Origin of the sequence: Acinetobacter sp. YH12219 (assembly GCF_013417875.1) — a bacterium.
GTDB classification, from domain to species: Bacteria; Pseudomonadota; Gammaproteobacteria; order Pseudomonadales; family Moraxellaceae; genus Acinetobacter; species Acinetobacter amyesii.
The window spans coordinates 57,672-113,023 of the sequence record NZ_VPDC01000015.1 but is presented as its reverse complement, the minus strand read 5'-3'; the positions used below and the strand labels follow the sequence as shown (position 1 = coordinate 113,023).

Below are 55,352 nucleotides of genomic sequence, written 5' to 3'. Positions count from 1 at the left end.
CCCTTCATGGGTGTGCTCCTCTTCTTCAACTTCAAATGTAATGCCATCAAATGCATTTTCATCCTTTGAAGAAATTTCCCGCTCAGGTTTATTTGTATTTGTCATTGTTCGATCCTAACTGTGACCTTTCTTTTTCAAGTTTAAAATTATTCGCCAACCAACCAACGTACGGCTGCATGACCACCATTTTCATTCATACGAAGATGTGGGAACAACCATTGTAATGCTTCATCCGCATCTTCAGAGAATTTCCAAGGTGGGTTAATCACCAATAAACCACAACCATTTAGACCCACTGGAGTGTCATCTGGCCATACACAAATTTCGCAAACCAACTGACGACGAATACCGGTTTTGTACATTTTCTTTTCAAAACGTTCAATCATCGCGCGGTCTTTAATTGGATACCATACCGCAAAAACGCCTGTCGGCCATTTTTTATAAGCAGCGACCAACAATTCTACAAGCTGTGGAAAATCTTTACGTTCTAATTCGTAAGGCGGGTCAATCATGACCAAACCACGTTTTTCTTTTGGTGGAATTACACCCAGTAAACCTTCGTAAGCATCACGCTCATGCAAGCCTGCACGTTTATCAAAAATATTGTGGCGCAATTGCTGAAATACATCACGCTGCATTTCAAAAATCGTGGCTTTATCAGTTTCACGCATGCCTTCAAGTGCAAACCATGGAGAACCTGGATAAGCGCCTTTACCAAAGTTTTCACGCATTTTTTCAACAACTTTTAAATATTGTTGAACACCTTCAGGCGCATTGCGTTTAATCGAATCATCGAGCTTAACTAAACGATGAATACCATTTAAAAACTCACCTGATTTCTGTGCTTCAGAGGTCGAAAGATCATATTTACCTGCACCACCATGTGTATCTACATAGCGATAAGGTTTATCTTTTGCATTCAGTCGACTTAATAACTGAAGCAGCAAAACGTGCTTCATCACGTCGGCAAAGTTGCCTGCATGGAAATGGTGACGGTAATTCATGTTTCTTTAATTCCTGATATCAACGGACATTTTAGCATGAAAAATAGTTTCATTCCGATGCTATTCTTGCTCTAGAATACGTCACCTTTTTTTCCACAACTTTATGGATCGTATATGGAAACAGCCTTTCTCCCAAAGTCTTGGCCCGTTGATCAAATCCTCGATGATTTAGATCAACACGGGTTTAGCATTATTGATGACGCTTATCCTGCTGAATATATACATGCACTTGTTGAAGAATGTATGTCAAATTTAAATAAATTTAGGGATGCAGCCGTACAAAATGGGGTCATCAGTAAAATTAGAAGTGATCATATTTTATGGATTAACGACACATTAGATGTCGCACAAGAACACGTTCAAGCCTTAGAACATTTATCAGAACAATTTAATCGCGCATTTTTTTCTAACATTCACGAAGTCGAAGCACATTTTGCTTGTTATAACGCAGGTGAGTTTTATGCACTACACAAAGATAATCCTCAAGGCAAAAATGGACGTGTCATTTCAGCGGTTTATTATTTGCATGAATATTGGCAAGCCGACTGGGGCGGTGAATTGCGCTTACAAGATAAGAATGATGTTTGGCATATTTTAGAACCCAAACCAAATCGCATTGCGTTATTCCAAAGTGACCTATTACACGAGGTACTCGAAGCTAAACATCAACGTTTATCGATTACGGCTTGGCTACGTAATGACAACTCGATGTGGTAATTCGAGATTCCTCCTTTAAATCCCTTAAACTATCCTCATATATGAGTCATTCATAGATGAGGATGTACCCGATGCGTCAAAACAGTCATAAAATTATTCAGCGTATTGGCGAAACCGATCAATTATTTCTACAAGGCAACAGCCCTGAACTTGCTCTTGAGCGTGCAGACTTACGCCTGCAATTGGTTAATTTAAGTAAGAACCATCAAGAACAAGTGTATTTTCTGCAAGAAGCCATTGTTCTACTTGAGCAAAGCCGGATTGAATTTGAAGAAATGCCGATTGAGCTATACATCAATTTGTCTGTACATTTAGCCAAAGCTTATATGATATTTTTTGAAATTACCCAAGAGCAGCGCTATGCCCTGATTACCCAGCAGATTATGAAACCGATGTCCAAAGCTGAACATGGCGACATTTACTTCTACCTGGCCTATGCCTCTGCAGTAAAACAGGAACCTGCGTTAACGCGCCACTGGCTAAATAAGTACTGCAAATCTCAAGAATTCAAACTTACCACATTACTTGAGCATCCTGCATTTAATCCATATCGCCAAGAAGATTGGTTTGCAGAGTTACGCCAAAGCAAACTGCACTAAATAAAAAAACACCTCCGAGGAGGTGTTTTTTTATTTGTGGAGAAATGAAATCTATGCTGGCTGCAGCTTATATGCATCCATATGCAACTGTTGATTCAGCTCATCAATCCAAATAGCCCAATCATCATCTTGTACTAAATGACTGATTAGAAAATCACGCTGCGCTTTATTCCAAAACGGCGCATCATGTAAATTTTCACTTGCAGCAAGCTGATGCGTACGGACGTATAACTCGATCGCAGCTGGACTGCTGGCTAACCCCAATTGAGAAAACAATAAAGCTAAGGATGGTTTATTTTGATTGAGCATCTCGCCCTCCTTATCAACTAATCTATCATTTATTATTTAATTAACTTATATGATGAAGCTAAAAAAACCTAGTGTTAAAACTAGGTTTGTTGTTTCAAATTGTATTTAGATTTTGCATGATCCTGAAAGCTTATGTTCTGTATGCAATTGCTCATTTAAAATATCGACGACCATGGCCCAATCATCATCTTTTTTCCAATGACTGATAATGAAGTCGCGCTGTGACTTCGTCCAAAATGGTGCTTCATGCAATGGAACATCCATGGTGATTTGATGCGTTTCGATAAATTGATCGATGCCTTCCGGACTTGCATCCAACCCCAATTGTTCAAAAAATAGTTCCAACGTTGGTTGTTGATCAAACATTGCCGTTCTCCTCAAACTAATAACATTTCTCCCATCTTTATAGTTATCTGTTTATTTGACTTTGTCAGTTGCAACAGCATCTCAACGTGTTATTTTTTGTTCAAAATTTAAGCGTGGTATTTTTCGCAGGCTATAAAAAAAGCACCCCAAATGGAGTGCTTTTTTTTATAATTTAATTTAAAAAATTAAATTATTTAACCATGTCAGCAACTGCTGCACGTTCTTCTTCAAGCTCGTTTAGAGTGAAGTTGATACGTTCACGGCTGAATTCGTCGATTTCAAGACCTTGAACGATTTTGTATTCGCCGTTTTCAGTTGTTACAGGGAAACCGAACATTACGCCTTCAGGAATACCATAAGAACCGTCAGAAGGAATACCCATAGTTACCCATTTGCCGTTTGTGCCAAGAGCCCAATCGCGCATATGGTCGATTGCAGCGTTTGCAGCAGAAGCAGCAGAAGAAAGACCACGCGCTTCGATGATCGCAGCACCACGTTTACCGACAGTTGGAAGGAATACGTCTTTGTTCCAAGCAGCATCGTTGATTTTGTCTTTTAAGCTTTCGCCGTTTACATTTGCAAAACGGTAGTCAGCATACATTGTCGGAGAGTGGTTACCCCAAACTGTCATGTTTTCGATGTCAGAAACTGCAACACCCGCTTTTTGAGCAAGTTGAGTTAACGCACGGTTGTGGTCAAGACGTAACATTGCTGTGAAGTTTTTCGCTGGAAGATCTGGAGCAGATTTCATTGCAATGTAAGCGTTAGTATTTGCAGGGTTACCTACAACAAGAACTTTAACGTCACGGCTAGCAACTTCGTTAAGTGCTTGGCCTTGACCGATGAAGATTTCACCGTTTACTTTAAGAAGGTCAGCACGTTCCATACCAGGACCACGTGGACGTGAACCTACAAGAAGAGCGTAGTCAGCATCTTTGAATGCAACTTTAGGATCATCAGTACCGATCATACCTTCTAAAAGAGGGAATGCGCAGTCATCAAGTTCCATCATTACGCCTTTAAGCGCTTGTTGAGCTTTCTCAACTGGAATTTCTAATAATTGAAGGATAACTGGTTGGTCTTTACCCAACATTTCACCGCTTGCGATACGGAATAATAAGCTATAACCGATTTGACCAGCTGCGCCAGTAACGGCAACACGAACTGCTTGCTTCATGTAATTATCTCCAATTGAGGAAGGTCATAATGATTAAATAGCTGTTCTATCTAATCTTAATAATCATAAACGGCAAAGATTGTACTCCAATCTTTTGACGCTTGCATGTAAAAGAGAATGCTTTTCAACAAAAGTATGATAGGAAATATAAATAAAATGCCGAAAAAAGCTTAGAAAGAACCTTTAATTATGAAAGTTGCAGGACAATTTCCGACGATAGTCGTAGGGCAACTTTTGTACTGACCATTGTTTTTATAGCAAATTTTAATCTCAGTCAGTAGGCTACCACCACGGGTTTGCATACAGTTAAATTCAATACTTTGTGATACCAATCCGCTGTTCATACGCAACATTTTATTACGCAAGACATTGGCTTGAATAGATTGGGTTTCTTGGCTAGTCAATTCATCTGGAATTTTTAGCTTATCTGCATGATTAATAATGGTTCTGAAATACTGGCTGGCATTCATTGGGACACAGCCGCCGGTATTGTGCCAAAGCGCCACGCGAGCATTTTCATCAGGCATAATCCGTGCAACCACTTTGGCTTGCAGCGGAGAAAGTTTAGCGGAACTATTGGTGGTGCAATCACGGGTAGAAGTTTCTGGATATAGACCCGTGATATTGAGTGAATACCCTTCCAGACATTTACGTTTTTTACTTTTTAATGGGTCATAAGCGCAAACAGCAGGCACCATTTGCACATCCATCACGTACCCTTTTACAACTGGTGCTGCCGAAAGCATAGACATACCAAAGCCTACACCACTGCCGATGAGCAGTGATGTCAGTATTCGATAAGCAAGTCTAATGTCCATTTTCGGCATTCATCATTTACCCATATTGCGCCTAAAAGCAGGCGCATCTTGCTTTAAGGTTTATTGCGCATTCCGCAATGGAATCATTTGCATTCGTTTTTCAATCGATTGCGGCCCATGACCTAATAAAAGGCCGTAATGGGTTGCATTGGTCATCACATGTTTTACATAGTCTCGAGTTTCCGTTAATGGAATCGATTCCGTATATTGATCCGCTGCAATTGCTTGATATTCAGGCTGCCAGCGTCGAGCACGATTTGGACCCGCATTGTAACCTGCGGTCGCTAAGACTGGACTATTACTCAATTGACGTTGAATCATCGATAAATAGAAAGTGCCATAACGAATATTGGTATTCATATCCGTTAATGCAGCGGGGTTATAACTCTCCCCCATCTGACGAGCCACCAATTTTGCGGTGTCTGGCATAATTTGCATTAAACCACCGGCACCGACATGTGAACGTGCGCTAGTGACAAACCGACTTTCTTGACGCATCAAACCATAAGCCCATGCAGGGTCAATGCCGGCATTACGACTATGACTCACCACATAATTTTGATGCGGCATAGCATAACGTAAAGCATAATTGTGCTGTTTAGTGGTTCGATCTGCCGCATAAATCGCCCGATCATACCACCCCATATCGGTTGCACGTTTAGCTGCGGCAAGAATCATGCCATCATCATGCTTTAAATAGGCTTGACGCACTGCCCAGTTCCATTCACGGTTAATATAGCTGTCAGATGCATTAATATTGCGCAATGCAAAGGCACGACGGAAGTGAATATCCTGACTGAGACGCTGCGCATCTTGTGACGAAGGCTGCACATTTGACGGAATATTGTTATAAGACTGACCAATTTTGTCACGTGCTAACAAATTATGGTAATCATCGCCAACGGCAAGCTTGCGATAAATTTCTTTTGCCGCACGTTTAGATGAGGCATCTCCACGTTGTTCAGATGCTCGTGCTAACCAATATTGCCAACGGTCTTCCTGCTTTTGCGAAACGCTCATCGCATCAATTGCACGAATGACACTTTCCCATGCGCCAAAACGAATGGCTTGTCGCGCATAAATCTCGGCTTCTTCTGCACTAAAAGGCAGCCCATAACTCAAATCAAGATAATTTAGAACTTCACGGTTGAAATTGTTTTTCATTACCGTTGTACCACCGATATACCCAACACTCCGGTATAGGGCTTTTTGCACATCGGCTGGTGTGCCTTCTGCTGCACGTTTCACCGAAGAAATCGCGCCATTTAAGTCGCTATCGGCCAAGCGACCCATCGCATAAATCAGGTATGCATGATCTTCAGCTGTGGCTTTGGGTGCAGACCATAAATAATTCAGTGGATTGGCTTGAATGGTGTTGAGTTGTGACAAATTAATATTTACGCCAATGGTTTGCGCAGTCGCAATCGCTTGTCCTGACTGACCCGCTCTTAACTGTCCCCACATCCGTTGATGGCGGTCATCTTGAGTCATTAAAGGACTCGACAGCATCATACGGCCCAAGCCCGTACAGGAGTCAGGTTGTGAGTTTGTGGTCAACCATACATCTTTAAATTCTGCGTAGACCAGAGGGTCGCCCGACTTTGCGCGGACTTGAGCCATGGCACATGTTTCAGCACGGTCAGCATTAGTCACATATTGCAAGACAGGCTGTGCTGTAGCGAAATCAGCTTGTTTGACTTTTTCTTCAACATAATCTGCGGCTAATTTTTCTGCCATTGCCGAATTTGGATAGCGCTGTGCAAAATTAATAATGGCACTTGCAGGTTGTGAAGCCAAATTGTTATTCAGTAACCAATATTCTGGATAATAGCCCAAAACATCATTTTGCATAGATGATTGGTATTGTTGTAATAAACTAATATTGCCTGCATTCGCAGCACGTAAAGCATCGTTAAACTGCTCATCTGCGGCTTGGGCAAACGCAGAAATTCCGGAGAGCCCGACACTCAAAGCAAGTAATTTAGCGTAATTTTTCTGTTTAAAATTATGTTTTAACATCCACTTGCCTTCTTTCATGTCATTCTGCTCAGTTACAGCACATCGAACTTTGTTTAGGAATTAGTTTAATAATTCTAAACTCTGCATTGTGTTCTGTTATGTAACCTTATGATTAGCCAATATTAATTTTCAAACATTTTTGCTTCATAAATCAATATGGCAGAGTTGTCATTTTAGGCTGTAAGTTTCTAGTAAATTACTGCTAAAATATTGCCCATTCTTAAAATCCCCTTTTTGACCTCCGCAGCTGCACAATTCAATTGATTGAATTGTCTGTCAGCCACGTATGGTTATTGATTTTCATAAAATTCCTTTAGGAGCCTACATGACGGTTCAAACCTTCATCCCCAATAGTGCCCAAGCTGCCCCAGATAACACTGTTACCCAGCCACAGCACACCCAAGCTCAAGATGGAGCAGTGAAAAAACTGTACATCGAAACGCAAGGGTGTCAGATGAATGAGTATGACAGTCAACGTATGGGCGACCTTTTAGGTGACTCTCACGGTTATGTGCTAACGAACGACCCTAAAGAAGCCGATATTCTCCTGATGAATACCTGCTCTATCCGTGAAAAAGCACAAGAAAAAGTATTTTCTGAGTTAGGCCGCTGGCGCAAGCTGAAAGAAAAAAATCCAGACTTGGTGATTGGTGTCGGTGGTTGTGTTGCTTCTCAGGAAGGTGACAACATTCAAAAACGCGCACCCTATGTTGACATGGTGTTTGGTCCACAAACCTTGCACCGTTTACCGCAAATGTTGGATCAACATACTGAGCAAGTGGTCAAACCGAAAAAAGAAAAAATTCAATTGGTGGATATTTCATTCCCTGACATTGAAAAATTCGACTTTTTACCTGAACCGCGTGTAGAAGGTTTTAAAGCCTTTGTTTCTATCATGGAAGGCTGTTCTAAATACTGTTCATTCTGCGTGGTTCCCTATACCCGTGGTGAAGAAGTTTCTCGCCCACTCGATGACGTATTGGCTGAAATTGCCACTTTAGCTGAAAAAGGCGTACGTGAAATTTCATTACTCGGCCAAAACGTGAATGGTTACCGTGGTGAAACTTTTGAAGGTGAAATCTGTACCTTTGCAGACTTATTACGTTTAGTCGCTGAAATTCCGGGGATTGGTCGTATTCGTTACACCACATCGCACCCACTTGAATTTAACGATGACTTGATTCAATGCTACCGTGACTTACCGCAAATGGTTTCTCACTTGCATCTACCGGTTCAAAGTGGTTCAAACGACGTGCTACAAGCCATGAAGCGTAACCACACGATTGATGTTTATATCGATAAAATTGCCAAATTACGTCAAGTTCGCCCTGATATGCATTTATCTAGCGACTTTATTATTGGCTTTCCGGGCGAGACTGACGAGAACTTCGAAGAAACTTATCAATTTATTCAAGATATGGACTTCGATCATTCATACAGTTTCATCTACTCAAAACGTCCGGGTACTCCTGCCTCAGAACTTGAAGACACAACCCCTGAAGATGTGAAAAAAGAACGTCTTGCAAAAGTTCAACAATGGATTAAACAATCCAGTATCGATAAAACTGATGCAATGCTTGGGACCATTCAACGTGTCTTGATTGAGTCTGTTTCAGACAAAGATCCGAACTTGCTGATTGGTACTGCAGACAATACACGTTTGGTTAGCTTTATCGGTGATCCTGCATGGGTTGGGCGTTTTGCAGAGATTGAAGTGACAGATATTAAAACTTTGAAGTTTGTTTACGGTGAACTCTTGAATCTTGAGCCTGACGTGGCGTAATGTAAGCTTAATCGTCAGACCAATTTAAAGGAATTCTCTTGACTGCAGCGATTCGACGTACTGTAACTTTTGCTGGTATTCCACTTGACCGTTTACAAAGCATGCTCGGTGCCTATAACGGTCATCTCAAACAAATTGAACAACGTTTAGATGTCAAAATTTCTCATCGTGCAGATGCTTTTTTTGTCGATGGGGAAATCGATGCGGTAGAGAGAGCCGAAAGTCTCCTTCACCGTCTTTATGAAGAGTCCGAAACCAATCCACAGATTAGTGCGGACATTTTACACATGATGATTCAAGGCAGTCAGACTGACCGCGAAATTCAGGAAGATCTTTCTGAAAATGAGCATACCGGTTTAGACAATGTTTATCTACAAACCCGTAAAGGTCGGATCAACCCACGTGGTGCCAATCAAAAACGCTATGTACAGCGTATTTTACAAAGCGATATTTCATTTGGTATCGGCCCAGCGGGTACAGGTAAAACTTATCTCGCGGTCGCCGCTGCTGTAGATATGCTAGAACGTAACGAAATTCAACGCATTTTATTGGTTCGCCCTGCGGTTGAAGCCGGTGAAAAATTGGGTTTTTTACCCGGTGATTTGAGCCAAAAAATTGACCCTTACTTACGTCCGCTATACGATGCTTTGTATGAAATGCTCGGTTTTGAAAAAGTCGCTAAACTAATTGAACGTCAAGTGATTGAAGTTGCACCACTGGCCTACATGCGTGGTCGTACCTTAAATCATTCTTTTGTGATTTTAGATGAAGCACAAAACACCACCCCTGAACAAATGAAAATGTTCCTCACCCGTTTAGGTTTTGGTTCTCGTGCAGTAATCACGGGCGACATTACACAGGTCGATTTACCTCGTGGTCAACAATCTGGTTTGGCACATGCCTTACGTGTGATTGAAAAAATCAAAGAAATTCATATTACTCGCTTCCACTCTCGTGACGTGGTACGTCATCAATTGGTTCAAAAAATTGTTGAAGCCTATGAGGGATGGGACAGCGAACAACATCGCCTCACGGCTGAACAACGTGCAGAACGTAAAGCACGTCAGGAAGCCTTGGTGGCGGACAATGATGCTAAAGCTGATGGGCAGCATCAAGACGAAAACATTTAAGGATTCATTTTGAAACTTAATCTCTCCTTGCAGCAAAATTTTCAGTCACCTGAATTGGTGGTGAAACGTGCGCATATCAAAAAAGTCGTGGAAACGGCTTTACGTCATATCGATACACAAAGTGATTGTGAGATCGGTATTGCATGTGTGGACAATGACGAAAGCCACAAATTGAACTTGGAATATCGTGGTAAAGACAAACCGACTAATGTGTTGTCTTTTCCGAGCGATCTCCCCGATGAAATGGCAGCAGTTTTAGACTCATTTCCGATTGGCGACTTGGTGATTTGTATTCCTGTGGTTCTTCGTGAAGCACAAGAACAAAGCAAAGCACCCCTGACCCACTTTACGCATATGCTGGTACACGGTACGTTGCACCTCATGGGCTATGACCATGAAACCTCTGATGAAGATGCTGAAGAAATGGAAGCGTTGGAAATTGAGATTTTAGCCAAATTGGGGTTTGATAACCCTTATCTGGAAAGAGATTAAGAACCAAAAAAGCGAGCTACGGCTCGCTTTTTTTATCGTCATAAAAACCAAGGAAGGAAAGATATGCAATATGTCGTGATTTTTAAAGCACGCATTCGTACGCTTGATGAATTGTATTTTTCGACTGCACAGCAGCTTAGAGACAAAGCCTTGACACACTTTAACTGTCAACATTTTGAAGCGCTAACAGAGGCTGAGCATGAAATCGCCCTTTCCTACTGGAATACCTTAGAAGACATTCGAGCTTGGCAGCAAGATGCACAACATCTGGTGGCGCAGCAATTGGGGAAAAACCAATGGTATGCGAGTTTTAGCGTCGAAATCTGCGAAGTTTTGCGACGCTATCACAACTGAATTTTAACGCACCTCAAACTCTGCTTCTGCAGGATCGAAGCGCCAAGTACGTACAATACGAAGTTCTGAGATGTCTTTCATTTTGGCATCAAACAAACCAAAAGGTGCCGCCTTACGCACAGAGGTTTTTGCAGCTTCGTCCAATAAGCTTGAACCTGAACTTTCGATCAAACGAATGGCACGAATCCCGCCATTACTGTTCAAAATAACCATTAAGCGTACTTCACCGCGGAGCTGCTGCTGTTTTGCCGCTTCAGGATAATAACGGTTACCATAAAACTCGACTTTTTCGCGGAATTTTTCCATATAAGCAGCAGAAACATCTTGCTTGGCTTGAATACCATCAATGGTTTTAATTTTTTGCTGACGGCTAAAGTTTTGCTGACGTTGTAAATATTGAGCTTCGATACTCGCCACCATCGCAGCCTTAGCCTGAAACTGACTATTCAACTCCTCAACGGCTTTTTTGCGACTGTTTTCTTCCGCTTGCTTTTGCCAACTCAAAGTTGTCATCAACACTTTATCTTCAAAGCTGAGCTCTTTCTTTTGTTGCAGTTGTTCTAAAGCTTCACTTTTTTGCTCACCGGCTTTTTGTTCAATCATCGGTGCAGGCATGTCACTCGACATACGATGCGACTCACGGAATGTCCCCGAGCCCTGCTGATCGGCTTGCGCTAAAAAGTCTGCATGTTCAATTTTTTCCGTCGTAGGACGTAAAGAAACTGCAATTTCTTTGGTGTTATAGTCAGCCTCTTGGGGCATGGTAAATTGCATGGTTAAAAATGCCAAATGCAACACAGCAGCAAACACCAACGCAGTTGCAAATATGGGATCTTTCCACCACTCTTTCATCAAGGGCATGAACGTTATTTTTTTCAGCATCTCATTAAACCGACAATTTGCCGCATTCCCCAAACTGCTTAAAACAGTATAAAATAAAACTCGTATTCATTTTTTGATGAAAACGAGAAATCCATCAACACATCGATAATGCACAATTAAAATCATGAAAATGGTGCAATTTATTTTGCTAAACTGCAAGATCAAAACCTTGTGTTTTTATAGAAATCGACAAGATACACATCGTCAAAAAACATAATTTGTCAGGATGCACTTCTTATGCAAACGCTAGTTTCCAATATCGCTAAACGTATACGTCAAGTGTACCAAAAAGCTGAAGGATTTATTGAAGATGAGCGTGAATTCCCAATGTCTCAAGTGTTTTTAAATGCGACGTTTCAGCGCTTTGTGACCGATAATGTGAAAATGCTCAAAGACTTGCATGCTGACCTTCATGACGACTGGCTTCGACTGTATGCTACTTTGGATTATAACGGGCTGATCATAACACTCTCTGTTGATTTAAAACTGGTACAGATGGAACTCAACAAACTAACGCAATTGATCGTATTTGAACAAATTAGTGATACACAAGTGATTGAAGCGAAGTATCCAAATGTTCTGTATAAGATGGGCGTGCGCATGGCGTTATGGTTCTATCAAAAAGTACTCAACCAAGATCCATTGGGTATGATTTTGGAAAAGCTCAATGTGATCAAAGTTAAAGATGATTTACTGTATTTAGACCTGAATCGCTGGCTCGGTAAAAGTCGATCGATTATCGACACACTGGGCAAAGTCCATGTCAACCATGCTGTTTTACGTGAGGCCGAATTGGTGGTGATTGGTAATGTTAATTTAACCGCATTGTTCACCAAGATGTCGCAAGAACGGATAGAAGACTGGGATGATTCAAATTTAAAAGACGATGAAGTCATGCCAATTAAGCAAAAGGAAAGCTAGACTTATCCTGTACTTAGGCATCTTGAACCTATAAAAACGCTACACAATATATACATTAGGCACGGATTTGTGACGTGATTCTCCACAATCCAGCCGCATAATAAACATATCAGGTGGTTTAGCCCACCGCACTTCTATTGAATAGGAAAACCATACTTATGGCACATTCAGTTTTGAAAAATTTAGGTCTTGTTGCTGGGGTATCGACTACACTGCTTTTGACTGGTTTCTCAAGTCAGTCATTTGCCATGAGTCCATTCCAAGCCAACTACCAATTTAACTACAATGGCAAAAACTTGGGTTCTGCAACACGTACCCTAAAACAATCTGGGAATAACTGGACGTATGTTTTCGCAGCAAAAGCTGGTGCGATGGCCTCTGCAACTGAAACCAGTCGTTTTAGTTTAAATGGCAGCCAAATTCACTCGAACAGCTTTAGCCGCAGCAGCAAAATTTTGGTGCACAACAACACCATGAACATCAATTTCAATGCTGGCGCAAAAACCATTAATACCAAAAAAGATGATAAAGCGCGTTCATTTGCGTGGAAATCAGGTGTGTTAGATGAACTCAATGCTGAATTGCAAATTCGTGAAGATTTAAAAAATGGTGGTTTGAAATCGAATTACTACATTGCCGATGCCAAAGAGGTTGAAGCTCGTAAGTTCGTGAAACAAGGCACTGAAAAAGTGAAAACCACTTATGGAACTTTTGACACCGTTAAAGTCGTGATGCGTCATGACAAACCAGGCCGTCAAACGACTTTCTGGTTAGCACCAAAACTAGATTATCTACCTGTCAAAGTTTCCCACCAAGACAATAAAACCTCTTACGGTTTATTGTTAACGGGCTATAAAGGTGCAACAAATTAATTGATTTGATCAATTTCGCTTGCATTTTTCACGGTGCTTTTTAAAATACGCTTTTGCTTTAAAAAGCACCTGCCCCTCGAGGATTCTCCCGTGCACGCTCTGGAACAGAAAATCTTAGCTGAAGGTATCGTTCTCTCTGAAGAAGTTCTGAAAGTCGATTCTTTCCTGAACCACCAAATTGACCCTGTGATGATGCAACAAATTGGTCAAGAATTTGCCCGTCTTTTTAAAGATGCTGGCATCACAAAAATCATTACGATTGAAGCATCAGGTATTGCACCTGCGGTAATGGCTGGTCTTGAACTTGGTGTTCCTGTGATTTTTGCACGTAAATATCAATCTTTGACCTTAAAAGATGATTTGTATCGCTCAAAAGTGTTTTCTTTCACGAAACAAACTGAAAGCACTATCGCGATTTCTAAAAAGCACATCAATGCTGAAGATAAAGTTTTAGTGATTGATGACTTCTTGGCCAATGGTCAAGCGGCTTTAGGTCTTGCAGATCTTATTCATCAAGCAAGTGCTGAAGTATTGGGTATCGGTATCGTGATTGAAAAATCATTCCAACCTGGTCGTGATATTTTGCTTGAAAAAGGCTATCGCGTTGAATCATTGGCACGTGTGAAATCACTGGCGAATGGTACAGTTGAATTTGTTCGTGACTAGTTTGCGTTCAAAAGAAAAAAGAACACATCAGGTGTTCTTTTTTTTGCTAAAAATTTGCCATTAAGGTGACATAGAGCGCACTTTTTAACGCCTTAGTTACAAGCAGACAAAACATCGGTGTGCAAAACTCGATAAAATTCAGGAAAATCGTTGCATTTGATCAAATGGGTCAACTACTCATCTGTCAAATTACATTATGCTGCACCATAAATTCGGCCACTTTATTTTTTAAGGCTACGGAAAGTTATGAATACAGAAGATCAAAACATGGAACCGACAGTTAAATGTCCAAGATGTGGATCAACCCATATTGAAAAGCGTAACCATGAACAAAACTTACAAAAAATTGGTGGGGTTTTACTCAGTGGTGCAGGAACTGCTGCAGGGACTGTCGGTGGTGCGGCATCTGGCGCATCTATTGGTGCTGCGATTGGTGGTGTGACTGCAGGCCCACTTGGCGTGATTATGGGCGGAACCATCGGTACTTTTGTTGGTGCAATTAGCGTCGGCATTACAGGCGGTTTTCTAGGACACCGTTTTGGTAAAAAAGCCGGCGTGATCGTCGATCAAAATATTTTTCTCGACTACCAATGTTTAGACTGCAAACAGCGCTTTGAAGTTGAGCAACAGCCTGAAGACGCTGCAAAGACTTCGGATCAAGACTAAATTGGATATAAAAAAAGAGCGCATCAGCGCTCTTTTTTAATAGGTTATTGTTTTTCTAATATGTATTTCTAGTCTATTGAAATGCTATTCGAAAACCATGGCGAATCAATTAATTTGAAGCATCAGTTAAAGATTTTGATTCTGCTTTGACTTGATCTTGTTTCGCCAAAAATTCGTTTTCTTCAGCTTTTTTCTCTTGCGGGAAATCCATACTGTGCAAAACTGGCATTGCCGTACACAAGGAAGATGCAGCAAATGCGGAACACAGGAAAATCATTCGAAAATTAATAATAGACATCACACACCCCAAAGAAGAAATTTAAATACAAATCATGTAATCAAAAAATAAAAATAACGCGCCCAAAAAGACAGCAAAAATCGATTCAAGGCCATCACTGAGCAGGCTGTATTTAAAAACTTTCAATATGTTATTGATATCACTTATTTTGGGTATTTTAAGAATAGTTCGACAGATTTATTTTTATATTTTTGGGCGCAAATACGACATCGTTAATAAAAAGAAATCACACGTAAAAAAGCAAGAAAAGTGCAATATTTAAGCCTTTTCTTGCTCGTTCGCTACAAAGTCTGTGTAACTTCCTAGAACAAGTAAGTATCAAATCAACTTTTTGACCACTTCGCCCAGGCGTTTACCCTGCTCTTCACATAAGTTTCGCTCATCTTGACTCAATGACTGATCATGGCGTGGACCACTGACATGACTTGCACCATAAGGCGTACCACCCGTTTTGGTATTCGATAATGCAGGATGGGCATTACTTAAACCCATAACCATCATTCCGTGATGAAACAAAGGTGGCAGCATGGTCAGCAAAGTACTTTCCTGTCCCCCATGCATTGAACCTGAACTGGTAAACACACAGGCAGGTTTGCCATGTAATGCGCCATTGAGCCAAAGCGCTGTGGTTTGATCCCAGAAATATTTCATTTCCGACGCCATATTACCAAAACGTGTTGGCGAACCAAGGGCTAAACCTGAGCAATGCGCTAAGTCATCTAAGCTACAGTAAATATCGCCTTCGGCAGGAATACTGGGCTGCACGTCAGTCACCACAGCGGATAAATTTGGAACGGTTCGTATTTTTACCGCCATTCCAGACGCTTCAATTCCATTGGCAATCAAATGTGCCATCTCACGTGTTGAACCATATTTGCTGTAATACAGCACTAGTACATAAGCTTGCGTCATTTTTATAAATTCAATGAAAAAAGAAAACTATACGGTATTTTTCCTATTTTTTGGTTAAGCTAAGTGATGAAAATTGCATAAACATGACTAAAATAACTCGAGACTTGAACGAATGATCGAAGCATTTTTAAAAAAACTTCCCTTTTACGACAAGAAATGGTTTCAGTTTGTTTTATTTGTCATTCGACGTTTTGAAGCCGATCGCTGCCGTGAACAAGCAGGATCATTAACCTATACCACCTTGTTTGCAGTGGTACCCATGTTGACCGTATTCTTGGTCATCATCTCCTCAATTAAAGCTTTAGAACCTGCTCGTCAACAGCTTCAACAATTGATTTATAGTAATTTTCTACCGAAAACGACAATTGCTTTTGATAAAGCACTGAATGCATTCACCGATAAATCCAGTAACCTGACTGTTATTGGTGTACTGTTTTTATTCATTACCACAGTCATGATGCTGACCAGCATTGAGACAGTATTTAACCGAATTTGGCGGGTGCGTGAGACACGTGGCGGCATTATTGGCTTTATGCGCTATTGGACTATTATCTCATTAGGCCCGATCTTACTGGGTAGCGCATTTGTTGTGTCATCTACCTTGGCCTCTATGAATGTCCTCAGCAATAATTTTGCCGGCTATGAACTGGATGGGGCTTTTCTGCTGTGGATCTTGTCTTTTTCATTGACCATTTTAGGTTTTTTCATTCTGTATTGGACGATTCCCAACCGCAGTGTGCCGATTAAGGCGGCGCTGATCGCGGGTGTCTTTAGTGCCGTGGTATTTGAATTACTCAAAAACCTTTTTGGTTTTGTCATGTCAAATTTCACCAGTTATCAAATCGTTTACGGTGCTTTTGCTGCAGTGCCAATTTTCCTGCTTTGGATATTCCTTTCATGGAATATCGTACTGATTGGGGTAGAAATTAGTTATGCACTGACCGCTTTCAATTCGGGCAACGACCAAAAACGTCATCCTGTTATTATGTTGATGGATTTGCTTGAATTATTTTATAAAAAGCAAAAACTCGGTCAGAGCGTGACAGAAAAAGAAGCGCTTGAGGTTTTAGGGCGTGATGAAATCGGCCGCCTGCCAAGCTATATTTTATTGTTTGAAGAGCAACACCTGATTAAACGTACAGATGATGATCATTATGTTTTAGTTCGTAATTTAACCCAAGTGGACTTTTGGAGTTTTTACAGTAAGCTGCCCTATCCGCTCCCTAAACGGCAAGATTTAGGTCGCGTCGATCCAGATGATGTTTGGATGGAAAAAATTGGGCCGCAACTGGTCGAATCGGATGATTATCTCGTGGCCAAACTCTCGATTCCACTTGCGACTATTTTTGAAGAAAAATAAGCGTAAATAAAAAAAGGAGAGCCGTAGCTCTCCTTTTTTATTTATACATGATCTTAGGTCGCTGTGCGCTGACGTCCCATCAATTTAGCTAACCATCGATGCAAGGTTACCGTCATCACCCCGACCATTACTAAGGCCGTCCCCAAGATAAAGTTCAGTTCAATCGTTTCGTTTAAGATCAATACACCAAAGACCAGACCAAAGATTGGGGTAAGGAATGAAAATACGCCCAGACCATTGGCCAGATATTTACTTAACAGCCAAAACCACAGCATCAGACTGAAAAATGAAATAATGAGCACATGAAAAATCATGCTGCTGATGGACAGCACCGTCCAATGTACAGTCATTTGTCCTGTCAGCCACGCCACGGGTAATAAAAATACACAACCACCAACCAACTGATAAAACAAGGTCTGAGTCGGAGGTGCATCAGACAGTTTGGTGAGTCTTAATGAAATGGTGGTCAAGGCCCACATCACCCCTGCAAGTAATGCCATCGCATCACCCAACAGGGCTTGAGTGTTGACTGTAGTGCTACTTTCACGTCCCATAAACGACAGGACAATACCTGAAAAGGCAATAAAAATACCGACCCACTGGATCGCTGTAAGCTTTTCTTCAGGCAACTTCCAATGTAAACCTAATGCCACGAATATCGGTGCGGTATAGAGCAAGACAACAGTATGTGATGCAGAGGTATAGCGCAGGGATTCTGCCACTAAAATAAATTCAGCTGAAAATAAAAACGCCAACCAGATACCCGGTAGCATGTATTCGCGTGTATATAAATGTGTTCCCGGCTTGAGACGAATCAGTGGAAAGACCAACAGCGCAGCCAAACCCGATCGAATGGCAATTTGCATGATCGGCGCAATATCAACCGCGGCCAATTTCAAAATGACCTGTTGAATCCCTAAAATCATGCACAAAATAATCATCAGACCAGAAGCTTTTGCATCTAGCGCCTTACGCTGTTCCACACTATTTACTCAACAATACGACAAGCAACACTATAGAACTGTCAGAAATAAAATATATACTTCAAAATAGACAAGTGATCTTCTTATTCAGGCAAAATTTCTCATGCGTCATAAAGCTCGTGTAGATCATACGCAGTTCCAGCAACTTCCCACCAACGATGAAATTCAAGCAGCGCTGTGGATCAGTTTTCGTGACGATCCTGCACTGTCTGTTTATCCCGTTCATGGGCATGCTTGGGGCGAGTTTGTCTATGCCTTTAATGGCGTAATGGAAGTGAACATCAATCAGATAGACTATATTACTCCACCGCCTTATGGCATTTGGCTTCCCCCACATTTAGAACACAGTGGTTTAAATCGTACTGCGGTTTCACATGGAACCTTATATGTACATGAATCGCTATGTACTCACTTACCGAAACAACCGGGGATTTTACTCAGCTCGCCCTTAGTCACCGCGATCTTCAGCCATTTGCGTCTGTTGCACCAACAAGCCGACCTCTTGGAAAATACCGCCGAGTATCAACGCTTACTCCATGTGATCTTAGATCAACTACATCAAGCCAAATTGGTCAGTAGCTATTTACCGTATTCGGAACACCCTGCCCTCAAACAACTGCTTGATTATTTACATCAACATCCTGCGGATCAGAGCGCGCTTGAGCAATTGGCACAGCGGATAAACATGACGGAACGTACTCTGGCACGTTATTGTCAAAAAGAACTTGGGATGTCGCTGCATGAATGGCGACAACGCCTCAAAGTCATGAAAGCCATGTCGATGCTCAACGCAGGTCAAACCGTCGAAAATATTGCTTTAGAACTTGGTTATGCCAATGCCTCGGCGTTTATAAATATGTTTAAAAAATGGATGCTTTGCACCCCAGATCAGTTTAGAAAATCTGCCTTAAAGCCCTAAATTTGTTTAAATTTAGCTATAAGGGTCTCTATAAAGTGATTCAACAATCCGCTAAGATCAAAAAATCCACAAAGAATGATAATGACTCCCTTTCGAATGAATAAAAAAACCATTTTAGCGCTGTGTTTATCTGCCGTATTTTTAACGGCTTGTAGTTCCAAAGAACAGCGTGAATTTAATTCTGCACTCAAAACCGCTCAAACAGGCGATGCGACTGCACAAATGAAAGTGGGTGATTTATACCTCAGTGGAACGGGCACAGAACAAAATATCGAACAAAGTGTACATTGGTACAAAGCTGCTGCGGATCAAGGCACTACGGACGCATTCGCATGGTTGATGACTCAAGCCTACCAAGGAAACCCGCATGCAGATCAAGTGATTCGAAAGATGCAGCAAGATGGCAATATTTTCCTTGCACACTGGGTGCTAGACCTTGCAAAAAAGACTCATGATCCTGCTGCTGAATATACCGTTGGTTGGATGTACGACACGGGAAAAGGCTTAATTCAAGATAAGCACCAAGCGCAAATTTGGTATGAAAAAGCTGCCAAACAAAAGAATGTCGAAGCAATCAAAGTCTTGGGAAATCAACATTATTTTTCTGAACATCCTTCGTCTACACCCGACAAAGCAGCTGAATATTTAAGCTATGCCGCAGAACAAGGGCAAGATGCTGACGCGGCGATGAAAATGGCACATTATTATCATTATGATATTCGAGATGGTGAAAAAGCGCGACAATGGTATGCCAAAGCAGGTGCATTGGGAGACACTGACTCACAGCATATGGCCGAGACCTATGAAGCATGGAAAGATACTGGTCCTTTACAACCGAATGAGCCACCGCCATCAAGCAGTACCGAATAGATCAATCAAAAAAGGCTGCATTAAGCAGCCTTTTTTGTATTTTTTTCACAGATTATTTGACAAAAGTTGTCCAAACAAAATCCTGATTTTTGCCTTTCAGGGTCATTTTCAACTGCTCACCTGACTGTAGTGCCGCGACACCCGCAGGCGTACCCGTCATGACCACATCACCCGCTTCAAGACTAAACACTTGGCTAATATCTGCCAACAAAGTACCCACATCAAAAATCAGCAATGCAGTATCACCGTTCTGGCGCAGTTCATCATTGACATGCAAGGTGTAATGCACATCTTTCCAATCTTGAACCACCTCTTGAACATCGACCCAATCCGCAAGGATGCAAGAACCATCATAAGCTTTGGCACGCTCCCAAGGCTGACCTTTTTTCTTTAAGTCATCTTGTAGATCACGCAAGGTCAGGTCTAGCCCCAAAGTCACAGCTCCGACTGCTTCTAAGGCTTTGCGTGGATCAGTTTCAGCCGATAAAGGACGATCAATACGTAAACTTAATTCGCATTCATAGTGGCAACTGCCCCATGCAGGATTCCATGAGATGCCTTGCTCTAATGCGGTTAATGCACTTGGCGGCTTCATAAAAAGCACAGGACGGTCAGGAATTGCATTGCCTAATTCTTTGGCATGATCTGCATAACTACGACCGACGCAAACAATTTTAGATGGACGTGACTGCATACTACTCCCTCTTTTGTTATGAATAGATTGTCTTAGTGCTGAAAAGTATTGGTAAAAATCGCTTGGTCCGCAGTATCTTTAAATGCACTTTTCGGCACAATAATCACGGTTTTATTTTTCAGCTCAAGCATATAAGTCAATTTGCCTTCAGCAAAATTGGCCACTTCAGCATAATGAAAGACATTCTTACGACCATTGGCATGAATTTCTGCATAGTCTTGAAATAAATCAATACCTTGTTCACTTTTGCCTAATTGGTATTTTACAAACTGGCGTTTAAACATCATCGGTAAAAACCAATAACGCATGATGCCTTGAAGGAGTAAAAAGAAAGCACCCAGACCAACATAGTATGCACCGACGCCATCTACACCCAAGTAAAAACCCCAGATGATAATCCCAAGGCTAATGGCTGGCGTTAAAAAACGCGTAAATTGCTTTTTGCCAAAAGTAGCTAGTGCAAAACCATCCTGTGATTCTTCTAGATTTAAAAAATAGCGCAGCGATAATGCAGGTAGATTTTCAGACATAAGCGTATGAATATTTAAAAATGAATTGCGCTAAATACTACACCACAATTCAAACTTGCTTCATGCTTTTTAATGCTCGGTTGTAACACATCACTACTTCCCTTCCCTCTAGAAATACGTTAAAAACAGCAACAAATAAAAGATTGCATACGCAGGATGTGACATGCAGATAACAAAAATAATCATGATGCTAGTGTTTCTGAGTGGACTGAGCATATCGACCAGTTGGGCCAAATTCGTTCAATGGCAACCCCAGATCCCTAGTAGTTTGGACTTGTTTAATGGCAATGCCAAAGCCTTGGCAAATCTTGCCGGTGATCACATCGTGATTTTTGCACATCCCTCACAGCAGATTAGTCTACCCACGATGAAAGCAGGACAAAAAGTCGTTGGTAAATTTCAAAGTGCCGCGGTGGTTGTCCCAACCAACAGTAAAAATGTCGCCAGATTACTCAGTAATTATCCAAACTACGCCGGCTTATTTCCCACGCTAAAATCTGCTGAGGTTTTGCAACAACAAGGTTCAACCAGCCAAGTTGAATATCGCATCCACATCCCGACGCCGATTCCGGTTTTAAACTTTAAAGAAACTGTGGTGATGCAGCACCAAATTCAGCACAACAGCATTAATAGTTTGGTTCTAGAAGCACCAGTGCCCTTTGGTGCAGGGAAAATTGAATGGTTTGAGATTGATGCACAACACACCTTGATTAGTGTGACCCAATGGGGTGATTTAAATCAGCCCAAAGGTTTTTTGTTTAGCAAAATATTAAATGCCTTACCCGATGCCAAATTAGGGATTCCTGCGGGAGCCAATGGTTTTTTACTCGAATCATTACAGCGCCGATTTAAAGCCTTTAGTAGTGAAACTCTCGCTGCAAATCAATTGCCTGAACTCAAATTGAATGCCTCTCAACTCGACAAAATCACCCAATTAAGTCAAAGCTCGAAAGAACCTGTGTCCTTTATTTTGACAGCGCAGCGCGTTCCCTTTGGGCAAAATTATGAATTGATGCGCTTTAGCACCAGTTTTCAATATTATGCACAAGAGCCTTCGAGCTTACAGCGCTGGATTAATGTGTCTTCGTTCAAGCACTTATTTCCAAGACAAGTCAAACATATGCAAGTGCAGAAAATTAATCCGCACCTCATGGATGCCGACTATAAAATTTCGGTGGGTTTAGGTGTGATCAATATTCCCTTTGATTTTAAGATGCGTTTTAACTATCCCGACTTACTGCAAAATCAATACACCGCAACAGGTGGGGACTTAAAGTTTGTCCGAGGTGCAATGCATATTCGCCCCTTACAACAAGGGTCGTTATTACAATTGACCAGTGCGGTGAAGATTGATGACAAAGCACCGTTTTTACTTCGTGCTATGCGCAGTATGCCGTATCACGACATGTTACCGGCTTTAGGCGGAAATACGGTCTTTGCACTCAAAGTTAAACAGAAGTTAAGTTAGAACCTTGAGTGATGAGCTGAATTTATTGTTTTTAGCTATATTTCAGACACAAAAAAACCGCAACATGTGCGGTTTTTTCAATCTTGATCAAGTTGGTGCGCTCAGAGAGATTCGAACTCCCGACCCCTTAGTTCGTAGCCAAGTGCTCTATCCAGCTGAGCTATGAGCGCGACGTCTTGATGAGGCTCATTATACGTGATTTTTATTTTTTGTTAAGAGCTTTTTCATATAAATTTAACTAAACGCACAGCAAATAAACAATTACTCTTTAAACACGTTCAAAATCATCCTGATTTACTTTTTAAAGGGCTTTTGCATCACAAGTTTGGAATCTAAAGTTAGCTGTACTCACTTATAAATGCTCAAGATAGATAACAAGTATATCGCCATCATTGAATCACGGCTTTAAATGAGTCAACTTTTCCTTGCCTTAGATTTAAAAAATTGCATCACCATGAACATCTGAAAAAAAAGGTTATCTATGGAAGAAAGCAAAATCAAATTTACTGATGGGTCGTCTTATGAAAAAGAACGCTTTATACAATCCAAGCAAAAGACAAAAGACAAAAGACAAAAGACAAAAGACAAAAGACAAAAGACAAAAGACAGCTATATCAAAGCGATAAATCACAAGCACAAAAAAACCGCAACATGTGCGGTAATTTGTTCAAGTTGGTGCGCTCAGAGAGATTCGAACTCCCGACCCCTTAGTTCGTAGCCAAGTGCTCTATCCAGCTGAGCTATGAGCGCGTAACTTGTGTCGTCTTAAAAGACTACGTTTTCAGATTTACTTATTGGTGCGCTCAGAGAGATTCGAACTCCCGACCCCTTAGTTCGTAGCCAAGTGCTCTATCCAGCTGAGCTATGAGCGCGACATAAGTAAATCGTGGCGGTGAGAGAGGGATTCGAACCCTCGATACAGTTGCCCGTATGCATCCTTAGCAGGGATGTGGTTTCAGCCACTCACCCATCTCACCGTAACGTGCCGCCATAATACAAAGATCATGATACGACTGCAAGCACAGTCGTTATATTTTTTTCATTTTTTTACTCAATTAGATATTTTTTAAACGATTTTCAAAAAATTAGTGCAAAATTAGTTCAGCACACACTGCTGTCTCCTACTCTTCAGCTTTAAACATTATAAAATATCGGCATAAAACACTTTATTGCAATCAATTGCGTGCAGTATCTGCTTGCATGACTTATGCTAATCCTAATCTTCTGATTTGAAGCCAAATACATATGAAAAACTGGGTCGACCCTGAAGCAAAAGCTGAAGCCGAACGTTATGACAATCCAATTCCAAGCCGTACTCTGATTCAAGAGACGATTGAACAACTGAAAACTGCAATGTCGCATGCCGATCTTGTAGAACATTTTGAAATTGCCGATCAAAAAAGTATTGATGCACTGAGTCATCGTCTGATTGCGATGGTTCGAGATGGTCAGTTGATGAAAGATGGATTTAAGTTCCAGCTTGCAGCTGAGCAACCGACTCATGAAGCAACGGTTTATATCAACTCAAAAGGTTTAGGCACAGCCAATATTAGCGGTGAAGATGACCTTTTACTTCCTGAACGTGAGTTACGTCAGGTGTTTAATGGTGACCGTGTTAAAGTCCGCCAAACATCGGTAGACCGTAAAGGCAAGGCATGGGGCTTTATTACTGAAGTTCTACAGCATCGTGTCAAAGAAATTATTGGTAAAGTGTCTGAATATGAAGGTGAATATTTTATTCAGCCGGCAAATCCTAATGCACACCAACCGATTACTTTAGAAAAAGAATTAATCGAGCATGCCAAAGTCAAACTCGGCGACTCTGTGCGTATTGCGATTGACAGCTACCCAACCAAAGAAGAATTTGCGACAGGTCATATTGTTCAGTCGATGGCAGATAAAGCAGACACTGAAATTATTATTCCACAAACCATTTTAGAATTTGGTTTACCTTACGAATTCCCTGAAGCGGTACAACAAGAAGCCAACAGCTTTAAAGAGCCATCAGAACAAGATCGTGAAGATCGTGTCGACTTACGTGATTTAGCGCTTGTCACCATTGATGGTGAAGATGCCCGCGACTTCGATGATGCCGTGTATGCGGAAAAACGTCCGGGTGGTGGTTATCGTGTTGTGGTGGCAATTGCCGATGTCAGCCATTATGTACGTCCGGGTAAACCGCTCGATGACGAAGCTCAAGAGCGCGGTACATCGGTGTACTTCCCTCATTTTGTATTGCCGATGTTGCCTGAGGCGCTGTCGAATGGTTTATGTTCTTTGAACCCACACGTAGACCGTTTATGTATGGTCTGTGATTTAAACTTATCTCGCGCGGGTCGTGTTACTAAGTTTGAATTCTATCCGGGTGTGATGCATTCCAAAGCTCGTTTGACCTATACTCAAGTGGCCGAATATTTTGAGGGTAATAGTCAAGCCATTCCTGAAGACCGTGATGTACGTAAATCGGTCAATACCTTATTCCAATTGTATCAAGTGTTGAAAGGCTTACGTGCTGAACGCCACGCGATGGAATTTGAAACCGTTGAAACTTATATGACCTTTGATGAGCTAGGCGGTATTAACGAAATCCTACCGCGTAGCCGTAATGATGCACACAAACTGATTGAAGAATGTATGTTGCTGGCAAACGTCGCAGCGGCAGAATATGCATTAAAAAATGAAATTCCTATGCTGTACCGTGTGCATGAACCACCTGAATTCTCACGTATTCAAAAGGTTCGTGATTTTGTGAAGTTATTGGGCCTGCCATTCCCTGAACAGCCGACTCAAGCTGACTATCAAGCCGTGATTGATGCCACCAAAGACCGTATTGATGCTCCAAGCATTCATGCCGTTTTACTCCGCTCAATGATGCAAGCTTATTATGGCGCGAACAATGCAGGTCACTTTGGCTTGGCTTATGAAGCGTATACGCATTTCACATCTCCAATCCGTCGTTATCCAGACTTGTTACTGCACCGTGCCATCAAAGCACAATTGAAGAAAAAACCTTATCCAATTTCTGGTGCTTCGCTGGATGATGCAGGTGAACACTTCTCTGCGACCGAGCGCCGTGCTGATGAAGCTTCACGTTCTGTCACTACATGGTTGAAGTGCCATTACATGCAGCAGCATTTGGGTGAAGAGTTTGTCGGTACCATCAGTGCAACTGCTGAATTTGGCCTGTTTGTAACGCTCAAAGACTTATATGTTGATGGCATGATCCACGTCAGCCAATTGGGTGATGACTTCTTTGTCTATGACCAACCAAGTCAGAGCTTAATTGGTCAATCTCGCGGTCAAGTTTTCAGTCTCGGCGATGAAGTGAAAATTAAAGTTGCTGGTGTAAATCTAGAAGAGCGCAAAATCGACTTTGAATTGATTCAACAATTGAGCCATGCAGGCCGTGCTATTCGCGCGCGTGCCCCTCGTGTTGCAAAACCCACAGCCAAAGAAGAAGTCTTTTCAGAGCGTAAAACCAACGTTGCTGAAGATGGAGAACAGCCCATACGACGCAAAAAAGACAAAGGAAAACCCAGCTCCTACAGCCAAAAACCTGCTAAAAAATCTGCAACAAAGTCTGAAGCGAAGGCTAAAGATAAAGTGAAGAAAAAGTTAAAAGTAAAAAAGAAAAAATCCAATGCAAAATCATCTGCGGATTAAGGTTTAAATCAAGAGCGCTTCGGCGCTCTTTTTGATTCTTCAGGTCAGTAAAGGCTGAGTGACCTCTGCAGAAGATGAATAATTCCTGATTTAGTCTTGATTTAACCCGTAACAAACCCTACATCTATAAATAACTCAGGATTTATATGAAGTAGAAAATATGACTTTAGAAAAGGCAACTTTGCCCGTTCCTCAATTTGATCAAATTACCTTAGATCAACTCAAAGAAAAAATTCAAAATGCGATTCAACACGGTCAACAATTTCTAAATGAACTGACGGTTGTTCCAGATTCGGTACAAAAACAACTGAATACGTTAGAACAGGTCGATGATCTTGAAAACAATATGAGTGAAGCATGGGGCGTGCTCTCGCATCTAAATGCCGTGATGAATAATGCTGAAACTCGTGAACTCTACCAATCTTTATTACCCGGCCTGAGTGAATACTATACGCAGCTAGGTCAACACACAGCGTTGTATCAAACGTATCAGCACGTACATGACAACAGTGTATTTGACACGCTGCCTGCGGCACAGCAAAGCGCAATTAAACTTGCGTTACGAGACTTTAAACTTTCAGGCGTAGCCTTAGAAGGTGAAGCGAAAAAACGCTATGCAGAAATATCTGCACGCCTTTCACAATTATCATCAGACTTTTCCAACCACGTATTGGATGCCACCCAAGCCTACTTCAAACCTTTAACAGAAGCGCAGCTCAAAGGACTACCTCAAGGTAGCATTGAACTTCTGAAACAATACGGTCAGCAACGCGAACTCGAACAGGCTGTAGCAACACTCGACTTCCCGTCTTATATTGCCATTATGACCTATGCCGAAGACCGTGAAGTCCGTGAAGCACTCTATAAAGCCTATACCACACGTGCTTCTGATCAGGCAGACGCTGCTGAATTTGACAATACAGCAGTCATGGAAGAAATCTTGAAGCTGCGTCAGGAAATGGCTAGCCTGCTTGGTTTTAGCAACTACGCCGAATTGTCTTTAGCGAGCAAAATGGCACCCGATGTGGCAACTGTTGATCAGTTCCTAATTGAACTGGCAGAACATGCGCGTGCGCCAGCAGAGAAAGAAATCGCTGAACTGAAAGCCATTGCAGCGCAAGACGGTATCACTGAGTTACAACCGTGGGATGCCACTTTCTACTCAGAAAAACTCAAAGTTCAACAGTTTAATTTGTCACAAGAAGACCTGAAGCCCTACTTCCCTGCACCTAAAATTATTCAAGGCTTGTTCAGCATTGTAAATCGTCTCTATGGCATCAATGTAATCGAGCGTGTAGCGCCTGTTTGGCATCCCGATGCACGTTACTTTGAACTTGAAGATCAAGGCAGCGTGATTGGCGGATTCTACTTTGACCTGTATGCACGAAGTGGGAAACGTGGCGGCGCATGGATGAGCGGCTTCCGTTCACGCATGCAAACTGAAAATGGTCTGCAAAAACCAATTTGCTACATGGTCTGCAACTTCACTCCACCTGTCGGTGAGCAAGCTGCTTTACTTACCCATGATGAAGTAACAACGCTGTTCCACGAATTTGGTCATGGCTTACATCACATGCTCACGGAAGTCGATAATATTGCTGTCGCAGGTACACATGGCGTGGCGTGGGATGCAGTAGAGCTACCAAGTCAATTCATGGAATTTTGGACTTGGGATCAAGAAAGTTTAGATTTACTCAGTGAACATATCGAATCAAAACAAACTTTACCAGCCGATCTGTTAAAAGCACTACAAGATGCACGTTTCTTCCAGTCTGGGATGCAAACTTTACGTCAAATTGAATTTGCCATGTTTGACTTAAATATCCATAAGGCCAACCCTGCTTTGGACGCTGCAGGCATCCAACAAACCTTAGATGATATTCGTCAAAAATATGCAGTTGCACCCACTACTTCGTACAACCGTTTCCAACATGGTTTCAGTCATATCTTTGCAGGTGGTTACGCTGCTGGTTATTATTCATACAAATGGGCAGAGGTTTTGGCAAGTGATGCCTTCGACCGATTCGAAAATGAAGGAATTTTTAATACTTCGACTGGCAAGTCGTTTAGACAATTTATTCTAGCAGTTGGCGGAAAAGATACGGCACTTGACGCATTTATCAATTTCCGTGGACGCGAGCCAAAAATAGATGCTTTGCTGCGTCATCAAGGTTGGACGAACGCATCTAAAAACGCTTAAACTAGTGACCTTAGTTAGATTCAAGGTAAGTATGATGACCATTAAACGACGCTTCATTGCAGGTGCAAAATGTCCAAAATGCCAAGCGATGGACCGGGTTGTCATGCTGACCTCTGGCGAAGACGAATGGATCGAATGCATTGATTGTGGTTACAGTGAAAATCGACCGACTCATGTCGATCAACCTGAACAACCAGCCGTGCCAGATGATATCGGTGTGATCCAATTTAAGCCGCGCCAGCCTAAATAAAAATTAAGGTCACATAATGCTAGTAGATCAAAGAAATAATCCAAAACTGTTAGTTGGAATCATTGGGGGCTTAACGTTATTGATTGCTATCTTTTTTGCATATCAATGGTTAAGCAGCAGTACAGCTGATAAATCTGTACTTCAAGAAGAAATGGTCGCTGCACCGGCTAAACCGCCTGTTGCAGTCCCTGTCCAATCTGAAACTGAAGCATCAGTCCCTACCGCAGAGACTGACACCATTAAATTGGTCGAAGAAGACATTTTAGATGCAGCTGTGCCTGAAAATGCCTCTTTAGCCAAAGAAGAAATTGCCAAATTAGATGACATTCAACAGCAATTGAATGATCAGGAACAAAGCTTAAAACAGCAGCATTCAGATGCAGATGAGCTGATTAAACTGAAAGAAGAACAAATTAAATTACTCGAAGCCCAGTTAGCACAACAAGCAAAATAACCGACTTCTGCTACACCCTGCGTACTTATAGGCTAGAATATCATCAGATTTTTTAGCCTTTTTGTTATGTCCACTACTACACCACAGAATATCCCCAAAGCAATTGGCTTTCTCATGCTGTCAGCGCTGCTTTTTTCCATCATGGGGGTTTGTATACGCTACGCATCTCACACGGTAGATAATGCCACCATCGTATTTTTTCGAAATGCGGTTGGCTTATTGATCTTTCTCCCTTTGATCCTGCAAAAAGGGAGCACATTTTTTAGAACTGAAAAACTGTGGATGCATACATGGCGTTCAATCGTAGGCTTGGTGGCAATGTATGGCTTTTTTTATGCCATTGCACACTTAAAACTCTCCAATGCCATGGTCTTCACCTATTCCTCACCGATCTTTATCCCCTTAATTGCATGGTTATTTTTAAAAGAAAAAATGACCCTGAGTATGCTCATTGCCGCAGTCATTGGTTTAATCGGCGTGCTCTTCGTCGCAAAGCCCGATGCAGGAATGTTCAATCAGTTATCACTCATCGGACTGAGCGCAAGCTTCTTGGCAGCCATGGCATTTGTCACTGTCCGTGCGCTTACAGCAACAGAACCGCCTGAACGCATTGTGTTTTATTTCTGCTTTTTTGGCACACTTATTTCCATGATCCCAATGTTTTGGCTCTGGCGTCCCTATAGTTTAAAAGAGTTAGCTTTTCTGATTACAGCGGGACTTTTGGCCAATATCAGTCAAATTTTTATGTCCAATGCCTATAAGCTCGCACCCGCAGGTCAAATTGGCCCCGTGAACTATATCACGATTATTTTTGCAGGTATTTGGGGCTTTGTTCTTTGGCAGGAACTGCCAGACATTTACAGCCTATTCGGCTTTGCTTTTATATTTTTAGCGATTTTGCTCTGTAGTCCAATCCTACAAAATAAGTTTAAAAAGTCATAAAGATTCAAACCATTTACCATCAAATGCACAGCCCCTTATTCAATAAAAAAGCACCCGAAGGTGCTTTTTTAATGCTTCAAAATTAATTTATTGATACCAACCAAACAGCTTAAAGAAATACGGCAGATACGCAATAATCAACATTGCAGGGAACAGCACAATCAGCGGCAAAATCCAACGTTCATAACGGTAATAAAACGACAAGTGACGAACTTCAGCATCCGCTTCATTGACTTCAGCATCCCCTATCGACTGTCGGGCCAAGAGGTGGTTCAATGCAACTGGAGGCGTAACATAACCTAGCTCAAAACCAATGAGTGTAATCATCCAAAAATGCACAGGATGAATACCGTATTGATAGGCTACAGGAGCAATAGTTGCAGAAATTAAAATGACTGCGCCAAACGGATCCATAATCATACCCACAAAGACCATCAATCCGACAATCAATGTGATAACCAAAAAAGTACTGCTGATATCAGTTGGGAATAAACTCATGACTTCAGTACGCTCTAGCAATCCACCAACGCTTACCGAAAGCGCCATCAAAATAACCAAAGCACCGATATGTCCAACGGTTTCACTGGTCGAAATATGCATCGACTTCCAAAAACCAACTTGACGTAGAATCTGCATAGAGCTGGATTGAGCCACTGTATGATTCGCAGCCTGCCCATCATCTGTGCTATTGCCATGTAATCCTTCACGGTATTCTGCATGTGCAACCTGTGCGCCGGCTAAAGCAGGTTCAGCATTCGCACTATAATTTGCTGTTAGTGTTTCATCCCAATGCCCAACTGCTGACAATGGTGCTGGCTGATGACGTAATTTATCCACTAAAACGATCATCAGCAGAATAACAGGCATCATGACTGGTGCAGTAAATTCATTTAAATCTGTATTCAATAAATATTTATAGAACATCCAGATCAGCACGAAAATCACAATATAAGGAATAACGGCTAAGAAGGCACGTCCTGACTGCGGCGCTGCCACATTGGCTTGAGCAATACGGAACTTATGTTCTGCAAAAAATAACGACACAATTAAAAACATCGTAGATGTCAGCAAGAACGTATAAATACCATATTGATAAAGCAGATCCGTGGTCACTTCTTTATTTAGCGATGCAACAACCACAATCAATAAGCATGGACGTAAAACCACCCCAAGCGAACCGGACATTGCTGTTGCAGCCAAGGCAAATTGACGGCGTCCGCCAGCGTTCCACACTTCCTTATAAATAATCGCGCCTGCCGCAATGACAAAGATCCCCGATGCTCCAGTATAGGCTGTAGGCAATGCTGCTGCGATTAAAATCAGCCATGTTAAAGTCTCAGGAGCTAAGTTCCATGGGCGTAAAATATTCAAGAATAAATCTACGACACGGGTTTGCTTCAACAACATACCCGCCCAAATGAATAACGCTAGATTCAGGAAAATACTTGAAAACTCGACCAATTGCCCTAAATAGATGCCTTGCCCCATCGGGTAGTCCATAAAGAAGATAAAGGCGATACCTGTAATCAACGCCATATACGCATATAAAGGCACGCTTAGGAACGCGAAACTAAGACTACCGCCCTCTTTGGCATCTTTTGGCGGACTAAACAATTGCAAAACACTGATCAATGTCAGGATTGAGAACAGCGTCATCCACATCCAATAAATCAGTTCAGTTTCGGTGGTCATTGGAACTCCCGAATTTTTCACTGAATTGAATTGGCTGATACTTGAGTAGGTTAACAGTCCATTACCGAAGCTCATCATCAGGCTATAAACACGATAATCCTTCTTGGTTGCAGGACCGCGTAGACCAATATGATGAATTTTCAATGTCGCACTAATCGCAGCTATAACCACCATAAAAATCAACAAAATGGCGCGATTTTCAGTACCAAATTTAAAGATACCGAAGAAGCTTGTTTCAAAATTACGATAGGCGCGAATACTCGGATGCTTCTCCATATGTTGCATGGCTTTATCATAAAATTGATACTTTTCTTCACACTGCTGCACACTCGCTAAAATAGACGAACGAACGTCATTCTCAGATGCCGTACCAAAAAAATCAGCAAACTCATCTGCTGCATTGGCTTGCATTTGAGTTTTCACCAACGCATCGACATTCGGGTTACGGTCACATTCAGGCTTGGTCGGTTCTGCACGTAAAAATGAATACTGCATCCCAATGCTTTCATTACCATACAAACGCTCACCAGTACGCAGAAGCTGACCATGAATCATCTCCCCTGTACCGATAATCAATGTAAGCAGAAGCAAGATCAACACGACTAGAGTCGAAATCCATTCTGTCCAGACATACCTTAACAGCCCGACGATGCCGGATCTGTTTTGTGCATCATTTTGCATGAGTCTTCCTATTTTTTATTTTGGAGCCTAGCGGAGCCAAGCATCCTTTTCCTTAGCGGCTCGAGAAGATCCTTTCCCTGACCTAACTGTTTTATTATTACGTTTAAATTTGCATCAATATTCAAAACATTAAAATGACAATATGTATTTTCTTTTCGGTTTTTTTTGTCAACCCAATCACCTAAAGTGAGCTAACGATCCCAGAAATAATTGCCAACAAGATAGAACAAGGCGATGATAATGCCCCAAATCACCCCCAATAAATGTGCTTCGACTAAAATGGGGCTTCCAATTAATTCAGCCGTTCCCGTATTGCCCACGGTATTTTCCCACACCAATTTTGCCAAAATCAGCAACAATACAAAGGCTGCAAAATTTCGCTCCCGTCGATACATCAAATGCACACAAGCGACCGCGACATAGGCACCATGTAAGACACCAGATAATCCGGCATAGGCTTCAATATCGGGTAAGAAAAAATAGAAACTTAGACTGATTAAAGGAGATAAAATCAATAAAATGGCAACAAAATGCCATGTCGAAACTCGTGGGAAAATAAACGGTAAGCAAATAAAGGCCAATATATTTAAAACAAAATGAATCCAACCGACGTGAACCCAATGTGCGGTCCATAAGCGCCAAAAATCATGAAATAAGTCATCTTGCCAATAGATAAAATAATCTTTAAATACCTGTAGCGAGGCACAGATCGAAACGAATACGGCAAGAAAGACAATTTTCGGTATTAAAAATTGTAGTTTCATTTTCGCTCCTCCTGTACCTCACTTTTAAACGCTATTGCAAAGATTAATTTGCAGCTGTGCCACTGGTTTCAATATCACCACTAAACAAATCATCGAGTTCAGAACTATTGGCACTTTCATCCCAGAAATGTTCCATACCATCATCAGCCGTACGAACGCCTGTATGTTCAGTCCAATAACGATCTGAAATCCCTTTCACCATGGTTTCAGCCATGCTATCGATGAGCTTAAATTGTGGATTAACAGGTTTCTCATCGCTACGCGCTTGTGCAAAGGTACGTAAGGCATCACGGATTTTCGCATCATCGCCACTGGCTTGTGCAGCAACCGCATATAAAGCATGTGACAGTCTCACACCCTTTTGCTCACCAATTTGCGTAGATTGTTTCAATGTTTGGTATGGATCAGGTTTTCCATCACCTGCACCCGGCAATAACGTCCAGATCACAGCGCGAGTTGCATTTGGTGCGCCCCAGAATTTTTCATTATTCAGACATACCATACCGCGTTCAACAATCGCAGCAATGTCTTTTGGAACGTTTACCGCCCCACCTGAGTTAATATCATTGGTCATGGCCTGTAAGCCACTTAACATTCCCAACATATACACTGTTTGGTCAATGTCGCTGTTCATTTTTGGACAGCCTTCACCTAGACTTTTCTTATACTTCTTTTCAAAACGATCTTGAAATAATTGATAGCCGGTATATTGACGCTGTGCAGCAAGTGCCGCCCAACGCTTTTGCTCAACACGAGCATCCTGTGCTTCGGATACTTGGTTAGCTTTAGATGCACGTAAATAGCGTAACTCTGCATCCAAGGCTTTTTGTTCTGCACAAATCCCTGCTGCTGAATACATCAACACAGCCACACGTGTTGGGTCTGCGCCCATATCTTTGGTGGCCATAATGGCTGGAGTTAATGAATTACCTGAATTACACACCATTTCAGCATCTTCCATGGCTAAAATTGGTGGCACAATATGTTTTTCTGTAAATCCGAGTGCAACATTAGCACCGGTTTTTACAACCTGCGAACAACCCGCGAATAATGTACTTGTTATTGCTACAACTGCCACACCCTGGCATATTTTTTGGACGCTCGACATTTTCCTGTCCTCTATAATTGTGTTTATGTCCATCACGACAAACATATCAGAAGCAAAAAATGAATAAAAGAGTATTTGCTCTAATTTGAACGACACACTGTGCCATGAATCACGCTGAATGCAATTGACTGATTTTTTACAAAGACTAAATTTTAGGCAAAAAAAAGTAGCATAGCGACGGTTCGGCACATGCTACTTATTAACTGTGAAAGCGTTTGACTGCTTATTTTTGAGTTAACTGTTCCTTCAGCACTGTTCCTAGTCGTCCTATAACAATTGCTAACACAATCGCTATTACCAGAAACATCCAAGTTGGCATCATCATGATGATTTCCCTTAACGGCTGTTGGTAAGGCTAATATATAGGCAGAGAATCACCGCACAGCTTAAAATTGTCAGACAATTTAAATATTTTGCCAATAAATTTCAATCCTGTCAGACAAGATTATTTTACCCACAATATAAGATAATGAAATATTTGCATTTTATTGAATTTTAAAAATAAAGGCTGTCTAACAATTAGATCATTTTGGCCAATACTTTGAGTGATTTCCACTGTTTCAATGACAATTGATCGCGCCAAATAATCACTGGTTTTGCACGTGCATGCATAAAATACACCACGATATACATTTGATGATCCAAAATATGGCTAATTTGAACGCGTTGCACTGGACGGTTGAGCCGTTGCAAAGACCAATCAGTTCCATCCAAATAATCTAGACTGGTGACGTGTAAATGCTTACGGAAAAACAGTACATAAACCACTAGTCCAATGAGGAAAAATACCCCCCAAAGCATAGGTGTTAGTAACTGATAAAGCAGCGTCATCAATACCGCAAAAATAAAAAACTGAAACGCATGCGATAAAAAACTGCGTTTCAGTTTGAATTGCCGATTATCCATGAACGTAATGTTTTAATTTTTGAATAAACGTTTTTAATTCAGGACGTGGCGGTTCACTAACTTCCATAAACCAATCCAACAAATCTGGATCTTCTGCAGCAACGAGTTCTGCAAACATGTCTTTTTCAGCTGCATCGGCTTGTAAATAGTAATTTTTGACGTAGGGATCAAAATAAACATCAATCTCTTTTAAACCACGACGTGCGCGGTAGATCACTTTACGCTCTTCTAAGCTGATTTCATCAGTCATTGTCTTCCCCAATCGTTGAACCCGTCTAGTGTAACTCATCCACCCCATTGAAGTGGAGTGTTTTCAAAGATTGACCGAATGCTTCATCGCAATTCTTGCTTTTGAATGTTCTGCACATTGCAGTCACACGCTGCATCTTATAAGTTGAAGACAAAGCCATAAAAATGAATAGGATATTCAAAATGCAATCTGGAGCGATTCGCCCACTCAACAACATGCTGCCACGTCAATTATTTAATGCAGAACATGATGCATTTCGTGAAACAGTACGAAAATTTTATGAAAAAGAAGTCATACCTAATATCGAAAAATACGAAAATCAGCAACACGTTGACCGTGACTTATGGAATAAAGCCGGTGCCATGGGCTTACTTTGCCCGACCATGCCCGAAGCTTACGGTGGCTATGGTGTAGACCGACTCTATAGCATGATTCTGATTGAAGAGCAGGCCTATGCTATGGACTCCTCTACTGGCTTTTCACTGCATTCCGACATTGTGGCCAATTATATTCATAACTTTGGCAATGAAGAACAAAAGCTGCATTGGCTGCCGAAAATGGCTTCTGGCGAAACCGTGACTGCCATTGCAATGACCGAACCGGGCACAGGTTCAGACCTACAAGCGGTACGCACAACCGCTACAGAAGATGGCGATGACTATATTATTAATGGGTCAAAAATCTTTATCACCAATGGCTATTTATGTGACATGGCAATTGTGGTCTGCAAGACAGGTAATAGTGAAAAAGGTTCAGCTAATTTATCGCTAATTATCGTCGAGGCAGATCGCGTCGGTTTTAGCAAAGGCAAACCTTTAAATAAAATTGGCATGAAAGGTCAGGATACCTGTGAACTGTTCTTTGACAATGTCCGCGTCCCTAAAAGCAACTTACTTGGCATGCAAGGTATGGGCTTTATGATGCTGATGAAGGAATTGGCTTGGGAACGTATGTTGGTCGCGATTATTTGCCAAGCCGGTGCAGAAGCAGCCTTTGCGCACACTGTTCAATACACCAAAGAGCGTAAGGCATTTGGCAAGACCGTATCTAGTTTCCAAAACACCCGTTTTAAATTGGCAGAGCTACGCACTGAAATCGATTTTTGTCGAACTTATCTAGACCGATGTATGGAGCTGCAACTTGAGGAACAGCTCGGTATTGACGCAGCCGCAGCTGCTAAATACAAAATTTCAGAAATGTTCTCCAAAGTCGTGGATGAATGTCTGCAGTTGCATGGCGGCTATGGCTATATGCTTGAATATCCAATTGCACGGGCTTATATCGACAACCGTGCCAACCGTATCTATGCCGGTACCAATGAAATTATGAAAGAGCTGATTTCCCGCTCTTTATAACAACAAAGCCCATCATCGGATGGGCTTTTATATTCTTTCGATATCAACTTAAATCATTCACAAAATCACAGATGAGTGCAGCGACCAATGCGGGTTGCTCTTTGTGCGGCATGTGATGAAGCCCTTCCAAAATCTCTAGCTCAGCATCACCTTGTATACCCGAAAAAAGTTTCTGAGCTTGTGCTGTCGTCCCGTATTCATCCAGTTCTCCATGGATGATCAAGCTTGGACACTGTACTTTTCCAACATATTGCTCGAGGTTCCATTGACGAAAACTCGGTGAGAGCCAAGTTTCAGTCCAAGCATCCAAAACCCATTGGGCTTTATCCCCATGGTATTTAGCCAAGCGTTCAAGCTGTCCCGGCTGCGCAAAACCTGTTTTGGCTTCACGTATACCCGATAATGTCAGTTCTTCCACTTCATACTGCGCAGCTATGGAGATCAGAGCTCGACATTGTTCAGGGTATGTAGTGGCAATGACGACTGCCATTCCCCCGCCGACACTATGCCCCATAACAATAAACTGTTGAATGGAATAATGTTGAAGAAGCGCCCTAAAGCTCCGCTGTGCTTCGGCATAGACAAAATCAGTACTTAATGGATCAGGGTTCGCTGATGATTTCCCGAAGCCCAACCGATCATAGGCAATCACCGTTCTGCAAGACTCAGCAGCCAATTGCGCAGGAAAATCACGCCACAAATCAACACTGCCTAGTGAATCATGCATCAATATAATCGGAGCCAAAGTTGCATCTTTATCTGTAGTTTCAGGCTGCCAAGCTTTGGTATATAGCTCATAAGCATTTAATTTTATAAATTCTGAATGTTCTTGAATATTCACATTAACCCTGTGTGCTTTTCCTTATTTCAACATGATATATTTTTCAACAAATAAAGCGCATCAAATAAAACCCTAAAGTCACTCATCTAAAGCAAAAAAAAGGAGCATGATGCTCCTTTTTCTATAACTGACTTAAGAAACTAATCTGGGTTTAGCCGCCACTTGATCTGACTTTTTTTCAAATTTCAGCACTCCATCTTCAAATGAAGCATGCTTTAATTCTTTACGATCTGCCAAATAGTTGTTACTGACTTTCCACGGTGCATGTTTACCCTGTTTTGGCATCACATCCGCTGCACGTGCAATATAGCCTGACGTCAAACTTCCCATCACCGTATCTTCTAACAACTCGGTCGCATCACCTTGTGGAATCACTTGGTTATAACCATTTTGATCCATATAGTTAATCAATTTACAGATGTATTCAGAAGCAATATCGACTTTTAAAGTCCATGAAGCATTAATATAGCCAATAATCATCGCCATATTTGGTACATCACTGACCATCACGCCACGGTACAACATATGCTTAGAGGTATTCAGTGGCTGTCCATCGATTGTGGCACTGATCCCGCCTAGAATTTGAATGTTGAGTCCTGTAGCTGAAATCACCACGTCCGCTTCTAAATGGTTACCTGATTTTAATTGAATGCCATTTTCAGTAAAACTTTCAATTTGATCGGTTTCAACAGATGCACGGCCTTCGCGTAAAATTTTAAACAAATCACCATCTGGCACCACACAAAGGCGCTGATCCCAAGGATTGTAATCTGGGGTAAAGTGCTTCATATCCACTTTACCTTTCAACTGCAACTCAATTGATTTTAATAAAAATTTACGGAGTAATTTAGGTTGCTTTTGTGCAACAGCATAAACAGCCCGTTGGACACCGATATTTCGTGCACGGGTAAGTTTATAAGCAACATCTTCAGGTAATACTTTACGCATTTTGTCGTAAATGATGTCAATAGAAGGTACTGAGGCAATATAGGTCGGAGAGCGCTGTAGCATAGTCACATGCCCTGCACCGCCTTTTGCCATTGCTGGCACAAGGGTAATTGCTGTTGCGCCACTACCAATAATCACAACTTTTTTGCCTGCATAATTAAAATTTTCAGGCCAATGTTGTGGATGAATGAAGGTACCTTTAAAGTTTTCCTGCCCTTTAAACTCAGGTTGGAAACCTTGGTCATAATTATAATAACCCGTACAGCCAAAGACGAAATTTGCAACCCAGGTTTGTTGTTTCTTCTTCGCATCTTCAATAACAACAGACCATTTACGAGTTTGTGAATCGTAGTTCGCACTCACAACACGGTGCTGAAAATGAATTTTTTCTTTAATCTTATATTCATCAATCACTTCAGAAAGATAGCCTTTAATCGAAGACCCATCAGCAAGCACACTAGATTTTTTCCACGGCTTAAAATTGAAGCCAAAAGTTGACATATCCGAATCAGAACGAATACCCGGATATTTAAAAAGATCCCATGTACCACCGAAACTTTCACGTCGTTCAATAATTTCAAATGAACGATTTGGACAATTTTTTGAAAGATGAGCAGCCAAACCTACACCAGAGATCCCTGCACCTACAATGAGAATATCAACTTGTTTTTCCATGTTGTTCTTTTAACCTATCTTAGATTTATATTTATTAAATCACATTTTTGACAATGCACAATGTCAAGTTTAAGCAAAAGGCGATTTATTTTTATCTTTTAAGGACAAATTGAATTATTGTCTAACAATATACAGCCAATACAAAACTGCAGGCATTAAAAAAGGTCGGTTAAAAACCGACCTTTTTTAGAACAACGTACGCTGCTCTTCACGAAATTAGTTAACTTCGCGATCTACTAGCTCAACGTAAGCCATCGGTGCAGCATCACCTGCACGGAAGCCCGCTTTAAGAACACGTAGATAACCGCCGTTACGTTCTTTGTAACGAGGGCCAAGAACGGTAAATAATTTACCAACAGTTGCAGCTGAACGAGTACGAGCAAACGCTAAACGACGGTTTGCTACAGAATCGACTTTAGCTAAAGTGATTAAAGGCTCAGCAACACGACGTAATTCTTTTGCTTTAGGAACAGTAGTTTTAATTAACTCGTGTTCGAACAAAGAATTAGCCATGTTTTGGAACATCGCTTTACGATGACTGCTTGTACGGCCTAATTTCACACCACTATTACGATGACGCATGGTGATAGTCCTACTTAATTAACGGCTACGATAAGCAAAGCGATCGTCCATGCGGAGGCTAGCCGGTGGCCAGTTCTCTAAACGCATGCCCAATTGCAAGCCTTTCGATGCCAGAACATCTTTAATCTCAGTCAACGATTTTTTACCTAAGTTAGGAGTTTTAAGCAACTCAACTTCAGTACGTTGAACAAGATCGCCAATGTAGTAAATATTTTCTGCTTTCAAACAGTTAGCAGAACGAACAGTAAGCTCTAGATCATCTACTGGACGAAGCAAAATCGGATCAACTTCTTCACGAGGTTCTTGAGCAACTGGTGCTTGATCTTTCTGAAGATCAACAAAAATTGCAATTTGTTGTTGCAAGATTGTTGCCGCTTTGCGGATTGCTTCTTCAGGATCAACAGTACCGTTGGTTTCAAGATCAATGATCAATTTATCAAGGTCAGTACGTTGTTCTACACGAGCGTTTTCCACTGTGTAAGACACACGTTTGATTGGGCTGTAAGAAGCATCTAATTGTAAACGACCCACTGGGCGAGTTTCGCCTTCAGGGAAGCGTGAATCAGAAGTCTCATAACCACGACCTTGAGAAACTTTCAGGCGCATTTTTAATGAGCCAGAAGCACTTAAAGTACCGATCAAGTGTTCAGGGTTAACCACTTCAACATTGTGTGGTAAACGAAGGTCAGCGGCTGTAACGTCGCCAGGACCTTGTTTTTCCAATGTCAGATAAGCTTCATTTTGATCGAACAGCTTAATAGACAATCCTTTTAGGTTCAGCAAGAGCTCGACGATGTCCTGCTGCAAGCCTTCCAAAGTACTGTACTCGTGCTCGACACCTTCAATCTCTACTTCAACCACGGCTGCGCCAGGTAAAGAAGACAAAAGGATACGACGTAAAGCATTACCAAGAGTATGACCAAAGCCACGCTCTAATGGTTCTAGAATAACTTTTGCCGAGGTCCCGCTTGCCGCTTCGACCTTGATCGCTTGCGGAGTTAGAAACTCATTTGCAGTACGCGTCATTATTGCTACCTCAAGGATTATTTAGAATACAATTCTACAATCAAGCTTTCGTTGATTTCAGCAGGTAAATCAGAACGATCTGGTGCAGCTTTGAACGTACCTTCCAATTTAGAATGATCAATTTCAATCCAAGCTGGAATGCCACGTTGAGTCGCTAACTCAACTGCGTTTTTGATACGCAATTGTTGTTTAGCACCTTCGTGAACTGCAACAACGTCACCAGCTTTAACTTGGATAGACGCGATGTTAACACGACGACCATTTAAAGTGATTGAACGGTGAGATACAAGCTGACGAGCTTCTGCACGTGTAGAACCAAAACCCATGCGATAAACAACGTTATCTAGACGGCTTTCAAGAAGTTTCAACAAGTTTTCACCTGTTGCGCCTTTAACACGAGCAGCTTCTTTGTAGTAGTTACTAAATTGACGCTCTAAAACACCGTACATACGACGTACTTTTTGTTTTTCACGTAATTGTAGTGAGTACTCAGATTGTTTGCCGCCACGAGCGCCACCATGTTGGCCAGGTGCTTTAGCAGCTTTTTTTGTTTTGACGTCAAATGGTTTAACGCCAGATTTTAATTGCAGGTCTGTCCCTTCGCGGCGAGAGAGTTTGCATTTTGGACCAATATAACGAGCCATGAATGTTTCTCCTTACACGCGACGTTTTTTAGGTGGACGGCAACCGTTGTGCGGGATTGGCGTCACATCGGTAATGCTGTTAATTTTATAACCCACTGCACCTAAAGCACGAACCGCAGATTCACGACCTGGACCAGGACCTTTTACAAGGACGTCCAAGTTTTTCAAACCGTAATCTAAAGCAGCTTTACCAGCAACTTCAGCAGCTACCTGAGCAGCAAACGGAGTTGATTTACGTGATCCACGGAAGCCTTGTCCACCAGAGGTAGCCCAAGCCAGTGCATTACCTTGACGATCGGTAATAGTCACAATGGTGTTATTAAAAGAAGCGTGAATGTGTGCAACACCTTCAGAGACGGTACGAGTGACCTTCTTGCGTGTGCGAGTATCTTTAGCCATCTTTTAGCTTCCAGAAATCTTATTTCTTAATAGGTTTGCGCGGACCTTTACGGGTACGTGCGTTAGTTTTGGTGCGTTGACCACGGACAGGCAAGCTGCGACGATGACGAAGACCGCGGTAGCAGCCTAAATCCATTAAACGTTTAATGTTCATGGAAATTTCGCGACGTAAATCACCTTCGGTAGGAACCTTAGTAACTTCTGCACGAATCGCATCAAGCTGAGCGTCATCTAATTCACGAATTTTAGTTGTTGGTGCAATACCAGCAGCAGCTAAGATAGCTTTTGCAGTGTGGCGACCAATACCAAAAATGTACGTTAGAGAGATAACAGCATGCTTGTTATCCGGAATGTTTACACCGGCAATACGAGCCATTCAATTTTCTCCAAAAAGGCAGTTAAGATAATCAACCGCCCGACAAAATCTTTGAGGGGCGGATAATAACCTAATTAGCCTACTGAAATCAACAGGTCTTGATCAGATTAACCTTGACGCTGCTTATGACGAGGTTCTGCGCTGCAAATTACGCGAATAACCCCATTACGACGGATAACTTTACAGCTACCACAAATTTTCTTTACAGAAGCTTGAACTTTCATAATGAAACCTCTAAGTGCGCTTATCCTTTCGGATGAGCAGTCGTTTTACGCATTAACGATTGATTGTCATATTGATGCGATGTGAGATGAGCTTGGAGCTGAGCCATAAAGTCCATCACCACCACCACTACGATCAGTAAAGACGTACCACCTAAGCTAAATGGAATACCAAATGAGCTTTGTAGAATCATCGGCATTAAACAGATGATTGTGATATAAACCGCGCCAATAAAAGTCAAACGATTCAAAATATGATCTAAATAGCGTGCAGTTTGCTCACCAGGACGAATACCCGGTACATAAGCACCACTACGTTTTAAATTCTCTGACACTTCTTTCGGACTAAATACTAGCGCAGTATAGAAGTAACAGAAGAAGATAATTAATGCACCAAATAGCACCAAATACATCGGTTGACCCGGCGACAATACGAGTGCCAAATCTTGTAGGCCACGTTTAATCACGCCAGCATTTGGGTCTGCACTGCCAACCCATTGCCCTAAGCTCGCTGGGAACAATAGCAATGAACTCGCAAAAATTGCAGGAATCACACCCGCCATATTAATTTTTAATGGCAAATGTGTTTGCTGAGCAGTAAATACACGACGACCTTGCTGTTTTTGAGCATAGTTTACTGGAATGCGACGCTGCGCCTTCTCAATAAACACAATTGCTGCTAACACTGCAACAGATAGCAATGCAAAGATTGCAAGACCAATTAAACTTGATTGGCCATTATCTACTGAGGTTAAAGATTGCAGAACCAAGTTCGGCAAACCAGCAACGATACCAGCGAAGATGATCATGGAAATACCATTCCCTACTCCACGCTCAGTAATTTGCTCACCTAACCACATCAGGAACATTGTACCTGCAACCAAAGAAGTTACAGCAGGAACGTAAAAAGCAAGTCCACTAGTCAAAGTAATATTTTGACTAATCAGACCTGCACACATCCCAACGGCTTGCACAAGTGCAAGAAACAATGTGCCTTGTCGCGTATATTGATTGATCTTACGCTTACCTTGTTCGCCTTCTTTCTTTAAAGCTTCCAGCGAAGGAACAACCGTAGACATTAACTGCACGATAATCGATGCAGAGATATACGGCATAATCCCAAGAGCAAGAATTGACATACGCTCTAATGCACCACCTGAGAACATGTTAAACAAACCAAGGATCGTACCTTGGTTTGCATTAAACAGATTCTCTAGTGCGGCATTGTTAATGCCCGGTACTGGAATATGTGCTCCCAGTCGAAAAACCAACAACGCCCCGATGAGGAACATCATACGGCGAATAATTTCACGATATTTCACATGAAAAGGTTGGCCTTTCATCATGTTAACATGACCTGTCGAACTAGGAGTCATAGACACTGGGGATTACTCCTCGACTTTACCGCCAGCAGCTTCAACAGCAGCTTTAGCGCCTTTAGTCAATGCAACACCTTGAACAGTGAATGCACGAGTAATTTCACCAGAAAGTACGATGCGTGCACGCAACATATCTTTACGTACAACGTTAGCAGCTTTTAAAGTTTCAAGAGACACGATGTCGCCTTCAACTTTAGCAAGTTCTGATAAACGTACTTCAGCAGTTTTCAAAGCCATTTGGCTAGTGAAACCGAATTTAGGTAAACGACGGTATAACGCAGTTTGACCACCTTCGAAACCAGGACGTGTACCACCGCTCTTACGTGAGTTTTGACCTTTGACACCACGGCCACCAGTCTTACCAACGCCAGAACCGATACCACGGCCTAAACGAAGGTTGTCACGCTTAGCACCTTCTGCAGGTGCAATTGTATTTAAACGCAGAGTCATGGCTTATTCCTCTACACTAACCATATAGTAAACTTGGTTGATCATACCACGGTTAGAAGGCGTATCTTGCACTTCAACTGTATGACCAATACGACGCAGACCTAAACCTTTAAGGCTAAGCTTGTGATTTTTCAAGCGGTGCGATGAAGATTTAGTCTGGGTAACTTTAATCGTTTTCATGATTGATTACCCTTGAATTTGTGCTACTGATAAACCACGTTTCGCAGCAACTTTCTCAGGAGAAGTCATATCACGCAAACCGTTAAAAGTTGCGTTTACTACGTTAGCAGCGTTAGTAGAACCATAACACTTAGTTAATACGTTACGTACACCTACAGCTTCTAAAACTGCACGCATAGCGCCACCAGCAATTACACCAGTACCTTCAGAAGCAGGTTGCATGTAAACGCGGCTTGCACCGTGACGAGCATTGATAGGGTGCTGAACAGTACCGTCAACAAGGTCAACAGTAATCATGTTGCGACGAGCAGCTTCAAGTGCTTTAGAAATAGCAGCTGGAACTTCACGTGCTTTACCACGACCAAAACCTACGCGACCATTACCATCACCCACAACAGTTAATGCTGTGAAAGAGAAGATACGACCACCCTTAACAACTTTGGCTACACGATCAACGGCAACCAGCTTTTCAACAAGACCTTCGTTTTGTTCAACTTTAGCCATGATTAGAACTCCAAGCCGTTTTCACGAGCAGCATCAGCCAAGGCTTTGATACGACCATGATATTTGAAACCAGAACGGTCAAATGCAACTTTAGTTACACCAGCCGCTTTAGCACGTTCTGCAATTAAAGCACCAACTTTCTGAGCCGATTCAACGTTACCAGTAGTACCAGCACGTAGAGTAGCGTCTAAAGTAGAAGCTTGCGCTAATACTTTGCCACCATCTGCAGAGATAACTTGAGCATAGATGTGACGCGGAGTGCGGTTTACACACAAACGAGTCGCACCCAATGCACGGATGTGCAAGCGTGTGCTTTTCGCACGACGCAAACGGGATTGTTTCTTTTCGTTCATAAGAACCTCGCGCCTTATTTCTTCTTAGCTTCTTTACGAAGTACAACTTCGTCAGAATAACGAACACCTTTACCTTTATAAGGCTCTGGCGGACGGTAACCACGGATTTCTGCAGCAACTTGACCTAATTTAGCTTTATCAGCTGATTTAAGTACAATTTCAGTTGCAGTAGGAGTTTCAGCAGTTACACCTTCAGGAAGGTTGTAGTCGATCGGGTGAGAGAAACCAAGGTTAAGGTTAACAATGTTACCTTTAACCGCAGCTTTATAACCAACACCGATAAGCTGTAACTTACGTTCGAAACCTTCGTTAACACCTTTTACAAGGTTGTTAAGCACAGCGCGAGCAGTACCAGCTTGCATCCAAGCATCTTTAGATTCAGCTTTAGGAGCAATAACTAGAGTACCGTCTTCCTGTTTTAGCTCGACCAGCGCATGCAGGTTGAAAGACAATGTACCTTTGCTGCCTTTCACTTCGACCTGCCGGCCGTTCTGAGTAACTGTAACACCGTTAGGTACAGTTACTGGGGCTTTAGCCACACGAGACATGAGGAATCACCTATTAAGAAACAAAAGCAATAACTTCACCACCGATACCTGCAGCACGTGCAGCGCGATCAGTCATGATGCCTTTGCTTGTAGAAACAATTGCAATACCTAAACCTTGCTTAACGCTAGGAAGTGCATCTTTACCGCGATATTGACGCAGACCAGGACGGCTTACGCGTTTCACAGTATCGATAACTGGTTTGCCTTCGAAATATTTTAAAGTAATCGTTAAAGTCGCTTTGCCTTCATTGTCAGCAACAGCTACATCAGCGATATAACCTTCTTGTTGAAGTACGTTAGCAATCGCAACTTTCAACTTTGAGTTTGGCATAGAAACAGTTTGTTTCTTTGCCATTTGTGCGTTACGAACACGTGTTAGCATGTCGGCAACGGTATCTTGCATACTCATTTATAGTGCTCCTTACCAGCTTGCCTTAACAACGCCCGGTACATCACCTTGCATTACTGTTTCACGTAATTTGTTACGGCTTAAGCCGAACTTACGGAAGTAACCATGAGGACGACCAGTTAAACCACAACGGTTACGTAGACGTACTGGAGACGCATTACGTGGTAATGCTTGAAATTTCATCATCGCTTCGAAACGTTCTTCGTCTGATGCATTAACGTTTGCGATAATTGCTTTTAATTCAGCACGTTTCGCAGCGTATTTAGCAACAGTAGCTTCGCGTTTCAATTCGCGATTAATCATACCTTTCTTAGCCATATCGACCTCTTATTTGAACGGGAAGCCGAATGCACGCATAAGCGCACGGCCTTCGTCATCGGTGCGAGCAGTCGTAGTGATGGTAATGTCCATACCACGAATACGATCAATCTTATCAAAATCGATTTCAGGGAACATGATTTGTTCCTTAAGACCCATTGAGTAGTTACCACGACCATCGAATGATTTCGCAGAGAAACCACGGAAGTCACGGATACGAGGGATCGCGATAGAGATCAAACGGTCTAAGAATTCGTACATACGTTCGCCGCGTAAAGTAACTTTACAGCCGATCGGCCAACCATCACGGATTTTGAAACCAGCGATAGATTTACGAGCTAAAGTAAGTACTGGTTTTTGACCAGCAATTGCTTGCATATCAGAAAGAGCGCCATCTAACAATTTCTTGTCAGCTGATGCAGCACCAACACCCATGTTGATGGTGATTTTTGTAATGCGAGGAATATCCATCACATTCTTAACGCCCAATGTTTCTTTTAATTGAGCCTTAAGTTCGTCGTTGTAACGCGTTTTAAGTCTGGCCATTGCCTAGTCAACCTATTACTTCGCTACCGCCACTGATTCACCATTAGATTTGAATACGCGAGTTTTCACGCCTTCAATCACTTGGTAACCAACACGGTCAGCCTTTTGGGTTGTAGCATTAAAAATTGCCACGTTAGAGATATGAAGCTCAGCTTCTTGAGTTACGATGCCGCCTTCAGCGCCAGTAGCTCGGTTAGGCTTTTGATGCTTCGTTACCAAGTTAAGGCCTTCAACCTTAACACGGTCATTTGAAACAGACAAAACAGTACCTTGTTTGCCTTTTTCTTTACCTGCGATCACAATTACTTGATCGCCCTTTTTAATCTTAGCCATGAGTGCCTCTTATAGAACTTCAGGAGCCAATGAAATAATTTTCATGAACTGTTCAGTACGAAGTTCACGAGTCACTGGTCCGAAAATACGAGTTGCAATCGGCGCTTTGTTGTTGTTCAAAATAACAGCTGCGTTATCGTCGAAACGAATAACTGAACCATCTGCACGACGGATGCCGAATTTTGTACGTACAACTACAGCATTCATCACGTCACCTTTTTTAACACGTGCACGTGGAATAGCTTCTTTTACAGTAACTTTAATAATGTCGCCAACAGAAGCATAACGACGATGTGAACCACCAAGTACTTTAATACATTGTACGCGGCGAGCACCACTGTTGTCTGCTACGTCGAGCATACTTTCGGTTTGAATCATTGCCCTACTCCAAAACCGAGCATCACCGGTCGCAATTTCGAAAGGCTCAAAGAGTACTCGAAATTGACCGATGATGCAAGAACGTTTAATTACTCAGCAGCAGCTTCAACAACTTCAACTAAAGTCCAAGACTTAGTTTTAGAAATTGGGCGGCTTTCTTTGATGCTTACTACGTCGCCAACTTTAGCAACATTATTTTCATCATGAGCGTGTAATTTAGTTGAACGGCGGATTGATTTGCCATACAACGGGTGTTGAACGCGGCGTTCGATAAGAACAACGATAGACTTGTCCATCTTGTCGCTAACTACTTTACCGGTTAACGTGCGAACTGTTTGTTCACTCATTGTCCGTTCCCCTGTTTTTCGGTAAGGAGGGTCTTAATACGAGCAATTGTCTTACGAGTAAGCGCAACTTCGTGCGATTTACCCAATTGACCAGTTGCTTTCGCCATACGAAGACGGAATTGGTTAAGCTGTTGCTCATCAAGCAAAGCTGTCAACTCTTCTACCGACTTTTCACGTAGATCATTAGTTTTCATTACATTACCGTCCGAGTCACGATAGTGGTTTTAAACGGAAGTTTTGCAGCAGCAAGCGTAAACGCTTCGCGAGCAAGTTCTTCGTTAACACCATCAATTTCGTATAAGACTTTACCTGGTTTGATTTGGCAAACCCAGTATTCCACAGAACCTTTACCTTTACCCATACGAACTTCTAATGGTTTTTCAGTAATTGGTTTGTCTGGGAAAACACGGATAAAGATCTTACCACCACGTTTAATACGACGGCTGATTGTACGACGCGCTGCTTCAATTTGACGTGCGGTCATTTGACCACGTTCAACTGATTTAAGTGCAATAGTACCAAAAGATACTGAGCTACCGCGATGTGCTAGACCAGTGTTACGGCCTTTTTGCACTTTACGGAATTTAGTACGTTTAGGTTGTAACATGGATTATTCTCCTTTTTCAGCAGAACGATCATTGCGACGACCACGACGCTCTTGACCTTCACCACGACCACGGCCACGTTTAGCTGGACGTTCTTCAGCTGGAGCTGGGTTCATGACTTGTTTCATGCCGCCCAAGATCTCACCACGGAAGATCCATACTTTAACGCCGATCGTACCGTAAGTAGTCTCAGCACGCATAGTAGCATAGTCGATGTCAGCACGAAGAGTATGAAGAGGTACACGACCTTCACGATACCATTCAGTACGAGCAATCTCAGCACCACCTAGACGGCCTGAAACTTCTACTTTGATACCTTTAGCACCAGCACGCATAGAGTTTTGAACCGCACGCTTCATAGCACGACGGAACATTACACGTTTTTCTAATTGAGAAGCGATTGCTTCAGCAACTAAACGAGCGTCTAAATCTGGGCGATCGATTTCGTTGATACTTACTTGCGCAGGAACACCCATAATGGCTGTTAATTCGCGTTGTAATTTCTCAATGTCTTCGCCTTTTTTACCGATCACGATACCAGGACGTGCAGTGCTAATAGTTACTTTAGCTGCGCCTGTAGGGCGTTCGATAAGAATATTGCTTACCATCGCATTCTTAAGTTTTTTAGTTAAAAACTCACGAACTTGAAGATCTTTTAGCAAATATTCAGCATATTGTTTCGGATTCGCATACCAGTTAGCGTTATGACGTTTCACAACACCTAGGCGGATACCGATTGGATGAACCTTCTGACCCATATCAAACCCCTACCTTAACGGTAATGTGACAAGTACGCTTAGTAATACGATCTGCACGGCCTTTAGCACGTGGCAAAATACGTTTCAGGCTCATGCCTTCATCAACGTAGATCGTAGAAACTTTAAGGTCGTCTACATCTAAACTGTTATTGTGTTCAGCGTTTGCAATCGCAGATTCCAATGCTTTTTTAACTAAAACTGCAGCTTTTTTGTTGCTGAAGTTTAAGATATTTAAAGCATGCGCAACAGATTTGCCGCGAATTAGGTCTGCAACCAAACGTGCTTTTTGTGCCGAGATAGCGGCACCGCGTAATTTAGCAGTTACTTCCATCATAGCACCTATTAACGTTTAGACTTCTTGTCAACACCGTGACCACGATAGGTACGAGTTGGCGCGAATTCACCTAATTTATGACCAACCATATGCTCAGATACGATCACTGGAACATGGTTACGGCCATTGTGTACAGAAATTGTTAGACCAACAAAATCCGGTAAGATCATCGAACGACGCGACCAAGTTTTGATCGGCTTACGGTTATTAGCCGCGATAGCCGCTTCAACCTTAGCGAACAAGTGCGCATCGACGAATGGGCCTTTTTTCAGAGAACGAGGCATTGTCAGATTCCTTTACTTGTTACTTAACGCGACGGTCGCGAATGATCATCTTAGTCGTACGCTTGTTGGTACGTGTTTTGTACCCTTTAGCTTTTTGACCCCATGGACTTACAGGTTGAATACCTTTATTACGTCCTTCACCACCACCATGTGGATGGTCTACTGGGTTCATCGCCATACCACGTACGGTAGGACGAACGCCACGCCAGCGTGATGCACCTGCTTTACCAAGTGAACGAAGGTTGCTTTCTGAGTTAGAAACTTCACCTAACACAGCACGGCATTCAACGTGTACTTTACGCATTTCGCCTGAACGAAGACGAATGATAGCGTAAGAACCGTCACGACCCAACAATTGAGCAGATGTACCAGCAGAACGTACTAATTGTGCGCCTTTACCGATTTTAAGCTCGATGTTGTGAAGAGTAGAACCGATAGGCATATTGCGAAGTGGTAAGCAGTTACCTGGACGGATTGGAGCATCGTTACCAGATTGAACTTGATCACCAGCGCGAAGGCCTTTAGGTGCAATAATATAGCGACGTTCACCGTCAGCATATTTCAATAAAGCAATATGAGCTGTACGGTTTGGATCGTATTCAATACGCTCAACTACAGCAGGGATGCTGTCTTTGTTACGTTTGAAGTCTACGATACGGTAGTGCTGTTTATGACCACCACCAACGTGACGAGTTGTAATGTGACCGTTGTTATTACGACCGCCAGTACGTTTTTTAGCTTCAACCAACGGAGCATATGGCGCGCCTTTGTGAAGGTGGTTATGAACCACTTTCTCTACAAAGCGACGTCCTGGAGACGTTGGCTTACATTTTTGAATCGGCATAATTTTCGTCCTTATTCCGCTGCGTTTTCAGCGGTATCGCCCAAGTCAGCCATTTCAACATCTTGGCCAGCTTTCAGGGTGACGTATGCTTTTTTAACATCAGAACGACGTCCTAATGTTTTACCAAAGCGTTTAGTCTTACCTTTAGTGATCGTTGTGTTAACTTTAACAACTTGAACACCAAATAGTTGCTCAACAGCTTTTTTGATTTCAAGTTTGTTTGCATCTAGTGCAACTTTGAACACTTGAACACCAGCAGTTTCGCCTAAAACTTGTGCTTTTTCTGAGAATACAGGTCCTTGTAGGACTTGATAGATACGTTCGTTGTTCATCCGAGTTCTACCTCAATTTTCTTAGCAGCAGCAACAGACATAACAACTTTATCGAACGCGATCAAGCTAACAGGATCGATTGCAGCAGCATCAACCACATCAACGTGTGGAATGTTGCGAGCAGCAAGATACAAGTTCTCATCAACAGCATCTGTAACGATTAATGCACGAGGTGCATTCAAGTCGTTAAGTTTTGCAAGCAATTCTTTAGTTTTTGGAGCTGCAACAGCAATCTCTTCAACTAAAACAAGGCGATCTTGACGAACAAGCTCAGCCAGGATGCATTGCATAGCACCGCGATACATTTTACGGTTTACTTTTTGAGACCAGTCTTGTGGACGAGCAGCAAAAGTTTTACCACCGCCAACCCAGATTGGGCTACGAATAGAACCAGCACGAGCGCGGCCAGTACCTTTTTGACGGAAAGGTTTTTTACCACCGCCAGAAACGTCAGCACGTGATTTTTGCGCTTTAGAACCTTGACGACCACCAGCTAAGTAAGCTGTAACAACTTGGTGTACAAGAGCTTCGTTAAAATCACGACCAAACGCAACTTCAGATAACTCAACAGCAGAGCCGGAAACAGTATTTAAATTCACGTTATTTCCCCTCAGGCCTTGATAGTAGGACGAACAGTAACGTCGCCACCAGTAGCACCAGGAACCGCGCCTTTAACAACTAGAACTGAACGTTCTGCGTCGATAGCAACGATTTCAAGACCCTGTGTAGTTACACGTTCAGCACCTAAGTGACCAGGCATTTTTTTGCCTTTGAACACGCGACCAGGAGTCTGGTTTTGACCTGTAGAACCGATAACACGGTGAGATACAGAGTTACCATGTGTAGCGTCTTGAGTACGGAAGTTCCAACGTTTAACACCACCTTGGAAACCTTTACCTTTAGATGTACCAGTAACGTCAACAATTTGACCCACTGTGAACACATCCACACCGATAGTTCCGCCAACTTCACGACCTTCAAGATCAGCTTCTGTAGCGCGGAATTCTTGAACTAGACGACCAGCAGCTACACCAGCTTTCGCAAAGTGACCTTTCTGAGCGTTAGTTACGCGAGATTCGCGACGTTCACCAGTAGTGATTTGAATCGCTTGATAACCATCAGTTTCAAGCGTTTTGATTTGTGTGATGCGGTTAGGATCAACCTCAATCACTGTTACAGGTACAGAAACACCAGCATCTGTAAAGATACGTGTCATACCGCACTTGCGACCGACTAAACCAATAGCCATGTGCATAAACCTCTAAAAAAGCGGCCTAATTAACTTAGAGCGTTAATTAACCGAAAGCCTTAACCCAAAGCGATCTGAACATCAACACCAGCTGCAAGATCTAACTTCATCAATGCATCAACAGTTTTATCTGTAGGTTGAACGATGTCGATCAAACGTTTGTAAGTGCGGATCTCGTATTGGTCACGCGCATCTTTGTTAACGTGTGGTGATGTTAAAACGTTAAAACGTTCGATACGTGTAGGCATCGGGATTGGACCACAAACTTGTGCACCAGTACGTTTTGCTGTTTCTACGATTTCTTGAGCTGATTGATCAATTAGACGGTGATCAAAAGACTTAAGACGGATACGAATTCTCTGGTTAGACATACCAGTTAACTCCAAGCCAAATATATAAAGAATCACCCTTGACGCATCTCACCCCACTTTAAAAGAGGCAAGTGTCAAGAGCAGTGAAATATCACTAAGGTCACGATCGATGCCGTGACTGTCACGATGTTAACTACTTTATTCGTAGCTAACCCCCTTCATCAAAGGGTCGCCCATTATAGCTATTGTTTAATGCATAAGCAAATCCCTTTTGCTGTTTTTCTTATATTTTTCATTTTTTATGCAAGATCAATTGCTTAACTTTTAATCAATAGGCATTTTTTCTTAATACATACTCTATTGCTTGGTTTAGTATTTGATTTCCCTCAATAAATTTGTTTTTTGCGCTTTTCCGCAGATCATGTACTGGCTGTACATGTGTTCCTGAAAAAAATGCCACCTCTTCATCATTTTCCAAAAATAAATCGAGTACTTCAGGGGTAATTTCAGGATGAAATTGAAAGCCCAAAATATTTTGTCCAATTTGATACATTTGATTACGACATGCATCATTTTCCGCCAGTAATACCGCTCCTTTGGGAATTTCAAATGTTTCACTGTGCCACTGCATGACTTTAAACTCTTCAGGTAGTTTGAAACAGTCATGCGGTACGTTTGCGACCTTACGGATGGTCGTCCAACCCAATTCTTGTTGTGCATTTCGACTCACCGCCCCACCCAAGGCATTGGCAATCAATTGCCCACCTAAACAAAGCCCGATTGCGGGTTTACCGAGGGCTAAATAGCGTCGCAGCCAACGCTTTTCTATTTTTAACCATGGGAAATTTGCCTCATCATTTACGCTCATGGTTCCACCCATAATGATAAGTAAATCGACATCTTCAACATGCGGCAAAGCCTCGAGATCTAAGGCTTGATCGACAGGTAATGCAAAGAATTCTGTGGCCGTAATTTTGGCCTGATGCTGTTTTAAAAATTCATAACAACTGCCGAACCCTTCACCAGCAATATGCTGAAAATAATGTACTTTTAAATGCGACTTCATGCGCTAAACCTATTGTTGTTGCTCTGTTATCGGTTTTGCAAGAATGAAGCCAACTTTGCTTTTCACTTAATTTTCTATACAAAAGCATCGTAAATCCATGCGTTTTAGTCGTATTCTTTTGAACATTCATTATTATTTTGATCATTTCAGAGCGCCACGTGAAAAAGAATCCTCAAACTGAACTCATTCATGCACCAAGAATGGCACCGCAATACATCAATAGTGTTCAACCTCCCCTGTTTCGTGCATCCACTATAATTTTCGAAAATACAGATGCGCTATTTAATCGCCATTGGACCGATGATTATGACTATAGCTATGGCACGCATGGTACCCCCACGACATTTACCCTAGGCGATCAGATTGCTCAGATTGAAGGTGGCTTGTATCACTTACTCGCACCAAGCGGTTTATCTGCAATTAATTTGGTCAATTCATGTTTTTTAAGTCAAGGGGATGAAGTGTGGGTCGCAGATAATATCTATGGCCCAAATATGGACCATTTACGCAATTTAGAAACCCGCTATAGCATCGTGGTCAAGGTTTATAACCCTATTGATGTCGATTCATTTAGCCCTTCAGCGCAAGCCAAGCTTATCTGGTTAGAAGCGGCGGGTTCTGTCACTTTAGAGTTTCCAGATTTAGTCGGCTTGGTCAAAAAAGCTCAAGCGCAGAACATTCTCACTGCACTGGACAATACGTGGGGCGCAGGACTTGCCTTTAATGCTTTTGATTTTAGTGCTGAGCACCTGGGTGTCGATATCAGTGTGCATGCCTTGACCAAATACCCAAGTGGCGGCGGGGATATTTTGATGGGTTCGGTAATTACACGAGATAAAAAGCTTCATCACAAACTGTTTCGTGCGCACGCCATTCAAGGCATTAGCATCTCTGGTGATGATGCCGCGCAAATACAACGCAGTCTGGCTTCTATGCGCCTGCGCTATGAACACCAGTCACAAAGTGCTTTAACTTTATTAAATTGGCTAAAACAACAGCCAGCCTTTGTACAGGTTTTACATCCTGCTGATGAAGCTT

General features: G+C 42.1%; 70 protein-coding genes and 4 tRNA genes (2 of these 74 cut by a window edge). 21 read left to right on the top strand and 53 right to left on the bottom strand.

The window, feature by feature from the left end; translation table 11 throughout:
* Positions 1-105, bottom strand: the beginning of a protein-coding gene (gene pssA, locus FTV04_RS11500) for a CDP-diacylglycerol--serine O-phosphatidyltransferase (protein ID WP_078189231.1). 720 nt of this gene lie to the left of the window's left edge; 105 of the gene's 825 nt are visible here — the first part of the coding sequence; its start codon is at positions 103-105; the stop codon falls past the left edge of the window.
* 41 nt (positions 106-146) lie between these two features.
* A complete protein-coding gene (locus FTV04_RS11495) occupies positions 147-1,004 on the bottom strand; it encodes a 23S rRNA (adenine(2030)-N(6))-methyltransferase RlmJ (protein ID WP_078189232.1) in 858 nt (285 codons plus the stop codon).
* A 114-nt stretch (positions 1,005-1,118) separates the two neighbouring features.
* On the opposite strand from FTV04_RS11495, the gene FTV04_RS11490 reads away from it, so the two are divergent.
* Both FTV04_RS11490 and FTV04_RS11485 read left to right on the top strand, forming a co-directional pair.
* Positions 1,119-1,721, top strand: coding sequence for a 2OG-Fe(II) oxygenase (locus tag FTV04_RS11490; RefSeq protein WP_111885952.1), 603 nt, complete (start codon positions 1,119-1,121; stop codon positions 1,719-1,721).
* A 71-nt stretch (positions 1,722-1,792) separates the two neighbouring features.
* The gene (locus FTV04_RS11485) at positions 1,793-2,320 is read left to right on the top strand and encodes a hypothetical protein (RefSeq protein WP_180035684.1); all 528 of its coding nucleotides are present in this window, start codon (positions 1,793-1,795) and stop codon (positions 2,318-2,320) included.
* 51 nt (positions 2,321-2,371) lie between these two features.
* On the opposite strand, the gene FTV04_RS11480 is transcribed toward FTV04_RS11485, so the two are convergent.
* From FTV04_RS11480 to FTV04_RS11460, 5 genes are all read right to left on the bottom strand, one after another.
* The gene (locus FTV04_RS11480) at positions 2,372-2,629 is read right to left on the bottom strand and encodes a DUF2789 family protein (protein WP_078189234.1); all 258 of its coding nucleotides are present in this window, start codon (positions 2,627-2,629) and stop codon (positions 2,372-2,374) included.
* Positions 2,630-2,734: 105 nt separating this feature from the next.
* Positions 2,735-2,995, bottom strand: coding sequence for a DUF2789 family protein (locus tag FTV04_RS11475; RefSeq protein ID WP_078189235.1), 261 nt, complete (start codon positions 2,993-2,995; stop codon positions 2,735-2,737).
* Positions 2,996-3,185: 190 nt separating this feature from the next.
* Complete coding sequence (locus FTV04_RS11470; RefSeq protein ID WP_078189236.1) at positions 3,186-4,172, bottom strand: malate dehydrogenase; 987 nt, start codon at positions 4,170-4,172, stop codon at positions 3,186-3,188.
* Positions 4,173-4,342: 170 nt separating this feature from the next.
* Complete coding sequence (locus FTV04_RS11465) at positions 4,343-4,999, bottom strand: ribonuclease I (protein ID WP_180089602.1); 657 nt, start codon at positions 4,997-4,999, stop codon at positions 4,343-4,345.
* Positions 5,000-5,050: 51 nt separating this feature from the next.
* Positions 5,051-7,027: a lytic transglycosylase domain-containing protein gene (locus tag FTV04_RS11460; RefSeq protein ID WP_180089600.1), complete on the bottom strand. Its 1,977-nt coding sequence runs from the start codon at positions 7,025-7,027 to the stop codon at positions 5,051-5,053.
* A 307-nt stretch (positions 7,028-7,334) separates the two neighbouring features.
* On the opposite strand from FTV04_RS11460, the gene miaB reads away from it, so the two are divergent.
* The 4 genes from miaB (at position 7,335) to FTV04_RS11440 (ending at position 10,768) form a co-directional block, all read left to right on the top strand.
* Positions 7,335-8,792: a tRNA (N6-isopentenyl adenosine(37)-C2)-methylthiotransferase MiaB gene (gene miaB, locus FTV04_RS11455; RefSeq protein WP_180089598.1), complete on the top strand. Its 1,458-nt coding sequence runs from the start codon at positions 7,335-7,337 to the stop codon at positions 8,790-8,792.
* Between the two features lie 38 nt (positions 8,793-8,830).
* A complete protein-coding gene (locus FTV04_RS11450) occupies positions 8,831-9,922 on the top strand; it encodes a PhoH family protein (protein ID WP_180089596.1) in 1,092 nt (363 codons plus the stop codon).
* 9 nt (positions 9,923-9,931) lie between these two features.
* Entirely contained in the window at positions 9,932-10,414 is a 483-nt protein-coding gene (ybeY, locus tag FTV04_RS11445; RefSeq protein ID WP_078192431.1) for an rRNA maturation RNase YbeY, read from the top strand.
* Positions 10,415-10,477: 63 nt separating this feature from the next.
* The gene (locus FTV04_RS11440) at positions 10,478-10,768 is read left to right on the top strand and encodes an antibiotic biosynthesis monooxygenase (protein ID WP_180026041.1); all 291 of its coding nucleotides are present in this window, start codon (positions 10,478-10,480) and stop codon (positions 10,766-10,768) included.
* A gap of 3 nt (positions 10,769-10,771) precedes the next feature.
* Here the strand turns inward: FTV04_RS11440 and FTV04_RS11435 are convergent, their stop codons facing one another.
* Positions 10,772-11,629, bottom strand: coding sequence for an energy transducer TonB (locus FTV04_RS11435; RefSeq protein ID WP_218949928.1), 858 nt, complete (start codon positions 11,627-11,629; stop codon positions 10,772-10,774).
* A 258-nt stretch (positions 11,630-11,887) separates the two neighbouring features.
* Here FTV04_RS11435 and FTV04_RS11430 point away from each other — a divergent pair, with 258 nt between their 5' ends.
* The 4 genes from FTV04_RS11430 (at position 11,888) to FTV04_RS11415 (ending at position 14,775) form a co-directional block, all read left to right on the top strand.
* Positions 11,888-12,571 carry a hypothetical protein gene (locus FTV04_RS11430; protein WP_180089594.1) on the top strand — a complete coding sequence of 228 codons (684 nt, stop codon included), beginning with the start codon at positions 11,888-11,890 and terminating at the stop codon, positions 12,569-12,571.
* Between the two features lie 158 nt (positions 12,572-12,729).
* Positions 12,730-13,443: a DUF3108 domain-containing protein gene (locus FTV04_RS11425; RefSeq protein ID WP_078192434.1), complete on the top strand. Its 714-nt coding sequence runs from the start codon at positions 12,730-12,732 to the stop codon at positions 13,441-13,443.
* Positions 13,444-13,533: 90 nt separating this feature from the next.
* A complete protein-coding gene (locus FTV04_RS11420) occupies positions 13,534-14,109 on the top strand; it encodes a xanthine phosphoribosyltransferase (RefSeq protein ID WP_078189246.1) in 576 nt (191 codons plus the stop codon).
* A 267-nt stretch (positions 14,110-14,376) separates the two neighbouring features.
* A complete protein-coding gene (locus FTV04_RS11415; RefSeq protein WP_180026120.1) occupies positions 14,377-14,775 on the top strand; it encodes a hypothetical protein in 399 nt (132 codons plus the stop codon).
* Positions 14,776-14,884: 109 nt separating this feature from the next.
* Here FTV04_RS11415 and FTV04_RS11410 read toward each other — a convergent pair whose 3' ends face one another.
* Positions 14,885-15,073 carry a hypothetical protein gene (locus tag FTV04_RS11410; RefSeq protein WP_180059184.1) on the bottom strand — a complete coding sequence of 63 codons (189 nt, stop codon included), beginning with the start codon at positions 15,071-15,073 and terminating at the stop codon, positions 14,885-14,887.
* Positions 15,074-15,391: 318 nt separating this feature from the next.
* Complete coding sequence (wrbA, locus tag FTV04_RS11405) at positions 15,392-15,985, bottom strand: NAD(P)H:quinone oxidoreductase (RefSeq protein WP_180059183.1); 594 nt, start codon at positions 15,983-15,985, stop codon at positions 15,392-15,394.
* Between the two features lie 112 nt (positions 15,986-16,097).
* On the opposite strand from wrbA, the gene FTV04_RS11400 reads away from it, so the two are divergent.
* Positions 16,098-17,345, top strand: coding sequence for a YihY family inner membrane protein (locus tag FTV04_RS11400; RefSeq protein WP_180059182.1), 1,248 nt, complete (start codon positions 16,098-16,100; stop codon positions 17,343-17,345).
* A 53-nt stretch (positions 17,346-17,398) separates the two neighbouring features.
* On the opposite strand, the gene FTV04_RS11395 is transcribed toward FTV04_RS11400, so the two are convergent.
* Positions 17,399-18,328 (bottom strand): DMT family transporter, encoded by a 930-nt coding sequence (locus FTV04_RS11395; RefSeq protein WP_373688131.1) that lies wholly within the window; start codon positions 18,326-18,328, stop codon positions 17,399-17,401.
* Positions 18,329-18,431: 103 nt separating this feature from the next.
* Here FTV04_RS11395 and FTV04_RS11390 point away from each other — a divergent pair, with 103 nt between their 5' ends.
* Positions 18,432-19,247, top strand: coding sequence for a helix-turn-helix domain-containing protein (locus FTV04_RS11390; RefSeq protein ID WP_180089592.1), 816 nt, complete (start codon positions 18,432-18,434; stop codon positions 19,245-19,247).
* A gap of 96 nt (positions 19,248-19,343) precedes the next feature.
* The gene (locus tag FTV04_RS11385; protein WP_180089590.1) at positions 19,344-20,117 is read left to right on the top strand and encodes a tetratricopeptide repeat protein; all 774 of its coding nucleotides are present in this window, start codon (positions 19,344-19,346) and stop codon (positions 20,115-20,117) included.
* A 52-nt stretch (positions 20,118-20,169) separates the two neighbouring features.
* Here the strand turns inward: FTV04_RS11385 and FTV04_RS11380 are convergent, their stop codons facing one another.
* Positions 20,170-20,835, bottom strand: a complete 666-nt coding sequence (locus FTV04_RS11380; protein ID WP_313044169.1) for a fumarylacetoacetate hydrolase family protein — start codon at positions 20,833-20,835, stop codon at positions 20,170-20,172.
* Between the two features lie 8 nt (positions 20,836-20,843).
* The gene (locus FTV04_RS11375) at positions 20,844-21,341 is read right to left on the bottom strand and encodes a YcxB family protein (protein WP_180073408.1); all 498 of its coding nucleotides are present in this window, start codon (positions 21,339-21,341) and stop codon (positions 20,844-20,846) included.
* 184 nt (positions 21,342-21,525) lie between these two features.
* Between FTV04_RS11375 and FTV04_RS11370 the strand changes: the two genes are divergently transcribed.
* Positions 21,526-22,809, top strand: coding sequence for an SRPBCC family protein (locus tag FTV04_RS11370; protein WP_257221037.1), 1,284 nt, complete (start codon positions 21,526-21,528; stop codon positions 22,807-22,809).
* A 93-nt stretch (positions 22,810-22,902) separates the two neighbouring features.
* Here the strand turns inward: FTV04_RS11370 and FTV04_RS11365 are convergent.
* The 4 genes from FTV04_RS11365 to FTV04_RS11350 all read right to left on the bottom strand — a co-directional run bounded on the left by FTV04_RS11365 (position 22,903) and on the right by FTV04_RS11350 (position 23,786).
* Positions 22,903-22,979: transfer RNA gene (locus FTV04_RS11365), tRNA-Arg, on the bottom strand.
* A 503-nt stretch (positions 22,980-23,482) separates the two neighbouring features.
* Positions 23,483-23,559 (bottom strand) — tRNA-Arg (locus FTV04_RS11360).
* A 45-nt stretch (positions 23,560-23,604) separates the two neighbouring features.
* A tRNA-Arg gene (locus FTV04_RS11355) sits at positions 23,605-23,681 on the bottom strand.
* 15 nt (positions 23,682-23,696) lie between these two features.
* Positions 23,697-23,786: transfer RNA gene (locus tag FTV04_RS11350), tRNA-Ser, on the bottom strand.
* Positions 23,787-24,054: 268 nt separating this feature from the next.
* Here FTV04_RS11350 and rnr point away from each other — a divergent pair.
* The 5 genes from rnr (at position 24,055) to FTV04_RS11325 (ending at position 30,318) form a co-directional block, all read left to right on the top strand.
* Positions 24,055-26,472 carry a ribonuclease R gene (gene rnr / locus FTV04_RS11345; protein WP_180089584.1) on the top strand — a complete coding sequence of 806 codons (2,418 nt, stop codon included), beginning with the start codon at positions 24,055-24,057 and terminating at the stop codon, positions 26,470-26,472.
* Positions 26,473-26,632: 160 nt separating this feature from the next.
* A complete protein-coding gene (locus tag FTV04_RS11340) occupies positions 26,633-28,672 on the top strand; it encodes a M3 family metallopeptidase (RefSeq protein ID WP_180089582.1) in 2,040 nt (679 codons plus the stop codon).
* A gap of 40 nt (positions 28,673-28,712) precedes the next feature.
* Positions 28,713-28,922 carry a YheV family putative zinc ribbon protein gene (locus tag FTV04_RS11335; RefSeq protein WP_171256675.1) on the top strand — a complete coding sequence of 70 codons (210 nt, stop codon included), beginning with the start codon at positions 28,713-28,715 and terminating at the stop codon, positions 28,920-28,922.
* 16 nt (positions 28,923-28,938) lie between these two features.
* Positions 28,939-29,376, top strand: a complete 438-nt coding sequence (locus tag FTV04_RS11330; protein WP_111885422.1) for a hypothetical protein — start codon at positions 28,939-28,941, stop codon at positions 29,374-29,376.
* Positions 29,377-29,442: 66 nt separating this feature from the next.
* A complete protein-coding gene (locus FTV04_RS11325) occupies positions 29,443-30,318 on the top strand; it encodes a DMT family transporter (protein ID WP_180008432.1) in 876 nt (291 codons plus the stop codon).
* Between the two features lie 87 nt (positions 30,319-30,405).
* Here the strand turns inward: FTV04_RS11325 and FTV04_RS11320 are convergent, their stop codons facing one another.
* The 5 genes from FTV04_RS11320 to FTV04_RS11300 all read right to left on the bottom strand — a co-directional run bounded on the left by FTV04_RS11320 (position 30,406) and on the right by FTV04_RS11300 (position 35,719).
* Positions 30,406-32,691: a TRAP transporter large permease subunit gene (locus tag FTV04_RS11320; RefSeq protein ID WP_180003463.1), complete on the bottom strand. Its 2,286-nt coding sequence runs from the start codon at positions 32,689-32,691 to the stop codon at positions 30,406-30,408.
* Between the two features lie 191 nt (positions 32,692-32,882).
* Positions 32,883-33,455, bottom strand: a complete 573-nt coding sequence (rrtA, locus tag FTV04_RS11315; protein WP_168379122.1) for a rhombosortase — start codon at positions 33,453-33,455, stop codon at positions 32,883-32,885.
* A 43-nt stretch (positions 33,456-33,498) separates the two neighbouring features.
* The gene (locus FTV04_RS11310; protein ID WP_180021620.1) at positions 33,499-34,563 is read right to left on the bottom strand and encodes a hypothetical protein; all 1,065 of its coding nucleotides are present in this window, start codon (positions 34,561-34,563) and stop codon (positions 33,499-33,501) included.
* 519 nt (positions 34,564-35,082) lie between these two features.
* Positions 35,083-35,469 (bottom strand): hypothetical protein, encoded by a 387-nt coding sequence (locus tag FTV04_RS11305; RefSeq protein ID WP_180089580.1) that lies wholly within the window; start codon positions 35,467-35,469, stop codon positions 35,083-35,085.
* A complete protein-coding gene (locus FTV04_RS11300) occupies positions 35,462-35,719 on the bottom strand; it encodes a succinate dehydrogenase assembly factor 2 (protein WP_078189264.1) in 258 nt (85 codons plus the stop codon). Before FTV04_RS11300 ends, FTV04_RS11305 begins: the two co-directional genes overlap by 8 nt.
* A 182-nt stretch (positions 35,720-35,901) precedes the next feature.
* Here FTV04_RS11300 and FTV04_RS11295 point away from each other — a divergent pair, with 182 nt between their 5' ends.
* Complete coding sequence (locus tag FTV04_RS11295; protein ID WP_180089578.1) at positions 35,902-37,074, top strand: acyl-CoA dehydrogenase family protein; 1,173 nt, start codon at positions 35,902-35,904, stop codon at positions 37,072-37,074.
* 43 nt (positions 37,075-37,117) lie between these two features.
* Here the strand turns inward: FTV04_RS11295 and FTV04_RS11290 are convergent, their stop codons facing one another.
* The 31 genes from FTV04_RS11290 to FTV04_RS11140 all read right to left on the bottom strand — a co-directional run bounded on the left by FTV04_RS11290 (position 37,118) and on the right by FTV04_RS11140 (position 54,314).
* The gene (locus FTV04_RS11290; protein ID WP_373683914.1) at positions 37,118-37,915 is read right to left on the bottom strand and encodes an alpha/beta fold hydrolase; all 798 of its coding nucleotides are present in this window, start codon (positions 37,913-37,915) and stop codon (positions 37,118-37,120) included.
* A 132-nt stretch (positions 37,916-38,047) separates the two neighbouring features.
* Positions 38,048-39,538, bottom strand: coding sequence for an NAD(P)/FAD-dependent oxidoreductase (locus FTV04_RS11285; protein WP_180089575.1), 1,491 nt, complete (start codon positions 39,536-39,538; stop codon positions 38,048-38,050).
* A 216-nt stretch (positions 39,539-39,754) separates the two neighbouring features.
* A complete protein-coding gene (gene rplQ / locus FTV04_RS11280; protein WP_005012953.1) occupies positions 39,755-40,120 on the bottom strand; it encodes a 50S ribosomal protein L17 in 366 nt (121 codons plus the stop codon).
* A gap of 18 nt (positions 40,121-40,138) precedes the next feature.
* Positions 40,139-41,146, bottom strand: a complete 1,008-nt coding sequence (locus FTV04_RS11275; RefSeq protein WP_004650465.1) for a DNA-directed RNA polymerase subunit alpha — start codon at positions 41,144-41,146, stop codon at positions 40,139-40,141.
* A gap of 17 nt (positions 41,147-41,163) precedes the next feature.
* A complete protein-coding gene (rpsD, locus tag FTV04_RS11270) occupies positions 41,164-41,790 on the bottom strand; it encodes a 30S ribosomal protein S4 (protein ID WP_078189268.1) in 627 nt (208 codons plus the stop codon).
* 12 nt (positions 41,791-41,802) lie between these two features.
* Complete coding sequence (rpsK, locus tag FTV04_RS11265; protein ID WP_001040166.1) at positions 41,803-42,189, bottom strand: 30S ribosomal protein S11; 387 nt, start codon at positions 42,187-42,189, stop codon at positions 41,803-41,805.
* 19 nt (positions 42,190-42,208) lie between these two features.
* Positions 42,209-42,565, bottom strand: coding sequence for a 30S ribosomal protein S13 (gene rpsM / locus FTV04_RS11260; protein ID WP_078189269.1), 357 nt, complete (start codon positions 42,563-42,565; stop codon positions 42,209-42,211).
* Between the two features lie 107 nt (positions 42,566-42,672).
* Positions 42,673-42,789, bottom strand: a complete 117-nt coding sequence (gene rpmJ / locus FTV04_RS11255; RefSeq protein ID WP_000867907.1) for a 50S ribosomal protein L36 — start codon at positions 42,787-42,789, stop codon at positions 42,673-42,675.
* Positions 42,790-42,809: 20 nt separating this feature from the next.
* Positions 42,810-44,129, bottom strand: coding sequence for a preprotein translocase subunit SecY (gene secY / locus FTV04_RS11250; RefSeq protein WP_171263746.1), 1,320 nt, complete (start codon positions 44,127-44,129; stop codon positions 42,810-42,812).
* A gap of 45 nt (positions 44,130-44,174) precedes the next feature.
* Positions 44,175-44,615 carry a 50S ribosomal protein L15 gene (gene rplO, locus FTV04_RS11245; RefSeq protein WP_078189271.1) on the bottom strand — a complete coding sequence of 147 codons (441 nt, stop codon included), beginning with the start codon at positions 44,613-44,615 and terminating at the stop codon, positions 44,175-44,177.
* Between the two features lie 3 nt (positions 44,616-44,618).
* A complete protein-coding gene (gene rpmD / locus FTV04_RS11240) occupies positions 44,619-44,795 on the bottom strand; it encodes a 50S ribosomal protein L30 (RefSeq protein ID WP_005012961.1) in 177 nt (58 codons plus the stop codon).
* Between the two features lie 6 nt (positions 44,796-44,801).
* A complete protein-coding gene (rpsE, locus tag FTV04_RS11235) occupies positions 44,802-45,299 on the bottom strand; it encodes a 30S ribosomal protein S5 (RefSeq protein WP_067762902.1) in 498 nt (165 codons plus the stop codon).
* A gap of 2 nt (positions 45,300-45,301) precedes the next feature.
* A complete protein-coding gene (rplR, locus tag FTV04_RS11230) occupies positions 45,302-45,652 on the bottom strand; it encodes a 50S ribosomal protein L18 (protein WP_067762903.1) in 351 nt (116 codons plus the stop codon).
* 14 nt (positions 45,653-45,666) lie between these two features.
* Positions 45,667-46,200, bottom strand: a complete 534-nt coding sequence (gene rplF, locus FTV04_RS11225) for a 50S ribosomal protein L6 (RefSeq protein WP_078189272.1) — start codon at positions 46,198-46,200, stop codon at positions 45,667-45,669.
* 13 nt (positions 46,201-46,213) lie between these two features.
* Entirely contained in the window at positions 46,214-46,609 is a 396-nt protein-coding gene (rpsH, locus tag FTV04_RS11220; RefSeq protein ID WP_078189273.1) for a 30S ribosomal protein S8, read from the bottom strand.
* A 12-nt stretch (positions 46,610-46,621) separates the two neighbouring features.
* Positions 46,622-46,927 (bottom strand): 30S ribosomal protein S14, encoded by a 306-nt coding sequence (gene rpsN, locus FTV04_RS11215; RefSeq protein WP_067762906.1) that lies wholly within the window; start codon positions 46,925-46,927, stop codon positions 46,622-46,624.
* A gap of 9 nt (positions 46,928-46,936) precedes the next feature.
* Positions 46,937-47,473, bottom strand: coding sequence for a 50S ribosomal protein L5 (gene rplE / locus FTV04_RS11210; RefSeq protein ID WP_067762907.1), 537 nt, complete (start codon positions 47,471-47,473; stop codon positions 46,937-46,939).
* A gap of 15 nt (positions 47,474-47,488) precedes the next feature.
* Positions 47,489-47,806 carry a 50S ribosomal protein L24 gene (rplX, locus tag FTV04_RS11205; protein ID WP_078189274.1) on the bottom strand — a complete coding sequence of 106 codons (318 nt, stop codon included), beginning with the start codon at positions 47,804-47,806 and terminating at the stop codon, positions 47,489-47,491.
* Between the two features lie 9 nt (positions 47,807-47,815).
* On the bottom strand, positions 47,816-48,184 hold the full coding sequence (rplN, locus tag FTV04_RS11200) for a 50S ribosomal protein L14 (protein WP_005012978.1): 369 nt from the start codon (positions 48,182-48,184) through the stop codon (positions 47,816-47,818).
* An 89-nt stretch (positions 48,185-48,273) separates the two neighbouring features.
* On the bottom strand, positions 48,274-48,531 hold the full coding sequence (gene rpsQ, locus FTV04_RS11195; RefSeq protein WP_078189275.1) for a 30S ribosomal protein S17: 258 nt from the start codon (positions 48,529-48,531) through the stop codon (positions 48,274-48,276).
* Positions 48,528-48,725, bottom strand: coding sequence for a 50S ribosomal protein L29 (rpmC, locus tag FTV04_RS11190; RefSeq protein ID WP_005012982.1), 198 nt, complete (start codon positions 48,723-48,725; stop codon positions 48,528-48,530). Before rpmC ends, rpsQ begins: the two co-directional genes overlap by 4 nt.
* Positions 48,725-49,138 carry a 50S ribosomal protein L16 gene (gene rplP / locus FTV04_RS11185; RefSeq protein ID WP_068909575.1) on the bottom strand — a complete coding sequence of 138 codons (414 nt, stop codon included), beginning with the start codon at positions 49,136-49,138 and terminating at the stop codon, positions 48,725-48,727. Before rplP ends, rpmC begins: the two co-directional genes overlap by 1 nt.
* A 3-nt stretch (positions 49,139-49,141) precedes the next feature.
* On the bottom strand, positions 49,142-49,894 hold the full coding sequence (gene rpsC / locus FTV04_RS11180) for a 30S ribosomal protein S3 (protein ID WP_078189277.1): 753 nt from the start codon (positions 49,892-49,894) through the stop codon (positions 49,142-49,144).
* A 1-nt stretch (position 49,895) separates the two neighbouring features.
* Complete coding sequence (gene rplV / locus FTV04_RS11175; protein WP_035265103.1) at positions 49,896-50,225, bottom strand: 50S ribosomal protein L22; 330 nt, start codon at positions 50,223-50,225, stop codon at positions 49,896-49,898.
* A gap of 11 nt (positions 50,226-50,236) precedes the next feature.
* The gene (rpsS, locus tag FTV04_RS11170; protein ID WP_004281508.1) at positions 50,237-50,512 is read right to left on the bottom strand and encodes a 30S ribosomal protein S19; all 276 of its coding nucleotides are present in this window, start codon (positions 50,510-50,512) and stop codon (positions 50,237-50,239) included.
* A 19-nt stretch (positions 50,513-50,531) separates the two neighbouring features.
* Positions 50,532-51,356: a 50S ribosomal protein L2 gene (gene rplB, locus FTV04_RS11165; RefSeq protein ID WP_078189278.1), complete on the bottom strand. Its 825-nt coding sequence runs from the start codon at positions 51,354-51,356 to the stop codon at positions 50,532-50,534.
* A gap of 11 nt (positions 51,357-51,367) precedes the next feature.
* Positions 51,368-51,688 carry a 50S ribosomal protein L23 gene (gene rplW, locus FTV04_RS11160; protein WP_005012992.1) on the bottom strand — a complete coding sequence of 107 codons (321 nt, stop codon included), beginning with the start codon at positions 51,686-51,688 and terminating at the stop codon, positions 51,368-51,370.
* The gene (rplD, locus tag FTV04_RS11155) at positions 51,685-52,287 is read right to left on the bottom strand and encodes a 50S ribosomal protein L4 (RefSeq protein WP_078189279.1); all 603 of its coding nucleotides are present in this window, start codon (positions 52,285-52,287) and stop codon (positions 51,685-51,687) included. Before rplD ends, rplW begins: the two co-directional genes overlap by 4 nt.
* An 11-nt stretch (positions 52,288-52,298) precedes the next feature.
* Positions 52,299-52,937, bottom strand: coding sequence for a 50S ribosomal protein L3 (rplC, locus tag FTV04_RS11150; RefSeq protein ID WP_078189280.1), 639 nt, complete (start codon positions 52,935-52,937; stop codon positions 52,299-52,301).
* Positions 52,938-52,996: 59 nt separating this feature from the next.
* Entirely contained in the window at positions 52,997-53,308 is a 312-nt protein-coding gene (gene rpsJ, locus FTV04_RS11145) for a 30S ribosomal protein S10 (protein WP_000070912.1), read from the bottom strand.
* A 268-nt stretch (positions 53,309-53,576) separates the two neighbouring features.
* A complete protein-coding gene (locus FTV04_RS11140; RefSeq protein WP_180089573.1) occupies positions 53,577-54,314 on the bottom strand; it encodes a type 1 glutamine amidotransferase in 738 nt (245 codons plus the stop codon).
* A gap of 158 nt (positions 54,315-54,472) precedes the next feature.
* On the opposite strand from FTV04_RS11140, the gene FTV04_RS11135 reads away from it, so the two are divergent.
* A protein-coding gene (locus FTV04_RS11135) for a PLP-dependent transferase (protein ID WP_180089571.1) crosses the window boundary here: on the top strand, positions 54,473-55,352 show its 5' portion. It continues 323 nt past the right edge of the window; only the first 880 of its 1,203 coding nucleotides appear in the window; the start codon lies at positions 54,473-54,475; its stop codon lies beyond the right edge, outside the window.

Bases quoted from the DNA above. Each gene is read 5' to 3' on its own strand.
- FTV04_RS11495 (WP_078189232.1), bottom strand. From the start codon at position 1,004: ATGAATTACCGTCACCATTTCCATGCAGGCAACTTTGCCGACGTGATG.
- FTV04_RS11490 (WP_111885952.1), top strand. From the start codon at position 1,119: ATGGAAACAGCCTTTCTCCCAAAGTCTTGGCCCGTTGATCAAATCCTC.
- FTV04_RS11485 (WP_180035684.1), top strand. From the start codon at position 1,793: ATGCGTCAAAACAGTCATAAAATTATTCAGCGTATTGGCGAAACCGAT.
- FTV04_RS11480 (WP_078189234.1), bottom strand. From the start codon at position 2,629: ATGCTCAATCAAAATAAACCATCCTTAGCTTTATTGTTTTCTCAATTG.
- FTV04_RS11475 (WP_078189235.1), bottom strand. From the start codon at position 2,995: ATGTTTGATCAACAACCAACGTTGGAACTATTTTTTGAACAATTGGGG.
- FTV04_RS11470 (WP_078189236.1), bottom strand. From the start codon at position 4,172: ATGAAGCAAGCAGTTCGTGTTGCCGTTACTGGCGCAGCTGGTCAAATC.
- FTV04_RS11465 (WP_180089602.1), bottom strand. From the start codon at position 4,999: ATGCCGAAAATGGACATTAGACTTGCTTATCGAATACTGACATCACTG.
- FTV04_RS11460 (WP_180089600.1), bottom strand. From the start codon at position 7,027: ATGAAAGAAGGCAAGTGGATGTTAAAACATAATTTTAAACAGAAAAAT.
- miaB (WP_180089598.1), top strand. From the start codon at position 7,335: ATGACGGTTCAAACCTTCATCCCCAATAGTGCCCAAGCTGCCCCAGAT.
- FTV04_RS11440 (WP_180026041.1), top strand. From the start codon at position 10,478: ATGCAATATGTCGTGATTTTTAAAGCACGCATTCGTACGCTTGATGAA.
- FTV04_RS11435 (WP_218949928.1), bottom strand. From the start codon at position 11,629: ATGCCCTTGATGAAAGAGTGGTGGAAAGATCCCATATTTGCAACTGCG.
- FTV04_RS11430 (WP_180089594.1), top strand. From the start codon at position 11,888: ATGCAAACGCTAGTTTCCAATATCGCTAAACGTATACGTCAAGTGTAC.
- FTV04_RS11425 (WP_078192434.1), top strand. From the start codon at position 12,730: ATGGCACATTCAGTTTTGAAAAATTTAGGTCTTGTTGCTGGGGTATCG.
- FTV04_RS11415 (WP_180026120.1), top strand. From the start codon at position 14,377: ATGGAACCGACAGTTAAATGTCCAAGATGTGGATCAACCCATATTGAA.
- FTV04_RS11410 (WP_180059184.1), bottom strand. From the start codon at position 15,073: ATGTCTATTATTAATTTTCGAATGATTTTCCTGTGTTCCGCATTTGCT.
- wrbA (WP_180059183.1), bottom strand. From the start codon at position 15,985: ATGACGCAAGCTTATGTACTAGTGCTGTATTACAGCAAATATGGTTCA.
- FTV04_RS11400 (WP_180059182.1), top strand. From the start codon at position 16,098: ATGATCGAAGCATTTTTAAAAAAACTTCCCTTTTACGACAAGAAATGG.
- FTV04_RS11390 (WP_180089592.1), top strand. From the start codon at position 18,432: ATGCGTCATAAAGCTCGTGTAGATCATACGCAGTTCCAGCAACTTCCC.
- FTV04_RS11385 (WP_180089590.1), top strand. From the start codon at position 19,344: ATGAATAAAAAAACCATTTTAGCGCTGTGTTTATCTGCCGTATTTTTA.
- FTV04_RS11375 (WP_180073408.1), bottom strand. From the start codon at position 21,341: ATGTCTGAAAATCTACCTGCATTATCGCTGCGCTATTTTTTAAATCTA.
- FTV04_RS11370 (WP_257221037.1), top strand. From the start codon at position 21,526: ATGATGCTAGTGTTTCTGAGTGGACTGAGCATATCGACCAGTTGGGCC.
- rnr (WP_180089584.1), top strand. From the start codon at position 24,055: ATGAAAAACTGGGTCGACCCTGAAGCAAAAGCTGAAGCCGAACGTTAT.
- FTV04_RS11340 (WP_180089582.1), top strand. From the start codon at position 26,633: ATGACTTTAGAAAAGGCAACTTTGCCCGTTCCTCAATTTGATCAAATT.
- FTV04_RS11330 (WP_111885422.1), top strand. From the start codon at position 28,939: ATGCTAGTAGATCAAAGAAATAATCCAAAACTGTTAGTTGGAATCATT.
- FTV04_RS11325 (WP_180008432.1), top strand. From the start codon at position 29,443: ATGTCCACTACTACACCACAGAATATCCCCAAAGCAATTGGCTTTCTC.
- FTV04_RS11320 (WP_180003463.1), bottom strand. From the start codon at position 32,691: ATGCAAAATGATGCACAAAACAGATCCGGCATCGTCGGGCTGTTAAGG.
- rrtA (WP_168379122.1), bottom strand. From the start codon at position 33,455: ATGAAACTACAATTTTTAATACCGAAAATTGTCTTTCTTGCCGTATTC.
- FTV04_RS11310 (WP_180021620.1), bottom strand. From the start codon at position 34,563: ATGTCGAGCGTCCAAAAAATATGCCAGGGTGTGGCAGTTGTAGCAATA.
- FTV04_RS11305 (WP_180089580.1), bottom strand. From the start codon at position 35,469: ATGGATAATCGGCAATTCAAACTGAAACGCAGTTTTTTATCGCATGCG.
- FTV04_RS11300 (WP_078189264.1), bottom strand. From the start codon at position 35,719: ATGACTGATGAAATCAGCTTAGAAGAGCGTAAAGTGATCTACCGCGCA.
- FTV04_RS11295 (WP_180089578.1), top strand. From the start codon at position 35,902: ATGCAATCTGGAGCGATTCGCCCACTCAACAACATGCTGCCACGTCAA.
- FTV04_RS11285 (WP_180089575.1), bottom strand. From the start codon at position 39,538: ATGGAAAAACAAGTTGATATTCTCATTGTAGGTGCAGGGATCTCTGGT.
- rplQ (WP_005012953.1), bottom strand. From the start codon at position 40,120: ATGCGTCATCGTAATAGTGGTGTGAAATTAGGCCGTACAAGCAGTCAT.
- FTV04_RS11275 (WP_004650465.1), bottom strand. From the start codon at position 41,146: ATGACGCGTACTGCAAATGAGTTTCTAACTCCGCAAGCGATCAAGGTC.
- rpsD (WP_078189268.1), bottom strand. From the start codon at position 41,790: ATGGCTCGTTATATTGGTCCAAAATGCAAACTCTCTCGCCGCGAAGGG.
- rpsK (WP_001040166.1), bottom strand. From the start codon at position 42,189: ATGGCTAAAGATACTCGCACACGCAAGAAGGTCACTCGTACCGTCTCT.
- rpsM (WP_078189269.1), bottom strand. From the start codon at position 42,565: ATGGCTCGTATTGCCGGTGTAAACATTCCGGATAACAAGCATGCTGTT.
- rpmJ (WP_000867907.1), bottom strand. From the start codon at position 42,789: ATGAAAGTTCAAGCTTCTGTAAAGAAAATTTGTGGTAGCTGTAAAGTT.
- secY (WP_171263746.1), bottom strand. From the start codon at position 44,129: ATGAAAGGCCAACCTTTTCATGTGAAATATCGTGAAATTATTCGCCGT.
- rplO (WP_078189271.1), bottom strand. From the start codon at position 44,615: ATGACTCTGCGTTTAAATACAATTGCACCTGCAGAAGGTGCTAAGCGT.
- rpmD (WP_005012961.1), bottom strand. From the start codon at position 44,795: ATGAAAACGATTAAAGTTACCCAGACTAAATCTTCATCGCACCGCTTG.
- rpsE (WP_067762902.1), bottom strand. From the start codon at position 45,299: ATGGCTAAAGTTGAACAAAACGAAGGTCTTGTTGAAAAGCTGGTTGCC.
- rplR (WP_067762903.1), bottom strand. From the start codon at position 45,652: ATGAACGAAAAGAAACAATCCCGTTTGCGTCGTGCGAAAAGCACACGC.
- rplF (WP_078189272.1), bottom strand. From the start codon at position 46,200: ATGTCTCGTGTGGCTAAAGCCCCAGTAACTGTACCTAACGGTGTTACA.
- rpsH (WP_078189273.1), bottom strand. From the start codon at position 46,609: ATGAGTATGCAAGATACCGTTGCCGACATGCTAACACGTGTTCGTAAC.
- rpsN (WP_067762906.1), bottom strand. From the start codon at position 46,927: ATGGCTAAGAAAGGTATGATTAATCGCGAATTGAAACGCGAAGCTACT.
- rplE (WP_067762907.1), bottom strand. From the start codon at position 47,473: ATGGCCAGACTTAAAACGCGTTACAACGACGAACTTAAGGCTCAATTA.
- rplX (WP_078189274.1), bottom strand. From the start codon at position 47,806: ATGGCTAAGATTAAAAAGGGCGATCAAGTAATTGTGATCGCAGGTAAA.
- rplN (WP_005012978.1), bottom strand. From the start codon at position 48,184: ATGATTCAAACCGAAAGTATGCTCGACGTAGCAGACAACAGTGGTGCT.
- rpsQ (WP_078189275.1), bottom strand. From the start codon at position 48,531: ATGAGTGAACAAACAGTTCGCACGTTAACCGGTAAAGTAGTTAGCGAC.
- rpmC (WP_005012982.1), bottom strand. From the start codon at position 48,725: ATGAAAACTAATGATCTACGTGAAAAGTCGGTAGAAGAGTTGACAGCT.
- rplP (WP_068909575.1), bottom strand. From the start codon at position 49,138: ATGTTACAACCTAAACGTACTAAATTCCGTAAAGTGCAAAAAGGCCGT.
- rpsC (WP_078189277.1), bottom strand. From the start codon at position 49,894: ATGGGTCAGAAGGTTCATCCAATCGGTATCCGCCTAGGTGTTGTGAAA.
- rplV (WP_035265103.1), bottom strand. From the start codon at position 50,225: ATGGAAGTAACTGCTAAATTACGCGGTGCCGCTATCTCGGCACAAAAA.
- rpsS (WP_004281508.1), bottom strand. From the start codon at position 50,512: ATGCCTCGTTCTCTGAAAAAAGGCCCATTCGTCGATGCGCACTTGTTC.
- rplB (WP_078189278.1), bottom strand. From the start codon at position 51,356: ATGCCGATTCAAAAATGTAAGCCAACGTCTCCAGGACGTCGCTTTGTA.
- rplW (WP_005012992.1), bottom strand. From the start codon at position 51,688: ATGAACAACGAACGTATCTATCAAGTCCTACAAGGACCTGTATTCTCA.
- rplC (WP_078189280.1), bottom strand. From the start codon at position 52,937: ATGGCTATTGGTTTAGTCGGTCGCAAGTGCGGTATGACACGTATCTTT.
- rpsJ (WP_000070912.1), bottom strand. From the start codon at position 53,308: ATGTCTAACCAGAGAATTCGTATCCGTCTTAAGTCTTTTGATCACCGT.
- FTV04_RS11140 (WP_180089573.1), bottom strand. From the start codon at position 54,314: ATGAAGTCGCATTTAAAAGTACATTATTTTCAGCATATTGCTGGTGAA.